The sequence below is a fragment of the Comamonas aquatilis genome (genome assembly GCF_965139575.1).
GTDB classification, from domain to species: Bacteria; Pseudomonadota; Gammaproteobacteria; order Burkholderiales; family Burkholderiaceae_C; genus Comamonas; species Comamonas aquatilis.
Genome location: NZ_CBCSIW010000004.1, coordinates 55,140 through 112,810 on the forward strand (window position 1 = coordinate 55,140; position 57,671 = coordinate 112,810).

The window sequence follows — 57,671 nt, forward strand, 5'->3', positions numbered from 1 at the left end:
GACCAGATGACCGATCTGGCCAAGTCCCTGCGCGAAAAGCTCAAAAGCCGGGCCCACATTACCGCTTTGCCCGTGGTGACGGAACATGTCTCCACTGACGGCACTGTCAAGTGGTTGTTCGATGTGGGTGACGGCAATGCCGTTGAATCCGTATTTATTCCTGAGGACGATCGTGGCACGCTGTGCATCTCGTCCCAGGCTGGCTGCGCCGTGGGCTGCCGCTTTTGCTCCACGGGGCATCAGGGCTTCAGCCGCAATCTGACCACGGGCGAGATTCTGGCCCAGCTGTGGTTTGCAGAGCACTCGCTGCGCAAGCGCTTTGGCACCGACGAACGCATCATCTCCAACGTGGTGATGATGGGCATGGGCGAGCCCATGCAGAACTACACGGCTCTGGTGCCCGCCTTGCGTGCCATGCTCGACGATCACGGCTATGGCCTGTCGCGCCGCCGCGTCACCGTCTCCACCTCGGGTGTGGTGCCCATGATGGATCGTCTGGCGCAGGATGCTCCGGTGGCTCTGGCCGTGTCCCTGCATGCGCCCAACGATCCATTGCGCGACAACCTGGTGCCGCTGAACAAGAAATACCCGATTGTCGAGCTGCTCGATGCCTGCGTGCGCTATCTGGACTTTGCGCCGCGTGACTTCATCACCTTTGAATATTGCATGCTCGATGGCGTCAATGATCAGCCTGAGCATGCGCGTCAGCTGATAGAGTTGGTGCGCGCGCGCGGCGATGGCAAGAACTGGTGCAAGTTCAACCTGATTCCGTTCAATCCGTTCCCGGCTTCGGGGCTGCTGCGCTCGCCCAATGCTCGGGTGACCGAGTTCGCCAGCCTGCTGAGCAATGCCGGCATTGTGACCACGGTGCGCAAGACGCGCGGTGACGATATCGATGCCGCCTGCGGTCAGCTGGCCGGGGATGTGAAGGACAGGACACGCGCTGCAGAGCGCATGGCCAAGCAGCGCATCATCACCCTCAAGCAGGTGTCTTGAGGGCTAAAACAAAGGGAAGTACATGAAGGCAGTGGAGCGGCAACCGCGTTGGCAACATTGGGACTTTTGGGCCCGGTGGGGAATTCCGGTTGTGACCGCTGCCTTGATGGGTTGCTCCAATCAGCCTCAGTCGCCGGTTGCGCCGCAGCCTGCTGCGGCCAGCAACTCCTCGGCTTTCCCGGTGGCTGCAGATGCGCACAAGCGCGCCCAGATTCGCCTGGAGCTGGCCGCCAGCTACTTTCAGGCCGGCCGCCTGGATGTGGCCCTGGAAGAGGTAGGCCAGGCGCTGTCGGCCAACCCCAATTACGCAGACGCCTACGCTTTGCTGGGCCTGATCTTCATGCAGCAGCAAGACTGGTCCAAGGCCGATGTGGCAATGAAAAAAGCCTTGGAATTCCATCCCGACGATGGCAACCAGATCCACAACTACGGCTGGCTGCTGTGTCAGCAAAAGAAATTCGATAGCGCTCAGCAATGGTTTGACAAGGCCTTGCAGCAGCCCCGCTATCAGGAGCGCTCCAAGACTTTGCTGGCCAAAGGCATTTGCTATCAGCAGGCCGGGCAGCTCGATGCCGCATACCAATCCATGTTCCAGTCCTATGAGATGGATGCGGGCAATCCGGTCACGGCTTACAACCTAGCCCAGGTGCTGTGGCAAAAAGGCGAGCCTCAGAAAGCGCAGTTTTATCTGCGCCGTGCAAATACCAATAACAATCAGGTAAGCGCAGACAGTCTGTGGCTGGGAATCAAGATCGACAGGGCATTGCACGACGACATTGGAGTGCGTCTGGGTGCTGAGCAATTGCAGCGCCGTTTCCCTCAGTCGCGCCAGTGGCTGGCGTATGAGCGGGGAGCCTTCAATGAGTGACGGTGTGGTGGATGAGGTGAATATGCAAAGCGAAGAAAAAGAGTCCGCTCCGGTGACCGCCGGTGCCATGTTGCGCCAGGCGCGTGAAGCCGCCCGTATGCAGCTGCCCAGTATGGCTGCCACGCTGAAAGTGCCCCAGCAAAAGCTGCAGGCCCTGGAAGATGACGATTACGCGGCGTTTCCCGATCATGTCTTCATGCGCGCACTGGCCATGGGCATGTGCCGCAGCTTGCAACTGGATCCGGCTCCCGTGCTGGCCTTGTTGCCGCGCACCCAGCTCAAGAGCCTGTCCAACGGCGGCCCGGGCATCAATGAGACCGTGAGAGAGCGCCGCAGCTTCAAGGGCACCGGCACGCCTTTGGGCGGCAGCGAAAATGGCACACGCAAGGTGGTGGCCGGCGTGGTGGTGCTGCTGGTGGCGGCTGCTGCCGTGTATTTTGTGCCTATGCGCCAGAGTGCCGATGAGGCGTCTGCCGTGACGCAGGGCACGGACTCGGCGGCTGCTGCAGGCGCTGCCGACGCGGGTTCCGGCGTGGTGCTGGGCGCTGCCTCCACAAGCGGCGAGGCGCCGGCTGGCAGCTCGGCTGGCGATGCGGGAGTATCTGCGGCGGTGGCACCGGTGGCTGTGCCGGCCGCGACAGCTGCACCGGCAACGACAGCGGTGGAAGCCCCTGTGGCCGACGCACCGGTTGCGGTGTTGAAGTTGACGGCCACGGTTCAGTCCTGGGTCAAGGTCAAGGATGCCAACGGCAAGGTGGTGCTGGAGAAGACTCTGGCCAAGGATGAGTCCGTGACGGCCGATGGCACGCTGCCCCTGTCCGTGATCGTGGGCAATGCCAAGGGCACCAAGGTGACCGTGCGTGGCGAGCCTTTCGATATTGCGAACACGCGTGACAACGTGGCTCGCTTCGTGGTCAAGTAAGCGTTCGAGGTAAGCAAAAGTGCAAGATTCCCCCAATTTGCAGCAGCCCAGCCAAGCGATTGCCATCGCCAGCCCGCTGCCGCGCAAGTCGCGTCAGGCCCGTGTGGTGTGGCGCAACAATGTGGTGACCGTGGGTGGCGACGCGCCGGTGCGCGTGCAGTCCATGACCAATACCGATACTGTGGATGCGGTGGAGACCGCCATCCAGGTGCGTCAGCTGGCACAGGCCGGCTCCGAGATGGTGCGCATCACCGTCAACACGCCCGAAGCCGCAGCCGCCGTGCCCTATATTCGCGAGCAGCTTGACCGCATGGGCGAGTACGTACCGCTGGTGGGTGACTTTCATTACAACGGCCACCGCCTGCTGACGGACTATCCGGCCTGCGCCGAAGCCTTGTCTAAGTACCGCATCAACCCCGGCAACGTGGGTAAAGGCGACAAAAAGGACAAGCAGTTCAGCCAGATGATCGAGATTGCCGCCAAGTACGACAAGGCGGTGCGCATCGGCGTGAACTGGGGCTCGCTCGATCAGGAAATCATGGCCGAGCTGATGGACCAGAACTCCAAGCGCTCCAGGCCCTGGGATACGCGTCAGGTCATGTACGAGGCGCTGATCACTTCGGCCATTACCTCAGCCCAGCGTGCCGAAGAGATAGGCATGAACGGCGACAACATCATCCTGTCGTGCAAGGTCAGCGGCGTGCAGGATCTGATTTCGGTGTATCGCGAACTGTCGCGCCGCACCGATTACGCTTTGCACCTGGGTTTGACCGAGGCCGGTATGGCCACCAAGGGCACGGTGGCCTCCACCGCAGCGCTGTCCGTGCTGCTGCAGGAAGGCATTGGCGACACCATTCGCGTCTCGCTCACACCCCTGCCGGGCGAAGCGCGCACGCAAGAGGTAGTGGTCGCTTCCGAAATTTTGCAGTCCCTGGGTTTGCGCATTTTTGTGCCCAGTGTCACGGCCTGCCCGGGCTGCGGCCGCACCACCAGCACCACCTTCCAGGAACTGGCCAAGCGCATCGATGACTATCTGCGCGGCGAAATGCCGGTGTGGCGCGCCCAGTACCCGGGCGTGGAAGCCATGAAAGTGGCTGTGATGGGTTGCATCGTCAACGGCCCCGGCGAGAGCAAGCATGCCAGCATAGGCATCAGCCTGCCCGGCAATGGCGAAGCGCCGGCCGCCCCGGTTTATGTGGATGGCGAAAAAACCGTGACCCTGCGCGGCGAGCGCATTGCCGAGGAGTTCCAGGCCTTGGTGCTGGACTATGTGCAGCGCAAGTATGGCGGGCAGCCGGCATAGCTGTTTCGGTGCGAAAGCTGTGTCTGACATGGCTTTTTGTGCTGCTGGCACAATGAACGCAGATTTCGCAAAAAAATTGATAGCGCCTAGCGCGCTATTCATTTGGTTCTGAGTGTTGTTTTGCTTTGAAAGCCAAGAGCAGCAGGCGCTGCCAGCTCTTGTTTTGCTAGTACCCGAGTTTGAGAGTTTCCGTGGCTAAAAACGAAAAACTGACCGCCGTCAAAGGCATGAACGATATCCTCCCGCCCGATTCCGCGCGCTGGGAGTGGTTTGAGGGCAAGGTGCGCGACTTGATGAGCCGCTTTGCCTACCGCAATATCCGCACCCCCATCGTCGAGCCCACCGCTTTGTTTGTGCGTGGCCTGGGCGAGGTGACCGATATTGTCGAAAAGGAGATGTACTCCTTTGAAGATCGGGCCGACAAGCATGGTCAGGCCGAGCATCTGACGCTGCGTCCCGAAGGCACGGCCGGTGTGGTGCGTGCCATCGTCGAAAACAATCTGCTGTATGAAGGCGGCAAGCGTCTGTTCTACATCGGCCAGATGTTCCGTCGTGAAAAGCCGCAGCGCGGCCGCTATCGCCAGTTCCATCAGGTCGGCGTGGAAGCCATGGGCTTTGCCGGTCCCGAGCTGGATGCCGAAGTGATTTTGCTGGCCGCGCAACTGTGGAAGGAGCTGGGCATCACCGACGTGCGCCTGGAGCTCAACAGCCTGGGCCAGCCCGACGAGCGCAAGGCGCACCGTGAGGCGTTGATTGCCTACTTCGAACAGCATACTGAGGTGATGGACGAAGAGGGCAAGCGCCGCATGTACTCCAACCCGCTGCGCGTGCTGGACACCAAGACGCCTGCCATGCAGGACATGGTCAATGCCGCGCCCCGCTTGATGGACTATCTGGGCGATGCCTCCAAGGCTCACCTGAAGGCCGTGCAGGATATTCTGGATGCCAACGACGTGGCCTGGACGCTGAATCCGCGTCTGGTGCGCGGCATGGACTACTACAACCTCACGGTGTTCGAGTTCATTACCGACAAGCTGGGCTCGCAAAGCACGATTTGCGGTGGCGGCCGTTACGACTATCTGATCGAGCAAATCGGCGGCAAGTCGGCTCCCGCCGTGGGCTGGGGCATGGGCGTGGAGCGCGTGCTGGAAGTGCTCAAGGAAATCGGTGCCGAGATCCCGCAGCCTGCGGCCGATGTCTACGCCATCATCCCCGACGCATCGGCGCTGCCCCAGGTCTTCCAGACCGCGCACCAGCTGCGCAGCCGCGGTGTGGCCGTGCAAATGCATGCGGCAGCCGGCGGCTCGGTCGAAGGCATGGGTTCGATGAAATCTCAGTTCAAGAAAGCCGATGGGTCGGGTGCGCGCTTTGCGCTGATCTTTGGCGCCGACGAGCTGGCCCAGGGCAAGGTGACCGTCAAATCGCTGCGCGATGGCGAAGGCCAGCAAATGCAGCAATCCCTGGCCGAAGTCGCCCAATGGGCCCACAGCCTAAAATCGGCGGTCTGAGGGCAGGGCTGCTTGCAGCCCCCACACGTGTTCCAACCATTAAAACGAAGTCATGGCAACTCATTTAGACCTTGAAGAACAAGAGCAGATTGATCAGCTCAAGCATTTCTGGAACACCTGGGGCACGCTGATCACCAGTGTGCTGCTGGTGGTGTTTGCTGCGCTGGCCGGTTGGAATGGCTACCAGTTCTGGCAAAAGCGCCAGGCCGTGCAGGCTTCTGCGCTGGAATTTGCGGTGACGGCTGCTTTGACCGCCAAGGATCAGACGCGCCTGGATCTGGCTTTCGGTGAGCTCAAGGACAAATATGCGGGCACCACGCAGGCGGCCCAGTCGGCCTTGCTGGTGGCCAAGACCGCTGTGGATGCCGGCAAGCTCGATGATGCACAAGTCGCTCTGCTGTGGGTGGCTGAGAAGGGTGCTGACGAGGGCTACAAGGCCCTGGCCAAGCTGCGCCTGTCGGCCGTACTTGAGCAGCAGAAGAAATACGACGAAGGCCTGAAGGCGCTGGAAGCTGGCATGCCCGAGTCTTTTGCCGGTCTGCAAGCCGATCGCCGTGGCGATCTGCTGGCCGCCCAGGGCAAGGCGCAGGAAGCCGTGGCTCAGTACCAGATCGCCTACAAGGCGCTGGACAAGAATCTGGACTACCGCCACCTGGTGGAATTCAAGCTCAATGCGCTGGGTGCCGCTCCTGAAGTCGTAGCCCTGGTCAAGACAACGCCCTCGGAGAAATAATCTTGAAGACCTTTGCCCATCAAGTGAAATCTGTCCTGCCCGCGGCTCCGCGTGTTCTGGCGCTGACGGTGTTGGCGACGGCTTTGAGCGCCTGCTCCATGTTTGGCAAGGACAAGCCCAAGCCTGCAGATCTGGGCCCCAACCCCGGCAAGATTGCCGTGCATCAGGCCTGGACGGCCAAGGTCGGCGGCGAAGTGCCTCTGGCCATGCCTGTGGCTGTGCAAGGCAATACCGTGGCCGTGGTGGCAAAGGACGGCACGGTCACCGTGCTCGACGCCGTGACCGGCGCACAGACGGCCAAGTTCAGTGCTGGCGAGCCCCTGACTACGGGCGTGGGCAGCGATGGCCAGCGTGCCGTGGTGGTGACGCGCAGCAACCAGTTGGTGGCTTTTGAAGGTGACAAGCAGATTTGGAAGCGCGAGCTCTCGGCTGCGACCTATACCCCTCCGTTGGTAGCGGGTGGTCGCGTGTTCCTGATGGCTGCCGACCGTTCTCTGTCAGCATTCGATGCTCGTACCGGTCGTGAGCTGTGGTCTGCAGAAGGCCCGAGCAATGAGCCGCTGATCCTGCGTCAGCCCGGCGTGCTGATGGCCGTGGGCAATACGCTGGTGGCGGGTGTGTCGGGTCGCTTGGCCGGTGTGGATCCCGATACGGGTTCCGTGCGTTGGCAAGCTCCGCTGGCAAGTCCGCGTGGCACCAATGATGTGGAGCGACTGGTGGACCTGGTGGGCTCGGTCAGCCGTGTGGGTACCAGCGTGTGCGCGCGTGCTTTCCAGGCTGCGGTGGGTTGTGTGGACACCAGCAATGGTGCGGTTCGCTGGACCCAGACGTCCAAGGGCAGCGATGGCATCGGCGGCGATGAGCAAAGCGTTTTTGGTGCTGAAAGCAACGGGACTGTGCAAGCGTGGCGCCGTGAGGACGGCTCGCGCCTGTGGTCGATTGACAAGCTGCAGTACCGCAAGCTGACCGCACCGCTGGTGCTGGGCCGCTCGGTGGTGCTGGCAGATGATTTGGGTACGGTGCACTTGCTGTCGCGTGAAGACGGCTCGGCCCTGACTCGTTTGGAAACAGATAAGGCAGGCGTTGCCACCGCCCCCGTGGTGGCAGGCAACACGCTGGTGGTGGTAAGCCGCAGCGGTACTGTTTACGGCTTTAAGCCGGATTGATAGGTATTTTTCGGAATGAAGCCAGTTATTGCCCTGGTAGGGCGCCCCAATGTGGGCAAGTCGACATTGTTCAATCGGCTCACGAAGTCGAGGGATGCCATCGTCGCTGACTTTGCAGGGCTGACACGCGATCGCCACTATGGTCAAGGCCGTCAGGGCTCGCACGAGTACATCGTCATCGATACCGGTGGTTTCGAGCCCGATGCGTCCAAGGGCATCTTCAAGGAGATGGCCAAGCAGACGCAGCAGGCCGTGGCTGAAGCTGATGTCGTGGTGTTTGTGCTGGATGCGCGTGCCGGTCTGTCCGGCCAGGATCACGAGATTGGCAAATACCTGCGCCGCCTGGGCAAGCCCACGGTGCTGGTGGCCAACAAGGCCGAAGGCATGAAGGACGGCGTCAAGCTCAGCGAGTTCTATGAACTGGGTCTGGGTGAGGTGATGGCCGTCTCCGCGGCCCACGGCCAAGGCATACGCGACCTGGTGGATCTGGCCCTGGGCCTGCTCAATCTGCCCGAGCCCGAGGAAGATGAGCAGGGCGAGGAAGACCAAAAGCCTGTGCGTCTGGCGGTGGCCGGTCGCCCCAATGCCGGCAAGTCCACGCTGATCAACACCTGGCTGGGTGAAGAGCGTCTGGTGGCGTTCGACATGCCTGGCACCACGCGTGATGCGATTTCCGTGCCGTTCGAGCGCAATGGCCAGAAGTTCGAGCTGATCGACACGGCCGGATTGCGCCGCAAGGGCAAGGTGTTTGAAGCCATCGAGAAGTTCTCGGTGGTCAAGACTCTGCAAGCGATTGAAGAAGCCAATGTGGTGCTGCTGCTGATCGATGCCACGCAAGGCGTGACCGATCAGGATGCGCACATTGCCGGCTACATTCTGGAAAGCGGCCGGGCCGTGGTGCTGGGCATCAACAAATGGGATGCCGTGGATGACTACCAGCGCCAGTTGCTGGAGCGCTCCATCGAGTCGCGCCTGTCCTTCTTGAAATTTGCACCGCTGCACTTCATCTCTGCCCAGAAGCGCCAGGGGATCGAGCCGCTGTGGAAGTCCATCATTCAGGCGCACCGTGCGGCAACCTGCAAGATGCCGACGCCTGTGCTCACCCGCTTGCTCATGGAAGCCGTGCAGTACCAGACGCCCAAGAAGGTGGGAGCCTACCGCCCCAAGATGCGTTACGCCCACCAGGGCGGCATGAATCCACCTGTCATCGTGGTGCACGGCAACTCGCTGGAGCATGTGACCGAAGCCTACAAGCGGTTCCTGGAAGGGCGCTTCCGCAAGGAATTTAATCTCGTGGGCACGCCGTTGCGCATCGAGATGAAAACCTCTCATAATCCTTACGCCGACAAGGATTAAACAGATACCACAGATTCGGTGAAAACCCTGTGTGTAGGGAGTCGCCGGGGCTGTGGTAACGTGTCGGTTTACAACAACACTCTTCGAACACGGAGAATATCGTGAGCAACAAAGGCCAACTCCTCCAAGACCCGTTCCTGAACGCACTGCGTCGTGAACACGTGCCGGTTTCCATCTATCTGGTGAACGGCATCAAGCTGCAAGGCCAAATCGAATCCTTTGACCAATATGTGGTGCTGCTGCGCAACACCGTGACCCAGATGGTCTACAAGCACGCCATCTCCACCATCGTTCCCGGCCGCGCCGTGAATTTCTCTGCTGCAGCTACAGCTGAAAACGAAGCGCCTGCTGCTTGAGCTGCGTTGCGCTGATGCCTCCCGGCGCCGCCGGCGAGGCTCCTCACCCCACGGGAGAGGTATTTGAGTTCTGAATCTTTTGAACGAGCCGCGTCTGCGCCAGTACTGCTGGTCGGCGTGGATTTCGGCGTTCCCCATTTCGATGACGAGCTGGAGGAGCTGGGTCTGCTGGCCCAGACCGCCGGCCTGTTGCCCGTCGCCCGTCTGACCTGCAAGCGAAAGGCGCCGGATGCGGCGTTGTTCGTTGGCAGTGGCAAGGCCGATGAAATCCGCATGCTGGCTGATATGCATGGCGCCAAGGAGGTCTGGTTCGACCAGTCCCTGAGCCCGGCGCAGCAGCGCAATCTGGAGCGTCATATCCAGATGCCGGTCAACGACCGCACCATGCTGATTCTGGAGATTTTCGCCCAGCGTGCGCGCAGCCACGAAGGCAAGCTGCAGGTGGAGCTTGCCCGCCTGCAGTACATCAGCACGCGCCTGGTGCGCCGCTGGAGCCACTTGGAGCGTCAGGCTGGCGGTATCGGTGGCCGTGGCGGCCCCGGTGAAAAGCAGATGGAGCTGGACCGCCGCATGATTGACGAGTCCATCAAGCGCACCAAGGAGCGTTTGAAGAAAGTCAAAAAGCAGCGTTCCACCCAGCGCCGCCAGCGTGCACGCCGTGATGTGTTCAACATCTCGCTGGTGGGCTACACCAACGCGGGCAAGTCCACGCTGTTCAACGCCATGGTCAAGGCGCGAGCCTATGCGGCAGATCAGCTGTTTGCCACGCTGGATACGACAACACGCCAGATGTATCTGACGGAGGCTGAGGTATCAGTGTCCCTGTCCGATACGGTGGGTTTTATTCGCGACCTGCCGCACGGACTGGTGGATGCATTCCAGGCCACCTTGCAGGAAGCGATTGATGCTGACTTGCTGCTGCATGTCATCGACGCGTCCAATCCCGGATTCCCAGAACAAATCCAACAAGTTCAAAAAGTTCTGGGCGAAATCGGAGCGGACGATGTGCCGCAAATCCTGGTCTTCAACAAATTGGATGCCATTGATCCCGAGCGCCAGCCTGCCCTGTTGCAGGATGTCTACGAGCTCGATGGCGTGCAGGTGCTGCGTGTGTTTGTCAGTGCTCGCTCGGGGCAGGGGCTTGCGCAGCTGCGCCAGTTGCTGGCAGAGCGGGTTTTGCAGGCACGAGAGGAGGCTGGTCGTGCAGAGCAGGAGGCGCGGGGCGATGAGTCCTGGATGCCCCCTGAGTCCGACGAACCATACTAGGGACTTGTGCCTCTTGTGGGCACAATGCCAGCCATGGTCCATGTCTTTTTGAAAATACAGAGACTTCTCGCATGAATTTTTCACAACGCGTCCATCGCTGGGCGGTGCTGCCACAACGTATTCGCGGGATGTTCAATCTGAACGATCCACGCTGGGGTCGTGGCGATAACAACAACGAAGACAGTCCCCGTTCTGCGGACAATGAACGTCCGGAGCCGCCACCCGCTGCTCCCGATCAGCAGCGCCCCCGTCCTCCTTCGTCTCAGCAAGGCCAGCCGCCGGATCTGGAGGAAGTGTGGCGTGATCTCAATCGCAAGCTCTCAGGTCTGTTCGGCGGCAAGCCGGGTGGCCCTGGTCTGCCACCGAGCCGCAATGGCGGCCAGCCTGCCGAGCCGTTCAATGCCGGAAAAGGTGTCTTCCTGATCGCCGGCGTTGCCGTGCTGATCTGGCTGGGAACCGGCTTTTTCATCGTGCAGGAAGGCCAGCAGGCCGTCATTACCCAGTTCGGTAAGTACAAGAGCACGGTGGGTGCGGGCTTCAACTGGCGTCTGCCTTACCCCATCCAAAAGCAGGAATTGGTGTACGTGTCCCAAATTCGCTCGGCGGATGTGGGCAGCGACAACATCGTGCGCAGCACCGGCTTGCGTGAATCGGCCATGCTGACCGAAGACGAGAACATCGTCGAGATCAAGTTTGCCGTGCAGTACCGCCTGAGCGATGCGCGTGCCTGGCTGTTTGAAAGCCGCAGTCCTTCCGAGGCTGTGATTCAGGTGGCTGAATCTGCCGTGCGCGAAGTCGTGGGCAAGATGCGGATGGATACTGCGCTGGCCGATGAGCGCGACCAGATTGCGCCGCGTGTGCGTGAGCTGATGCAAACCATTCTGGACCGCTACAAGGTGGGTGTGGAAATCGTGGGCATCAACATGCAGCAAGGCGGCGTGCGCCCGCCTGAGCAGGTGCAAGCCTCGTTCGATGATGTGCTCAAGGCCGGGCAAGAGCGCGAACGCGCCAAGAACGAAGCCCAGGCCTATGCCAACGACGTTGTTCCTCGTGCCACGGGTTCTGCTTCGCGTCTGACGGAGGAAGCTGCCGCTTACAAGGGCCGTATCGTTGCTCAGGCGCAAGGTGATGCCTCGCGTTTCAGCTCGCTGGTTGCCGAGTATCAGAAAGCGCCCCAGGTCACACGTGATCGCCTGTATCTGGAATCCATGCAGCAGATTTACAGCAATGTGACCAAGGTCTTGGTGGAATCCCGTCAGGGCTCCAACCTGCTGTATTTGCCTCTGGACAAAATCATGCAAGGCGTTGGCGGCAATGCCACGGCTGAGGCTCCGGCCGCTGCCGGCGGTACGGCTGCCCCTGCGGCAACGCGTACAACGCCCAGCCCGGCTGCAGACAGCCGCGCCCGTGATGCCCGCAGCCGTGAACGCGAATCGCGCTAGGAGAATGCAGTGAATCGAATTGGATTTTTTGTCACCAGCATTCTGGTTTTGCTGGCTTTGTTGAGCTCCACCCTGTTTGTCGTGGATCAGCGCCAGTTTGGCGTGGTCTATGCCCTGGGTCAGATCAAGGAAGTGATCACCGAGCCGGGTCTGAATTGGAAGATGCCTCCTCCATTTCAGAATGTGCGTTACATCGACAAGCGCCTGCTGACGCTGGATAGCACCGATACCGAGCCCATGCTGACGGCTGAAAAGCAGCGCGTGGTCATTGACTGGTATGTGCGCTGGCGCATCTCCGAGCCTTCGGAATACATCCGTAATGTGGGTTTGGATGAGTCGGCTGGTGCCATGCAGCTCAACCGCGTGGTGCGCAATGCCTTCCAGGAAGAAATCAACCGCCGCACCGTGCGCGAGTTGCTTTCCTCCAAGCGTGAAGCGCTGATGGCCGACGTCAAGCGCGAAGTGCTGGAAACCGTTCGCGGCGCCAAGCCCTGGGGTGTGGACGTGGTCGATGTGCGTATCACCCGCGTCGATTACGCCGAGACCATTACCGAGTCTGTGTACCGACGCATGGAAGCCGAGCGCAAGCGCGTTGCCAATGAGCTGCGTTCCACCGGCGCTGCTGAAGGTGAAAAGATTCGCGCCGAAGCCGATCGCCAGCGCGATATCACGATTGCCAACGCCTACCGTGATGCACAAAAGATCAAGGGTGAGGGCGATGCCGAAGCGGCGCGCGTGTATGCCGAATCCTTTGGCAAGGATCCTCAGTTCGCTCAGTTCTATCGCAGCCTGGAAGCCTACAAGGAGAGCTTCTCCAAGAAGAGCGATGTGCTGGTGCTGGACCCCTCGCAAACCGACTTCTTCAAGGCTTATCGCAGCGGCGGAGCTGCTGCCAAGTAAATACCACTTGAGCAAGCTGCTTGAAGCAAAGAAAAATGGCCCTTCGTGGGCCATTTTTCGTTAATGGATGATGGAGGCGTAGCAAATGGAGTGGGCTGAAACCTTGTGGCTGGCCTTGGCGCTGGTGCTGATTTTGGAAGGGTTGCTGCCCTTGCTGGCGCCGCGCCAGTGGCGGCAGATGTTCACCCAGCTGATGCAGCTGCGCGATGGGCAACTGCGCTTTTGCGGGCTGCTGTGTATCGCAGCGGGCATTGTTGCGCTTGCCCTGCTGTAAATACCGTCGATAGTGGCCCGGCGATGTCGGCTTAATTTGGAGGGCTAGCCAAAGTCGGTAGAATCACATTTTTAACAGCCTCCCCCTTTCTCCATGTCCGCTTGGGTCCTGCCGGATCACATTGCCGATGTACTGCCCTCTGAGGCCCGGCACATCGAAGAATTGCGTCGAGGACTGCTCGATACTGCGCGCAGCTACGGCTATGAGCTTGTCATGCCGCCCATGCTGGAGTACTTGGACTCCTTGCTCACGGGTACCGGCGAAGCGCTCGCAATCCAAACCAGCAAACTGGTCGATCAGCTCTCTGGTCGCACCATGGGCTTGCGCGCCGATATGACGCAGCAGGTTGCTCGTATCGACGCTCATCTGCTCAACCGCCAGGGCGTGACACGCCTGTGCTATTGCGGCCCCGTGGTGCATGCGCGCCCCGACAGGCCGCGGGCCACGCGTGAGCCTTTCCAGTTTGGCGCTGAAATCTACGGCCATGCAGGCCTGGAAGCCGACCTGGAAGCGCTGCATCTGGCTCTTGATTGCCTGAAGGGCGCTGGCGTCAAGGACATCATTGTTGACCTGGCCGATGTGCGCATTGTGCGCAGCCTGCTGGCCGGCGTGATGGCCGATGAGCAGCAGCTGCGTGCTGTGCATGGGGCCCTGGCGTCCAAGGATGCCACCGAGCTGGCGCGCCTGACTGCGGATTTCCCGCAGGCCTCGCGCGAAGGCTTGATGGCCTTGCTGCAGCTGTACGGCGGTATGGACGTGCTGGATAAGGCTGAAAAACAGCTGCAGTCCATTGCTGGCGTGCGTGAGGTGCTATCGCATTTGCGTTGGCTGACGCAGCGTCTGCAAGGCGTGAAGATCAGCTTCGATCTGGCCGATCTGCGCGGCTACTCCTATTACAGCGGCACGCGCTTTGCGATCTATGTGCCCGGCGGCAGCGATGCGCTGGTGCGCGGTGGCCGCTATGACGAGGTGGGCGCCGTCTACGGTCGCACCCGTCCCGCTGCAGGCTTCAGCCTGGACATCAAACAACTGGTGGCTGTCGTGCCCGAGCGTCCGCTCAAGGCTGCCATCCGCGCCCCCTGGGGTGATGACGTGCAAGTGGCTGCGGCCATTGCCGCATTGCGCCAGCAGGGCGAGACGGTAGTCTGCGTACTGCCTGGGCATGAAAGCGAAGTGGACGAGTTCCACTGCGACCGTGAGCTTGCCAACATCGGTGGGCAATGGGTCGTGCAAGCCATTTAAGGCTTTTGACTAATTTTTCGATTTATCGGATTGGAATATGAATACATCCAAAGGTCGCAACGTCGTCGTGGTCGGTACCCAATGGGGTGACGAAGGCAAGGGCAAGCTGGTTGACTGGCTGACCGAGAGTGCCAATGGCGTGGTGCGCTTCCAAGGCGGCCACAACGCAGGCCACACTCTGGTCATCAACGGCGTGAAGACCGCGCTGCACCTGATTCCCAGCGGCATCATGCGTCCCGGCGTGAAGTGCTACATCGGCAACGGTGTGGTGCTGTCCGTGGGCAAGCTGTTTGAAGAGATCGAAGGCTTGGAAAAGGCCGGCGTGCAAGTGCGTGACCGTCTGCGCGTGTCCGAAGCCTGCCCGCTGATCCTGCCTTTCCACGTGGCGCTCGATATCGGCCGTGAAGCCGCTCGCGAACAAGGCGGCGTGCAAAAGATCGGCACCACAGGCAAGGGCATTGGTCCTTCCTACGAAGACAAGATTGCTCGCCGCGCGCTGCGCGTGCAGGATCTGAAGCACCCCGAGCGCTTCGCCACCAAGCTGCGCGAGCTGTTGAACCTGCACAACCACATTCTGGTCAACGTGCTGGGCTCCAAGAACTTCGACTTCGGCGCCGGTCTGGCTCCTTACATGAAGGACGGCGAGATTCAATTCGACGCCGTGTACGAAGAAGCCATGCGCCACGCCGAGCTGCTCAAGCCCATGATTGCGGATGTGTCCAGCGAACTCAACGCAGCGCACGCCGCCGGCGGCAATCTGCTGTTTGAAGGCGCCCAAGGCACGCTGCTGGACGTGGACCACGGCACCTATCCTTATGTCACATCGTCGAACTGCGTGGCCGGCAATGCCGCCGCCGGTGCTGGTGTGGGCCCAGGCCTGCTGCACTACGTGCTGGGTATCACCAAGGCCTACTGCACCCGTGTGGGCGGCGGTCCTTTCCCTACCGAGCTGGAATGGGAAAAAGAAGGCACTCCTGGCTACGTGATGAGCACCGTGGGTGCCGAGAAGGGCGTGACCACCGGTCGTTCGCGCCGCTGCGGCTGGTTTGATGCTGCGCTGCTCAAGCGCTCGGCGCAGATCAACGGTCTGTCGGGTCTGTGCATCACCAAGCTGGACGTGCTGGACGGCATCGAAGAGCTGCAACTGTGCGTGGGCTACGAGCTGGACGGCGAAACCATCGATCTGCTGCCTCTGGGCGCTGACGACATCGAACGCTGCAAACCCATCTATGAATCCATCCCCGGCTGGACTGACTCCACCGTGGGCGTGACCGAGTACGATAAGTTGCCCGTCAACGCGCGCCGCTATCTGGATCGCATCCAGGAAGTCACGGGTGTGCCAATCGCCATGGTGTCCACCAGCCCAGACCGCGATCACACCATCCTGATGCACAACCCGTACAGCGCAGGCTGAACGGACTGAATTTTCAAAGGAACTTAGCCATGCTGACAGAAGACGGCAAGCACCTGTATGTGAGCTACGACGAGTACCACGGTCTCATCGAAAAGCTCGCTATCAAAATCCACCAGTCCGGTTGGGAATTCGACACCATCTTGTGCCTGGCACGTGGCGGTCTGCGCCCCGGTGACATCCTGAGCCGCATTTTCGACAAGCCTTTGGCTATCATGTCGACCAGCTCCTACCGCGCCGAAGCCGGTACGGTGCAGGGGCACCTGGACATCGGCCGTTTCATCGCCACGCCCAAGGGCGAGATCGCTGGCCGCGTGCTGCTGGTCGATGATCTGGCGGATTCGGGTGCCACGCTCAAGGCCGTGATCGCCATGCTCAAGACCAACTACGCGCCTATCACCGAGCTGCGTAGCGCGGTGATCTGGACCAAGGGTGTGTCGACTTTCGAGCCCGACTACTCGGTGGACTATCTGGGTACCAACCCCTGGATTCACCAGCCTTTCGAAGGTTACGACTCTCTGCGTCCTGAAAAACTGATGGAAAAGTGGAAGGTCTGAAGCCAGGCCTTCGGATCATCAAAAAGGAGCCGCCAAGGCTCCTTTTTTATTGAGGACTCACAACAAGTGGGGGCCGAGCATCCGGTCTTCTTCATTCCAGGAGGAACTTATGCGTTATTTTCATGAAGTTGCTGCCGATTTCTGCCTGGAAGCTAGGAAAATCAAGGACTGTGTGCTCACACGATTGATAGCACGCAGCCGTTGATCCCAAGGGGCGACGGTCGTGCCGCCGATCGAGACTGTTCGGTATGACTTTTATTTTGTGTTGCGCCTTGAATCGCTGGCCTTGGCTGCTGCGGGCTGAGGCTACACTGCGTGGACTTTGAGAAGGTGGTGGTTTGTGGGACGTCTCTCTTTTGGGCGCACTGGCGCCGCTTTGGCCTTGGTTGTCATCGGCGGTGCCGCCATGTGGTGGAGCGCATCTTCCGGGCCTGGACTCAAGTCGGTGGAGGCTGCTGCACCCCAGGCTGCAAACCAGACGCCGTCGGCTGCGGCGGGTAATGCGCGGGCTTCCTTGCCTGCGACCTCTGTCCTGCAGCCATCCACTGGTGTGGTGGCCGCAGCAGCGGCCCAGTCAGTTCAAGGGCCTACACCCATCTTCGTGCTCAATTCGCTGGATGCCACCATCAGCGTGATTGACCCGGTGACGTGGAAGGAGCAATCGCGCATTCCCACCGGCAAGGAACCGCACCATCTGTATCTGACGCCTGACGAAAAATCACTGGTCGTGGCCAATGCGTTGGGCGATACGCTGACCTTGGTGGATCCGCGTACGGGTGCGGTGCAGCGCGTGATCCGCGACATCGTCGATCCCTATCACCTGCGCTTTTCGCCAGACATGAAATGGTTCATCACCGCGGCCAACCGCTTGAACCATATCGACTTCTATCGCTGGGATGCGGCCACGCAGACGCCGGTCCTGGCCAAGCGCGTGTCTACGGGCAAGACGCCCAGCCATCTGTTCATCGATGCGCAAAGCAAGACCCTGTACTCCACCATGCAAGATAGCGATGCGCTGGTGGCCATCGACATCGCGACCCAGACCATCAAGTCCCGCGTGCCCACAGGCGCCATGCCGGCAGATTTGTACGGCAGCCCCGACGGAAAGAAGCTGTTCATCGGCCTGACCGGAAGTGATGCCGTCGAAGTGTTTGACATCACTGGTGCCGAGCCGCGCAGTGTGGGCATGATCAAGACGGCTGCCGGTGCGCATGCCTTTCGCGCTGCCGGAGACAACCGTCACCTCTATGTGAGCAATCGCGTGGCCAATACCATCAGCAAGATCGATATGGTGAGCGATCAGGTTGTGGCCAATTACCCGGCTCCCGGCGGCCCTGACTGCATGGATGTGTCTGCCGACGGCCGCTACATCTTTGTGGCCTCGCGCTGGGCGCGCAAACTCTCCGTGATCGACACGGTGGAAAAGAAAGTGGTGCAGCAGGTCAATGTGGGCAAATCGCCGCATGGCGTCTGGACGCTGTCGCACGCCGCGCGCTGATCTTCTTCATCGTGAGTCTCAGGCCGTAGACGAGGCCACCAGCGTACTGATGCTGGCCTGAGTCCGGCCTCTCCTAGGAGGGTGGATGCAAAGACGAAATTTCATGGCTGCAGTCGGTGTCGGCGCATGGGCTGCTCAATGGCCGCTGCTGGCGGATGCCCAGACGGGATTGCCTGCGGCTGGTGCAGCAAAAAACATAGCTGCCAGCGCATGCAGCAAGCCGGTTTACCTGACTTTTGATACCGGTCATATGGGGATTGCACACTTGGTGGCCCAGGTGCTGCGAAAGCACAAGGTGACCGTCACCTTCTTTGCCGCCAATGAGCGCACCAAAGAGGGGGGCTCCAGCCTCAGCAATTTCTGGGCGCCCTGGTGGAAGGCCAGGGCCGACGAGGGCCACATGCTGGCATCGCATACCTATGACCACATGTACTGGGTGGCGGATATTCGCGACAAGGCAAGCGGGCAGGTCACGCACTTCAAGGTCAGGCCTTCCGCGGGCGACAGGGCCAACCAGAGCTTTGTGGTGTCTGTGGCCGAGTACTGTGAGGAAATCGGCCGAGCGGCCCGCCGTCTGGAAGCCATGACCGGGCACAAGACGCTCCCTCTGTACCGTGCGCCAGGCGGCAAAACCTCTCCCGCCCTGATTGCTGCGGCAGAGCAGGGCGGCTACAAGCAGGTGGGTTGGGCCAGTGCCGGCTTTCTGGGTGATGAACTGCCCAGCGAAAAATACCCCAATGACCGCCTGCTGGCCCAGGCGCTCCAGAATATTCGCAGCGGCGATATCTTGCTGGCCCATCTGGGCATCTGGTCGCGCCAGGACCCCTGGGCGCCAGCGGTGCTGGAGCCGCTGATCACAGGATTGCTGGAGCGGGGTTTTTGTTTTCGGACGCTGGCAGAGCATCCCGCTTATATGCCGTGGATCGCCCAGGCCCGAGGCCATGCCTCGGGCAAGAAGTAAGCAGCTGAGGAGCGCATCGTGAATTGGTTGGTCGGTTGGTTTGGTGATGCCCAGCAGTGGCTTTTTGAAAGCGTAGTCCAGCCTTTGCTGTTCTACGCCGGTATGGCCAATTTGCTGGAGGATGGCTATGCAGCGACAGGCTGGCTGCTGGTGGGCCTGGTGCAGATTGTCATCATGGTCTGCGTCATCGCGCCGCTGCAGCTTTGGCGGCCTGTGGAAGCGGTGACCGACAGAAGAGCGATTCGCGTGGACATCATCTACACCTTGATTCACCGCCTGGGTCTGTTTCGCCTGGCGCTGTTTTTCACGCTGGACCCCTTGTGGGATGCCCTCATGGGCCGGCTCCATGTCTTGGGTATGCCGGCTTTTCACCTGGACGATATCTGGCCCGGCATCACGGACAACGCCTGGGTCAGTCTGCTCATGTACCTGCTGGTCTTCGATCTGGTGGAGTACTGGATACACCGTGGCCAGCACGGCTACAGCTGGTGGTGGAAGCTGCATGCCGTCCACCATTCGCAGCGCCAGATGACGGTCTGGAGCGATGATCGCAATCACCTGCTGGATGATGTGATTCACGACACCATCATCGTCTTGGTGGCTCAGCTGATTGGAGTGGCTCCGGGCCAGTTCGTGGCGATTGTGGCGCTCACCCAGCTCAGTCAGAGCCTGCAGCACGCTAATGTACGCATGTGGTTTGGCCGGCTCGGCGAGCGGCTGTGGATCAGCCCGCGCTTTCACCGTCGTCACCATGCGGTAGGCATAGGCCACGAACCCATGGCGCCGGTGCGCAACAAAAAAGCCCATGGCAATAATTTTGGCGTGCTCCTGCCTTGGTGGGACATGTTGTTTGGCACGGCCAATTTCGAGCTGCGTTATGACCCTACCGGCATACGCGATCAGGTGCGCCCCGATGCGGCGGGCCGGTTGCGCGACTACGGCCAAGGCTTCTGGTCGCAACAATGGCGTGCAATCTTACGATTGATGGGTCGCGCTTAAGGCCGGGCTTGGGTATGCTAGCTGGCATGAACTTGCTACTGGACTCCTTCTGGCGTGCCCTGGCGTATTGCGTACACAAGCGGGTGATTGCCTGGTCACTGTTTCCTCTGCTGCTCATGACGCTGATGGTCTGGGGCCTGGGGTATTTTTTCTGGGCCGATGCTGTGCAGAAAGTACAGGCGTTGCTGGACGGCGTAGGCTGGCTGCACAGGCTGTGGGTCTGGATGCAGGAGCACGGCGTGGGCTACGCTTCGGAAGTCGTGGCCTCCATGCTGGTGGTGTTGGGCACTGGGCCCATCATCGTGGTCATCTCCTTGCTGCTGGTGGCCATGTTCATGACGCCGGCGCTGACCGAGCTGGTGGCACAAAAGCGCTTTCCAGTCCTGGAGAAAAAGCAGGGCGGCTCCACCCTGGCCAGCATAGGCTGGTCGGCAGGTTCCACCGGCATTGCATTGATTGCCCTGGTGGTCACCTTGCCGCTGTGGGTCATACCCCCGCTGATGCTGCTGGTGACGCCCATGATCTGGGGCTGGCTGACTTACCGCGTCATGGCTTTTGATGCACTGGCCGAGCATGCCAGCAAGCCTGAGCGTCGCAGCCTGTTTGTGCGCTATCGGGCCGCGCTGATCGTCATGGGTCTGATCTGTGGCTATCTGGGTGCGGCACCGGGCGTGATCTGGATCTCCGGACTGGTATTCATTGCGGCCTTCTGGGTGTTGATTCCCATCGCCATCTGGATTTACGCCATCGTGTTCGCTTTCTCATCCCTGTGGTTTGCGCATTTCTGCCTGGCCGCGCTGGAACAGATGCGCAAGGAGCCCAATCGTGGTGCTCAGGAGCCTCAGGTACCTTTTGCGCCTGGAGCGCAGGCCTCCTCGGCACCTTAGTCAAATTGCGGTGCATGCTTTTGGGCATGAGGTTGCAACACTCTTTTAAATGCACCTTATTGGTGCAGTTAAATTCACCGCTTTGGTGCATTTTTTGAGCGTCGCACTAAGGTGAGACAATTCGCACCGAGTTGGTGATGGCAGTGGAATATGCTTATTCAAGGCAAGTGCCGGACTTGCTTGCCAAATGCTGACTTTGCAGCATGACAAGAAGTTGGCACGGAAGCTGCTTTATTTCTTTTATCGTTAATTTGATCAGCCAAGTTGGCAGGAGTGATCTGATGGCAAAGACCGTTGCAGACGTGATGAAGATGGTGGAGGAGAACGAAGTCAAATTCGTCGACCTGCGCTTTACAGATACCCGCGGCAAGGAACAGCACGTGACCGTGCCTGTGTCGCACTTCGATGATGACAAGTTCACCTCGGGCCATGCTTTTGACGGTTCGTCCGTTGCTGGCTGGAAGGGTATCGAAGCTTCGGACATGCAGCTCATGCCCGACCCCAACACCGCCAATATCGATCCTTTCTTTGAAGAAACCACACTGATCTTGCAGTGTGATGTGATCGAACCCGGTGATGGCAAGGCCTATGACCGCGATCCCCGCTCCATCGCCAAGCGCGCTGAAGCCTATCTGAAGTCTTCCGGCCTGGGCGATACCGCCTACTTCGGACCGGAACCCGAATTCTTCATCTTCGACGGCGTGCGCTGGGGTACCGAACCTCACAATCCCTTCTTCGAAATCGAAGAATACGAAGCTCCTTGGAATACCGGCACCAAGTTCGAAGGCGGCAACCGCGGTCACCGTCCTCGCAACAAAGGCGGCTATTTCCCCGTGCCTCCCGTCGACAGCACGCAAGACATGCGTGCCGAGATGTCCCTGATTCTGGAATCTGTGGGCATTCCCGTCGAAGTGTTCCACCATGAAGTGGCAGGCGCTGGCCAAAACGAAATTGGCACCCGCTTCTCCACTCTGGTTGAGCGTGCCGACTGGACACAGCTGCAAAAGTACGTGATCTGGAACGTGGCCAACACCTACGGCAAGACGGCAACCTTCATGCCCAAGCCCTATGCTGGCGACAACGGTTCCGGCATGCACGTGCACCAGTCCGTGTGGAAGGATGGCAAGAACCTGTTCGCCGGTGACGGCTATGCCGGTCTGTCCGACTTCGCCCTGTACTACATTGGCGGCATCATCAAGCACGCTCGTGCGCTGAACGCTATCACCAACCCCGGCACCAACAGCTACAAGCGTCTGGTGCCCGGTTTTGAAGCGCCTGTGAAGCTGGCTTACTCGGCCAAGAACCGTTCCGCTTCCATCCGTATTCCTTACGTGAGCAACCCCAAGGGCCGCCGCGTGGAAGCACGCTTCCCCGATCCATTGATGAACCCCTACCTGGGCTTCTCGGCTCTGCTGATGGCGGGTCTGGACGGTGTGGAAAACAAGATTCATCCCGGCGAAGCTGCGACCAAGGATCTGTACCATCTGCCTCCCGAGGAAGACAAGCTGGTGCCTACCGTCTGCCACAGCCTGGATCAGGCTCTGGAAGCACTGGACGCCGACCGCGCTTTCCTGACCAAGGGCGGTGTGTTCACCGACAGCATGCTGGATGCCTACATCGAGCTGAAGATGGGTGAAGTGACCCGCTTCCGCCAGGCCGTGCACCCTGTCGAATACGATATGTACTTCTCGCTGTAATCGCAGCAGGCAGTTCAGAAAAGGCGACGCAAGTCGCCTTTTTCATTGCTGCGGCCCTGTATTCAGCAGGAACCAAACAGCGGTAAGCAAGTCAATCAATCGCATCAAGACGCAAGCTTGGAGCGATACTTGCGATATCGAAATGGCTGTGCTGTCCCAAGCGGATAGCCCGAGGGAGCTGAATGAAAAAACTGTTTGTGTCGTCGCTGCTGCTGGCTGTATGTGCTGGGAGTTGGGCGCAGGATGTGATCTACCGCTGTGGGAACGAATATACGAACAATGTTTCCCAGGCCAAAGCCAAAGGCTGCAAGCCGGTGGATGGCAGCGGCGTCACCGTGATCCACGGCACGCGTGCAGCGCAGCCTGCGGCACCAAAAGTGCAGAGCGGCAACGCATCATCTGGCAGCTCTGCCTCTGCCCGCCCGGCTGAGAACAGCGCAGCGCAAAAAGCCCGAGATTCGGATGCCCGTGCCATCTTGCAGTCCGAACTGAGCAAGGCCCAGGCCCGTTTGGCTGAACTCAAGGCGGAATACAACGATGGCAATCCCGTGCGCACGGCGCTGGAGTTGCGCAACCCTCAGGGCTACCCAGAGCGCGTGGCCAAACTCAAGGCGGATATTGCCCGCCAGGAAAGCGATATTGCCGGTATCCGGCGTGAGCTGGAGCGTCTGCCTCCGGCTAACTAGCGCTGGCCAGTTCACGCGCAAGTTATGGCTCCTACCGCAGCTTGGCAGGTCAGGCTGTGAACGATTTATGCGGGGCGGCAGATGCAGCCACCCCCGTCAGGGTTTCGCATGAGCACCACTTTTGTTCCCTCTTTGGCGCAGCAGTCCTCTGCTAGCGTCAAAAACTACCAGGCCCTGGATTTGCTGTGCACGCTGATTGCCGTGCTGGACATGAATGGCGCCATCTGCTTTGCCAATGCGGCGCTGGAAAATGCTCTTGGGCAATCGCGCCGCACCATGGAGGGCGGAGAGTTCGCGCTGAGCTTTACAGAGCCCGCCCTGCTGGACAAGGCCCTGAGCGGAGCCCGCAGCAACGACTTCGCTGCGCTGCGCTTTGAAGCCAGTCTGCAGCGCCTGGGCCAGGAGCCCTTGCCGGTGCACGCCACGGTCTCCATAGCGGAGCAAACCGGTCATGTCATGGTGGAGATGTGGCCGTTGGAGCAGCAGGCCCGCCAGGACCGCGAGGAGCGCTTGCGCGAGCAGGCCCAGGCCAACAAGGAACTGATCCGCAATCTGGCCCATGAGATCAAGAATCCGCTGGGCGGCATACGTGGTGCGGCCCAGCTGCTACAGATGGATCTGGCCTCGCCCGAGCTGCGCGAATACACCACGGTCATCGTGCACGAAGCCGATCGCCTGCAAGCCCTGGTGGACAGGCTTTTGGCCCCGCACCGCCATCCGCACGATGTGGGCGATGTCAATATCCATGAGGTGTGTGAGCGCGTGCGCTCCCTGGTGCTGGTGGAGTTTCCGCAGGGCCTCAAGATCACTCGCGACTACGACATCTCCATTCCCGAATTCCGGGGCGACAGCGCCCAGCTCATTCAGGCGGTGCTCAACATTGTCCAGAATGCGGCCCAGGCACTGAGTTTGCGCATCGCACAAGGCGATGGAGAGATTATTTTGAGAACGCGAGTGGCAAGGCAGGTGACTTTGGGGCGCCAGCGTTACAGACTGGCATTGGAATTGCATGTGATCGACAACGGATCAGGCGTGCCCGATGCCATCAAGGAGCGGATTTTCTACCCCTTGGTATCGGGCCGCGATGGCGGCTCCGGCCTGGGTTTGACACTGGCTCAAACCTTTGTTCAGCGTCACCATGGTCTGATCGAATGCGAAAGCCAGCCCGGACGCACGGATTTCAGAATACTGATTCCGCTGCCCTGAGCTCCGGGTTCAGGCATCTGCCAACACAGCAAAAAACGGGAAGGGATAAGCAGCAATGAAGCCGATCTGGATTGTGGACGATGACCCTTCCATCCGCTTTGTGCTTGAAAAAGCGCTGGGCCGCGAAGGCTGGCCCATTCGCAGCTTCACCCAGACGCGGGATGTGCTCAAGGCCTTGGCCGATACCGACAACAGCGATCCCGCGCGCCAGCCGCCCCAGGTGCTGGTCAGCGATATCCGCATGCCCGGCGGCTCTGGTCTTGAGTTGCTGGAGCAGGTGAGGGCGCAGCAGCCGGGCCTGCCCATGATCATCATGACGGCTTACTCCGATCTGGACAGCGCCGTATCTGCCTTTCAGCGTGGTGCGTTTGAGTACCTGCCCAAGCCTTTTGATGTGCCCAAGGCGGTGGAGCTGATCCGCCGCGCGGTGGAGGAAAGCCAGCGCGAGGAAGAGGCGGAAGTCCAGGCGCCGCTGCAGGCGGAGATGCTGGGTCAGGCTCCGGCCATGCAGGATGTGTTTCGCGCCATCGGGCGTTTGAGTCAAAGCCAGGTCACGGTGCTGATCACCGGTGAATCGGGCTCAGGCAAGGAGCTGGTGGCCCGTGCACTGCACAAGCACTCTCCCGTATCCGGCGGCCCGTTTGTAGCTATCAATACGGCTGCAATCCCCAAGGATTTGCTGGAGTCCGAGCTCTTCGGCCATGAGCGTGGCGCTTTTACCGGCGCGCAGACCCAGCGCCGCGGCCGCTTCGAGCAAGCCGAAGGCGGCACGCTGTTCCTCGATGAAATCGGCGACATGCCGTTCGAGCTGCAAACCCGCTTGCTGCGTGTGCTCTCCGACGGGCATTTCTATCGCGTGGGCGGCCATCAGGCCGTCAAAGCCCATGTGCGGGTGATTGCGGCCACCCACCAGGATCTGGAGCTGCGTGTCAAGGATGGCGTGTTTCGTGAAGACTTGTTCCACCGTCTGAACGTGATCCGCCTGCGCCTGCCTGCTTTGCGCGAGCGCCGCGAGGATGTTCCCATGCTCACCCAGCATTTTCTGCAGCAAAGCGCCAAGCAACTGGGGGTGGAACCCAAGCGCATGGGCACCATGGCCTTGCACCGCCTGCAGGCTTTCGACTTCCCGGGCAATGTGCGCCAGCTCGAGAATATCTGCCACTGGCTCACCGTCATGGCTCCTGCGCAGCAAATCGCCCTCAAGGATTTGCCGCCCGAGGTTCTGGGCGGCCAGCCTTTGCCAGCCATGGGGGCTGCGAGCGCGGCGTTGACTGCCTTGCCTGAAAACCCGGTTGCGCAAGCCGTTGAGTCGGCGGCAGCCTTGGCCGAAGCCAGCCCAATGAGCGCTTCGCAAAGCGGCACCGCAGACGCAGGCTGGCTGCAAGATCTGGGCAGGCACGCTCAGCAATTGCTCGCCCAGGGCCACAACGATGTCTGGAATCAGCTTTCCCAGCAGTTCGAAGCCCAGTTGCTGCGAACTGCACTGGCGGCCACACATGGCCGTAGAGTAGAGGCCGCCAGCCGACTGGGAATAGGCCGAAACACCATCACCCGAAAATTGCAGGAACTGGGACTGGATGACGAGAGTTTCGATTGATTTCGGGACCTAATCGACTTTGGCTCCGAGGTGATAGGCGCTGAACTCCGCTCTTTGTGAGTGCTGTCAAGGTCGTATGTTTCTATTTGTTAAATTTGAAACATACGGCCTGCTTTCCTACAGAAGGCCGTTTGTCGCGCCGACTTCCACTTTTGGCCGACCGCTCAATAATCAGTCATCAACCGGTCTTTGATGGGGGCTGTGATTTGCTGGCTCGTCGCATGTTTTCTTTCCTGCCATTTGATGCGCCCTCTGCCCGGTCCGGACGGGTGGCGGATGATGGCGGCTGGGAGCAAGCCCAGCTTCCTGCTGCGCAAGAGCTCTTCTGGCGCGAGCGCTATCTCTCCGAGCCTTATTTTGTGGCCGGCCGTGGCTATGACCAGTATCAGCCGGCCTATGCTTTGGGCTGGCATGCCGCTCAGCAGCTTGACCGCTCCATACTGAACACCCCCACCATGGCTTCCCTGGCCTTTTCTGCACAAGATGCTCAACTGTGTGTGCAGTGGAACCAGCGGGTGAGCGCCAGCTTTTTGACCTGGGCCCAGGCGCGCGACGCGGCCAGGGCCGCCTGGATGCAGGCCTTGTGCCCGAAAACGGTGCCCAGCAGAAAGGATTCGGATCTGCAGCCTCAGGTTCTGGCTTTGTTGCTGGCGGTTTATATGGCGGGCCGCCAAACGCATGAAGCCGTGATCAGCTATTTAGGTGCCAAGCACAACAAGGCCATGGGTCAGACCTTACGGCGCATTCAGCTGGAAATGCAGGGTCTGCTGGAAGAGCTCAAGCAGATCCTGCCAGCGCAAGCATTGCAGCAGCATGTGCACAGTGAAAAAAAGCGGCCAACCAGTCTGGAGATGCTGCAGGATGTCTGGCGTGACGCCCTCTTTTTGCAGGACGAGTCCGTCAGCGATATCCAGCGCAGCCTTCAGGCATGGTTCAACAGCTATCTTGCGATTTCTCTGGATGCTGTATCTTTGAAGCTGGCGCACCAGCTCAAGCGCCATATGCTCACCCTGCGTGGACACATTACAGCGATTCAGTGGCTGGATAGTGGTGCGGCCTGATCCACATAGATTGCCGTTGCACTTTCAGGGCCAAGTCTTGTACGGATCCGGCCCTGATTTGATTGGCGCTTAGCTCAAAGTCAGGACCACGGGCGCATGGTCGCTGGGTTGTTGATTCTTGCGTGGCGCGCGATCCACCGTACAGGCACTGACGCTGCTCTTGAGTGCCTCGCTGACCAGTATGTGGTCGATGCGCAGACCACGGTTTTTCTGAAAACCCAGCATGCGGTAATCCCACCAGGAGTAGCTTTTCTCAGGCTGCTCGAACATGCGAAACGCATCTGTGAGCCCCAGCTGCAGCAGGTTCTGGAAATGCTGGCGTTCCTCCACCGTGTGGTGAATCGTGTCCTTCAGGCCCACGGGATCGAAGGAATCTCTATCTTCCGGGGCGACGTTGAAGTCGCCCACCAGCACCAGGCGCGGGTGTTTTGCCATCTCGCTTTGCACCCAGTGGTGCAAAGCTTCCAGCCAGCGCATCTTGTAGGCAAATTTGTCCGAGCCCGGAGCCTGGCCGTTGACGAAATAGCCGTTGATCAGGCGAATCGGTCCGTCCGGTGCATCCATGGTGACCGCAATGATGCGCGCCTGTTCGTCATCGAGTCCCGGAATATTGCGCACCACCTCGTTGGCCGCACTGCGGGTGATCCAGGCCACGCCGTTATAGGTCTTCTGTCCATGGCTGACGGCCTGGTAGCCGGCTTCTTCAAACGCCATGTGAGGGAATTTGTCGTCGGTGAGCTTGAGTTCCTGCAGACCCAGGGCGTCGACCGGATTGGCCTCCAGCCAGGCCAGCACTTGCGGCAGGCGAACGGTGAGGGAGTTGACGTTCCAGGTGGCTATCTTCATGGGCTATGAATCCTTGATGTGCACGGCCCTCGACGAGGGCCGCAGACTTTTGCATGTTCAACCCGCCCCGCTGCGGTTGCGCGAGGCGGCGATGCAGCCATGGTATCAATCCTGGACGGGGTAAGTCGTCTTGCCAAAGCCTTCGGAGTCTGCCTGGACTCCATCATCAAACACCAGGGTACGCTCGGGCCAGCGCAGGGCGGCGAGCTTGAAGCGCTGCGTGGGGTCCTCGCCGCGCAGGCGGGCCAGCCAGCGCGCGCCTACCGAATAGTCCACGCAAAACACATTGCCGCGCAGGCCGTGCCAGGACAGCGGCGTGGTGTTGCCGAACAGATTCTCAAACTGGGCGCCGTGCGCCGGTGCATCGCCGGGCAGCATGCGGCGCCAGTAATGCCCCACGACGACGGCAGGCTCCTCGTCATATTCGTTCCACCAGCCCACACGCTCCACAAAGCGCCATTTTCCGCCCGCGTAAAAAGGGTTGCGGCATTCGCGTTCTACGCCGGCCGTCAGCACCTTCAGCGGGTTGACCATGGCCTTGCCCAGCTCGTTTTCACTATGAGCGGCCAGAAACGGAGGCGCATAACGATAGTCTTCCAGGCTGTGCGGCCACGATTGCTCTTCCAGCCGCATGCGCTCGGCCACGCAACTGGCCTGGGCCTGATCGGCAGCCAGCTCTTCAAAGTGATCGTAGGCGCTGCGAGCACTGCCCAAAGGCAGTTCGCGAACCATGGCGATCTGCGTGGGGCGCCAGGCTGCGTGAACAATGCGCAGGTCCTCACGCTCCAGCGCGATGGGCAGATAGGCCAGCTGATCGAGCAAGGCCGGTGCGGCCTTCTCTTCCAGGCGGGCAAAAGGGGCGTATTTGGGCTGGTCGGCCGCCACGCGGCTGTCGAAAAACCAGCCGGAGCCATCCTTGGCGTCTTCGCGCAGCAGATTGATTTCATGATTGCCCAGCACGGCATGGGCTTTGCCCGATGCCAGCATCGGAAGGATGCGGCCCAGCACGGCCGGGCTGTCGGGGCCGCGGTCGCAGAAGTCGCCCACAAAGACCAGGCGCCGACCTTGGGGGTGATTGCCTTCCCTGTCGTAGCCCAGATGCGTCAGCAACTGCTCCAGTGCCGCAATTTCGCCGTGGATATCACCAACGATATCGACGGGACCGGGGGGCAGGGGCTGGACAAGGCTCATGAAAGGGGAGGAAGTGATGCAGGCGCTGTGGCGCCGAATGCAGAAAATTCACCTGACGAGCACAAGCCAGAGGCCTGGGCCAGGAACTGTGGTTGAGGTTTTTGACCTGGACGTGCTGCCTATTATCGTGATGTTGCAACAGCACACACCAGATGTCTGCTGTCACGGGAAGGACTTTGGCCTCAGCTCAACAAAGCGTCGTCGAGCGCTCAATCAAAAACCGAACAAAAAAGGCCATGCATGCATGGCCTGTGAATGTGGGCTGTGCTGCCGCTCAATCGCGGCTGTAGCGCACAAAACTGTAGGGCAGGCCGTTGGCGGCCATATGGTCGCTGCGCTGCCTGGCTTTCCACTCTGCGCCCAGCACCGGGGCAAAGGCATCGCCTTCGTAGTCGCGGCCGATCTCGGTCACTTCCACGCTGTCGGCCAGGGGCAGGGCCTGGGCATAGATTTGTGCGCCGCCTATGACCCAGACATCGCTGGAGATTTGCTGGCCCAGATGCAGCGCTTCTTCCAGGCTGGCTGCAGGCCGCACACTTTCCGAGGCCGGATCGGCTTGCCAGCCGGCCTGGCGGGTGACGACGATATTGGTGCGTCCGGGCAGAGGGCGAAAGCGCGGCGGCAGCGAGTCCCAGGTCTTGCGACCCATGATGACGGCGCAGCCGTGGGTCAGCTGCTTGAAATGCGCCATGTCTTCGGGCAGGTGCCAGGGCATGGCGTTGTCCTTGCCGATGACGCCGTTGGCCGCGCGGGCATAGATGAGATGAATAGCCATAACTATGAATAAAGAAGCTACTAGCGCTTGAAAAGATTGGAGTTCAGCATTTTCTATATCTGAAACTCAATAGAGGCGAGCGCAAGCAGCTTTTGATTTGATAGCGGTTTTATGCGCTTTAACGCGCTTCGATCACGGGATCAGACGGCCACGGGTGCCTTGATGGCGGCATGGTGCTGGTATTCCAGCACTTCGAAATCCTCGTACGTGTAGTCGAAGATGGACTCAGGCTTGCGCTTGATGTTCAGCAGCGGATAAGGGAAGGGCTGGCGTGTCAGCTGGGTCGCGACCTGCTCGAAGTGGTTGTTGTAGATATGGCAGTCGCCACCGGTCCAGATGAAGTCGCCGACGGCCAGATCGCATTGCTGGGCCAGCATATGGGTCAGCAGCGCGTATGACGCAATATTGAAGGGCACGCCCAGGAAGATATCGGCGCTGCGCTGGTAGAGCTGGCAGGAGAGCTTGCCGTCGGCCACATAGAACTGGAAGAAGGCATGGCAGGGCATGAGGGCCATCTGATCCAGCTCGGCCACATTCCAGGCGCTGACGATGATGCGGCGGCTGTCGGGGTTGTTTTTCAGGGTTTTGACGACTTCGGCAATCTGGTCGATATGCGTGCCGTCGGCCTTGGGCCAACTGCGCCACTGCACGCCATACACCGGGCCCAGGTCGCCGGTTTGCTTGTCGGCCCACTCGTCCCAGATGGTGCAACCGCGCTCTTGCAGCCATTTGACGTTGCTGTCGCCGCGCAGAAACCAGAGTAGCTCATTGATGATGGACTTGAGGTGCACTTTTTTGGTGGTGACCAGCGGAAAGCCTTCGGACAGGTCAAAACGCATCTGGTGGCCGAATACGCTGCGCGTTCCGGTGCCGGTGCGGTCGGTTTTGGCCACGCCGTTTTCAAAGACGTGGCGCATGAAGTTTTCGTACTGCGAGCGCACAGGGCGCAAGGTGGCGGTCGTAGAGGTCATGGCGCAAATGTGTTGGGGGGCGATGAGGCGGAGGCTTGGTTGCCAGTGTTCATCGGCCGTAGCAAATCAGGGGGTGGGCCTATCCGGCCCGCTATGCGGGCAGTGTGCCACGGGATTAACTGGCGCTCGCGGCGGCTGGTCAATCCGGCGCCGAGATGGCGGCAGTCCGCGACAACTTGAAATACCTGCAGTTGTCTCTGTCATGCCTGTGCCCGCACAATGGCCTGCCTGCCACTGATGGAGATAAATACCATGCCATGGACGGTTTTCAAGGCCGCATGCGCTCTGAGCGCTGCTGTGCTGCTGGCCGCTTGCGACAAGCCTGCCAGCAAGGCTCCAGCCAATGCACCCGCTGCCTCGGCGGTGGATTCGGTGCAACCCGCTCCTGCGGAAAAACCGCAGGCCGACCCGGCCAAGCCGGGCGCCCAAGAGGTGCTGATTCCCTACAAAGGTCCGGATACGGAGCCAGGCCTGGCAAGCATGGCCATGCAGGTGGGCAAGTACCACTCGGAAGGCCTGGATTATCTGAAAGAAGGGGTGTTGGCCAAGCGCCTCAAGGCCTTGCTGGGCGAGCAATACGCCACGCTGCTGGAGAATCTGGGCACTTCGGGCCCGCTGGAGCAGCATGGCCAGTTGCTGTCGCTTACGGGCAACCGACCGCATCAGGGCGGCGACGAGAGTGCCGCCATCGTGATTGATCCTGCACGCAATGGCTTGCGCGTCTGGTTGCAGCACCAGGGGCAGCAAACCGTATTCACCGATGTGGAAGGCGATGCGATTGCCTGGCCCGAGCCGGTTCAGGTCTTTATGGACAATGCCATGGGCAAATAGGCTGGCGTTGCACAGTGGTGCTGCATAAAAAAGCCCTCCGGTCCATCGCGGGCCGGAGGGCTTGGTTTTGCAGCGATCAGCTCTTCGCCAGCACCACGCCGGGGTTCATGATGCCTTGGGGATCCAGTGCATTTTTGATGGCGTGCATCATTTGCAGCGCAACCGGTGACTGGTATTTCTCCAGCTTGTCTACCTTGAGGGCGCCCACGCCGTGCTCGGCCGAGAAGGAGCCGTCAAACGCCGCCACGGCCTCATACACCAGGTGGTTGACCAGACCTTCCTTGTCGCGCAGAAACTGCTTGCCATCCTCGCCTTCGGGCACTTGCACGTTGTAGTGCAGATTGCCATCGCCCAGGTGGCCGAAATTGACCAGACGCACGCCGGGAATCTCGCGCTGCAGCACGGCGTCGGCGTGCTCCACAAAGGCCGGAATGCGCGAGGCGGCAATCGAGATGTCGTGCTTGATATTCAGCCCTTCCTCGGCCTGGGCCAGCGGAATGCTCTCGCGGATATGCCACAGCTCATGGGCCTGGGCAATGCTCTCGGCCACCACGGCGTCCAGCACGCAACCGTCTTCGAAAGCGAGTTCCAGCAGATGTTCAAAGCGTTCGCGAGCGTGTTGCTCGGATTCACTGTCGGCGTTCTCCAGCAGCACATAGTAGGGCGGCGCATCGGCCAGGCCGGCAAACGGCACGCGCAGCTGAGGCATGTGCTTGATCACCAAGCTCAGGGCGAACTGGCCCATCACCTCAAAGCCCGTCAGGCCCGCACCCAGATGCTGGTGCGACAGGCCAAGCAAGCGCACGGCCGCTTCCATGCTGGGTACGGCGGCCCAGGCGGTCAGTTGCGCGGCGGGCTGGGGAAAGAGCTTCATGGTCGCACCGGTGATGATGCCCAGCGTGCCTTCGCTGCCTATGAAGAGATTGCGCAGGTCGTAACCGGTGTTGTCCTTGCGCAAGCCCTTCAAGCCATCCCAGATCTCTCCCTGGGGCGTGACCACTTCCAGACCCAGACACAGATCACGGGTGTTGCCATAGCGCACCACCTGCGTGCCGCCGGCATTGGTGCCCAGGTTGCCGCCAATGGTGCAACTGCCTTCGGCGGCCAGCGACAGCGGAAACAACAGACCTTCCTTGTCCGCGACATCCTGCAGGTTTTGCAAAATGCAGCCCGCATCCATGGTGAAGCTCAGATTGTCGCGGTCTATATGGCGCACCTGGTTCATGCGGGTGAGGCTGAGCACCACCTGGGTACCGCTGTCATCGGGGGTGGAGCCTACCGACAGGCCGGTATTGCCGCCCTGGGGCACGATCTGCACCTGGGCAGCCGTGCAGGCCTTGACCACGGCCGCCACCTCGGCCGTGTTGCCGGGACGCACCACCGCCAGCGCCTTGCCGTGCACGCGCTTGCGCCAGTCTTGCTCATAGGCGGTCAGGTCGCCCTCGGCGAGCACATGGGAAGCGCCAACGATCTGGCGCAGTTGATCTAGAAATTCAGTGGTGGGCATAAATAATTTCGTAGCTTGCAAGGCCCGCAAAACAAGGGCTTTCTTGCGAATAAGGGGAAGTCTAGCGCTGGCAGGGCGGGCCTTGCCTGAACAAGCGCAAGCCTAGGGCATGGCGCTTTGTTGGACAATCGAAATAAATTTCTAAGTTATGCCAGTTTTTCCGAATAATCTCAGCCTGCGCCAGTTGCGCGCCTTCGATGAAGTCGCCCGTCAGGGCGCGTTTGCGCCTGCAGCCAAGGAGTTGTGCATCACCCAGTCGGCCTTGTCGGAGTCCATCCGCCAGTTGGAGGACGCCGTGGGCATGCGCCTGTTCGACCGCACCACGCGCACCGTGGGGCTGACCAGCGCGGGCCAGTCCTTTCTGCTTGACGTGCGCCAGGCTTTCGAAGTGCTGGATCAGGGGGTCAAAAACCTCGAAGACCTGGCCGCCCTGCGCCAGGGCAAGGTGCGCATTGCGGCAGCGCCCTCCATGCTGGCCGTGATCGTGCTGCCGTTGTTGCCGCAGTTGCGCCAGCAATATCCGGGGATTGCCGTGGATTTGCTGGAGGAAAGCGCCGAAGGCATTGCCTTGCGCGTGCGCGACGGTGCTGTGGACTTTGGCGTGGGCGCAGCCCATCTGGCGGGGGCGGAGTTGCTGACTCAGCCGCTGGTCAGCGACCAGATGGGCCTGATTGCCCGCGCCGATGAGCCCTTGCTCAAAGCGCCCAGGCTGGAGGTCGCGCAGCTGGCGCATCTGCCTTTTGTGGGGCTGACCACGGACACGGCCATCAGCCAGTTGCTGGCCCGCGCGCCCGGCATGCCGGCCAATGTGCTCAATACCTCGCTGCGCGTTTCGGATCCGCCGCTGCTGTTCGAGGCCGTACGGCTGGGTCTGGGCGTGTCCCTGATTCCGGCGCTGACGGCCAGGCATCCGGCATCGCGCGATCTACGTTTCAGGGCGCTGGATGCGCCGCATCTCTTGCGCAGCAGCCTGATGATCCAGCGGCCCAGGCGCGCCCTGTCTCCGGCAGCCCAGCTTTTGTTTGAGGCCGTGCAACAGCGTGTGCGGGCGCTATCGCGCTACGAGGGCATTTTTCTCGACTGAATCAGGCCGCCACCGACGCTGCAGCCGCAGCCCTGGCGGCCTTCACGGCTTTTTGTCGCCAGCGCACATGAGCGGCGCAGGCCATGAACAGCAGCACGCACAGCGCAATCTCGCCCATGGCCAGCCAGCGGCTGGGGGCCGCATCGCCCCAGGCACGCACCACGCCTTCGGTGAAGTACAGCCACACCAGCAGGCTCACCCAGCGGTAGGTGTACATGCGTCGCTTGAGCAGACCCACCAAGGCAAAGGCCAGCGGCAAGGCTTTGAGAAACAGCAGCGTGCCACCGGGGCGCAGCGGCGCCAGCCACAGCTCCCAGGCCACGCTCAGCACGATCAGGCCCAGCAGGCTGCCAGCTGCCAGCCAGCGGGTGGCGGCCACATCGGCGCCCGGTTGCATGGCCGGCAGGGCCAGTTCGGTGGTGGTGGATGGGGTTGCGTCAGTCATTGGGATGGCATCATATCGACCATGGCAGCCCCTTTTGAATCAGATCTGGTATGTATCGGCTTGGCCGATGACTTTGTGGTGCGTGAGTTGTTGATGCAGCGCAATGTGTGGATGGGAGCCAAGCAATGAAAAACGACCGTGCAGGCTTTTGGGCCGCTTTGGAGCGCGGCAAATCGCCCAACCCCGTACCCGCACCAAATCCTCAGTATCGGCCAGGGCAGGGAGAGACTCATGGTCAGCCGAGGCCCGAACCTCAAGTGGCGCCCCAAATTCAGCCCCAAGTTCAGGCTCAGGTACGCGCCCCTTTGCATGGCCAGGGTCATGGCTCGACACCGGGCTCGGAGCATGACGGCTCACAAGGCAAGGAGCCCTGGCTGGACAATCCGCCGCCTCAGCCTGTGACGGGCGATACCGCGCCTGAGTCAGTTTCTCAATTTGCTATGCCTTTTGCAGCGGCACCTGCAGATACAGTATTGGCTGCAGGCCCAAAAGATGCAGATTTACGCAAACCATCAAGCGGCCCGGGTCTTGCCGCCATGGCGCGCGATGTGTTGAAGAGCAAGCTGCAGCCCCTGCCCAGCCGCGAGGAGCTCAAGAGCGGTTTTCAGCGCAAGCGCCGCCGGGTTCAACAGCGTCTGCGCACTTTTCCCTGGGGCAATACCTGGCAGGTGCTGGCGGCGCGCTTCAAGGAAGATCGGTTGGGAGTGACGGCCAGCAGCCTGACCTTTACCTCGCTGCTGGCGCTGGTGCCGTTTTTCACCGTGGCGCTGGCGCTGTTCACGGCCTTCCCGATTTTTGGCAAGGCGCAGCTGGTGCTGGAGCGCTGGCTGATGGACAGCCTGATTCCCGAGACCATTGCCCGCCAGGTGCTGGGCTATCTCACGCAGTTTGCCTCCAAGGCCAGCCAGCTGGGGCTGGTGGGCTTTTCGATTCTGATCGTCACCGCGGTGGCGCTGATCCTCACGATTGACCGCACGCTCAACAATATCTGGCGCGTGCGGCAGCTGCGGCCGCTGGGTCAGCGGGTGCTGATCTACTGGGCCGCCATCACGCTGGGCCCCCTGGTGCTGGGCCTGAGTCTGGTGCTCTCGTCCTATGTGATGTCGGCTTCCAAGGGGCTGGTCAACACCTTGCCCGAGAGCGTGCGCTTTATCTTTGATTCCATCGAGTTTGTGGTGCTGGCCTCGGGCATGGCCGGGCTCTACCACTATGTGCCTAACACGCCGGTGCGCTGGCGCGATGCCTGGGTGGGCGGCCTGTTTGTGGCCGTGTTCATGGAGGTGGCGAAAAAAGCGCTGGGCATTTATCTCTCGTCCGTGCCCACGTATTCGGTAATCTACGGTACGTTTGCCACACTGCCCATCTTGCTGATCTGGATGTATGTGGCCTGGTGCATTGTGTTGCTGGGGGCCTTGGTGACGGCCTATCTACCCACCGTGCTCTCGGGTGTGGAGCGGCTCACCGGCCACCGAGGCTGGGAGTTCGAGCTGGCGGTGGAGGTGCTGCAATGCCTGGCCAAGGAGCGCGAACTGCCGCACAAAGGCCTGTATCTGCGCCAGCTTTCCAAGCGTTTGCGCATCGAAGCCTCGCAAATCCTGCCCGTGCTGCAGGCGCTGGCCAAGCTGGACTGGGTGGGGGCCGTGCAGCCGGCCCATGCCCTGGCATCGCTGGAGAGCACCGAGCCGCGCTATGTGCTGCTGATCGATCCGCAGGCCACGCGTGTGGAGCCGCTGGTGGAGGCGCTGCTGTTGCAGCCTTCGCAGGCGGTTGAGCCGCTATGGCAACGCGCCCAGCTGTCGGAGCTGACGGTGGCGCAGCTGATTGCCGCGCCACTGGCAAATATGCATAGAGTTTGATGAAAAATGAACGCAACTCTATGAATGACAAGCGCTGACAGCTAGCAAATTCAAAGCAAGTCAGCGCAGCGAAATACGGCCCAGCAAGATATCGCGCCACATCATCCAGTCGCCCAGAAAGCTGTAGATGGGGCGTTTGAAGCTGGCGGGCCGGTTTTTCTCGAAGCCGAAATGCCCCACCCAGGCAAAGGCATAGCCGCAAACCAGGCCGGCCAGCAGATACCACCAGCTACCGGTGACCACCAGCGCCAGCAAGAACAGCAAGGACAGGCTGGTGCCTATGAAGTGCAGGCGGCGGCAGATGGGATTGCGGTGCTCGCCCAGATAGAAGGGGTAGAACTCGGCAAAGCTCTTGAACTGGCGCGGATCAAGATGAGGGCTGGAGGTCTGGGACATGGCAAACCTTTCTGCTGGGTGAAGGGGCTGCGCCTGCCGCCTCTGCAAAATCCGTGAGCGGCAACTGATGCAGAGGTTTGGCCGCAGCAACTACCGTTATAGACCCGGCATCTGTGCGCCGCTAGCGGGAAAGCATGCAGCCGGGGAGCCTGCGGCCGGTCTCCTTAAGGACTGACCGCAGCCGCGAGTCCATCGCAAAATACGACGTTTGAGTTGCAAATGCCGCCAAGAAACTGGCAAAAGCGGCGCTCTGAGGATTCGGCGCTGTCGGCCATGGCAGCCCGCCTTTAGGCTTGTTTTTTTCTGCACCACCGGGTCGGCGCGTCAGCCATGCTGGCCGGGCCGGCTTTCTCTCAAGGCTTTGTCCCATGTCTGATCTTGCCGCGCCTGCTCTTGTCATCACCACCCGTATCGCCACGCCGGACGGGCAGTTGTTTGTAAAGCGCTGGCCGGGTGTTGACGGGCCGGTCAAGGCCCCGCTGGTGCTGATGCATGACTCGCTTGGCAGCGTGGCGCTGTGGCGCGAGTTTCCCGAGCAGCTGGCTGCCGCCACCGGCCGCGATGTGATTGCCTATGACAGGCTGGGCTTTGGTCAGTCCGATCCGCATCCGCGCAAGCTGACGCCCGAGTTTGTCGCGCAGGAGGTGACCGCAGGCTTTGCGCCTGTGCATCAGGCCTTGGGGCTGAGGAATTTTGTGATGCTGGGCCACAGCGTGGGCGGCGGCATGGCGGCCATGGTGGCAGCGGCCTATCCCGTGCAGTGCAAGGCCTTGATCACGGAATCTGCCCAGACTTTTGTGGAAGACCGCACGCTGGAAGGCATACGTGCCGCACGCGACAATTTTTCCAAGCCCGGGCAACTGGACCGCCTCTCGCGCTATCACGGCGACAAGGCGGCCTGGGTGCTCTCGGCCTGGGTCGATACCTGGCTGACCGAGGCCTTTTCCCACTACCGGCTGGATGCCACGCTCAGGCGTGTGCACTGCCCGGTGCTGGCCATTCATGGCGAGCTGGACGAGTTCGGCTCTCTGGTGCACCCGGAGAATATCTGCGAATGGTCGCAAGGCCCGGCGCAAGCCGAGATCGTGGCCGGTGGTGGCCATGTGCCGCACCGTGAGCTGCCCGAGCGCATCGTGGGCCGGATTGCCGCTTTCCTGCAGCCGATTGTCTGAAAGTGCCTGAAATCGTCTGATTCAGCCGGCTTCGTCGGCCAGGCCTGCCTGCCCGCGCTGCCGCGCAAAGTCCACCAGATCGGCCGGGTAGTGGGGCGAAGTGCGTAAGTCGCCATCGTCCCAGCCATAGAGTACGGAAAGTGCGGCCACCTCCAGCGCCCAGTAAAACGTGCCCTGCCACGGCCCGCCTTTTTTCTGCTGCTTGGGCGAGAGGCGGTGAAATTGCGCGTACTGGGTTTGAAGATAGGGCTGCAGCAGCTCGGGTTCGGCCTCGCCGAGCTGCTCGAAAAATGGCAGCAGCGCGCCATAAGGCCGGGGGTGGAACAGGGTCTCGTTGACTTCTTCCAGCTCCATGGCCGCGGCGCTCAGGTAGTCCAGCAGGCGGTCGGTATCAAACACCAGCACCTGCTCGACGATGGCGGGGATTTCTTCGGGCGCATCCAGCAACACGGCCAACGCCATGAGGATGACGGCGTATTTGTACTGCGCACTGCGGGTGTTGATGGGCGCGGGCACGCCATAGTCTGCACCCGTGGCCTGACCCATGCTGGCGCGGGCATGGCCGGCCACGGCAGCCGCATCCCTCCACAGCGCCACGGTTTCCAGATAGATGGGGCGCAGCACATAGCCGCTCAGGCCCAGATCCATGCCGTAGATCAGCAGATGGCAGGCTTCTTGCCCGGCAGCCTGCCAATCCCAATAGTTCTCCAGTGCGGCATGGGCTGGCAGCTGCAGCGGAGCCTGGTAGCCGGAGCTACCCGCAAAGCGCTGCAGCGTGGTCAAAGCGGCTTTCCAGTCGGCTTTTTTGTCCGCCAGATTGAGCGGGCGGCGCGGGCTGAGGCCGGTCAGAGGGATCTGCTGCCAGCTGGCGCAGGCGGCGGCCAACTGGCTATAAGGCATGAAAGCGGTGGTCATGCCCCGAGCTTAGTGGCAGATACGACGGTTTTAGGCCGCCAGAAAATCCCGGATCGCAAACAGCGTGGCGTCGGGCGACTCCGTCATCTGGTTGTGGCCGTTGGCAATCAGCTGGACCTTGACCGGCTTGCCCGCCGCCTTGGCGGCTTCGATCAGGCCTTTGGCAGCCTTGGGCGGTGTCATCTGGTCCTGCTCGCCGAGCACGAACAGCGCAGGGGCGCTGATCTGGGCCATGGCCGCCTCGCCGCCGGCATAGCGGTCGCAGGCGCTAAAGCCCGTGTGCAGCAGATTGGTCTCTGCATTACTGGCCAGTACCCGGCGGCCCAGGGCCATGCCCGCGCCAAATACCCAGCTGCCGGCGCCATTGGGTGGTGCCAGCGTGGCACGCGAGAAGGTGTTGACCATGGCAATGGCTTTTTCGGGCGTGTTCAGCGCCGAATCCAGCAGCGCGGGCGAGACCTTCATGGGAAAGGCCGTGCCCGCCAGCACCAGATGGCTGATGCGCTCCTTCAGTTGGGCCGCCGCTTCCATGGCAATCAGGCTGCCCCAGCTATGGCCGATCAGCGCGGCCTTGTCCAGACCGGCTGCGTTCATTAGTTGGCCGATAAAGGCGGCGGCTTCCTCCACGGTCTGGGAGGCCGCACCGCCGCTCTTGCAATGGCCGGGCAGGTCCAGGGCCAGCACATTCCAGCCGTGGTTGGCCATGTAGCGGCTTTGCAGTGCCCAGACGCTGTGGTCGCAAAGCACGCCGTGGATAAAGATGGCGGTGGGCTTGGCGGCATCGAAGGCCTTGCCGCCGGTATAGGCGTAGATTTTCGCGTTGTTGACTTCAAAAAACATAGCTATTCCCGCAATGGTGATAAGCGCTAGAGGCTGTTTTTACGTAAATATCGAGGCCGGGCAGCATCAGGCCGCTTTCTCTGCAGCCTTCAAGGCGCGCTTCAAGTCGTCGATCAGATCGTCGGCATCTTCCAGGCCGATGGACAAACGGATCGTGCCCTGGCTGATGCCGGCTTGGCTCAGGGCTTCGTCCGTCATGCGGAAATGCGTGGTGCTGGCCGGGTGAATCACCAGCGAGCGGCAATCGCCCACATTGGCCAGATGGCTGAAGACCTTGAGCGTTTCGATGAACTTCTTGCCCTGGTTGCGGTTGCCGGCAATGTCAAAGCTGAATACCGAGCCCGCGCCGCGCGGCAGCAGCTTTTGGGCCAGCGCATGCGAGGAGTGCGTCTCCAGCATGGGGTGGCCCACGCGGCTGACCAGCGGATGGCTGGCCAGGAACTGCACCACTTTTTCGGTGTTCTTCATATGGCGCTCCATGCGCAGCGGCAGGGTCTCTATGCCTTGCAGGATTAGCCAGGCACTGTGCGGGCTCATGCAGGCGCCAAAGTCGCGCAGGCCTTCACGGCGCGCACGCAGCAAAAAGGCGCCGGTGGTGCTCTCTTCGCTGAACACCATGTTGTGAAAGCCGTCGTAGGGCTGGGTCAGCTCGGGGAAACGGCCCGACTTTTCCCAGTCAAAGCTGCCGCCGTCGACCACGATGCCGCCTATCACCGTGCCGTGGCCGGACAGGAACTTGGTGGCCGAGTGGTAGACGATGTCCGCGCCGTGCTCGAAAGGCTTGATCAGCCAGGGCGAGGTCAGGGTGGAGTCCACCAGCAGCGGCACGCCGGCTTCGTGGGCGATAGCACTGACGGTGGGAATGTCCAAAACATCCAGGCCGGGGTTGCCCACGGTTTCGCCAAAGAAGAGCTTGGTGTTGGGGCGCACGGCGGCCTTCCAGCCGTCGATGTCGCCGGGTTTGACAAACGTGGTCTCTATGCCGAAGCGCGCCAGCGTGTAGTGCAGCAGGTTCTGGCTGCCGCCATACAGGGCGGTGCTGGCCACGATATGGCTGCCCGCGCCCATCAGCGTGGCAATCGACAGGTGCAGTGCGGCCTGGCCGCTGGCCACGGCAATGGCGCCCACGCCGCCTTCCAGGGCCGATACGCGCTGCTCCAGCACGGCATTGGTGGGGTTGGAGATGCGGCTGTAGACATGGCCTGGGCGTTCCAGATTGAACAGGCTGGCCGCGTGGTCGCTGGACTCGAAGACGAAGGAGGTCGTCAGATGGATGGGCACGGCGCGCGCGCCGGTGGCCGGGTCGGGCTGTGCGCCTGCGTGCAGGCTCAGGGTGTCAAAGCCGGGGTCTGAGTAGCCGGGCATGTCTTGTCTCCATTTTGGTGTTTTGGCGAGAGAGGTTCAGACATCGTGAATCGATGCACCAGAATGGGGAATTTACGGGGTGCAGTCGCTTCAGTTGCCTGATGCTGCAGGCATTGTGGGCTATATTTGTGTACGCACTAAAGTGCCTTGCGAACTGTCCGGCCGCCGTGGTGACACGTGGGGGACAAGGTGCTCAATTCAGATTCGGAGAACGGCAATGAAAGTAAGTGACATCCTGCGCGTCAAAGGCAATACCTTGTACACGGTGTCGCCCGATGAGAGCCTGGCCGAGGCGGTGCAGGTGATGTCGGACAAGGACATCGGCTCCCTGGTCGTGATGGACCATGGCGATGTGGTGGGCATGCTGACCTTCCGCGAAGTGATTCAGGGCTTTGTCAAAGGCGGCGGCATCGGCAGCATGACGGTGCGCTCCGCCATGGATGATGCTCCCATGACCTGCACCATGGAAACCGATATGGACGAGGTGCGCCGCATGATGCTGGACCGCCACGCCCGCTATATGCCGGTGATGGACAAGCGCATGCTCATGGGCGTGATCAGCCTCTATGACGTGGCCAAGGCCGTGGTGGACAGTCAGAATTTCGAGAACCGCATGCTCAAGGCCTATATCCGCGACTGGCCCGAAGGCGAACGCCAGGGCGCCGAGTAAGCGCAGCTGTAGAACACACCTACCCAGCGTCTACTACGCCATCCAACCTCAAACCCGCAAGCCTGGCTGTGCGGGTTTTTTGTTTTTTCAATGAAATTGCCGTGAAGCGCTTAGCTGTCAAGCGCTGTTTGCTATGAAAAATATTGAAAACGCTTCAGATTTTGATGCTGCTGTCAGTGCGAATGCCGTCTCGGCCTTGCACGGACTGTGGGCGCAGTGCGGGCTTGATCCCCAGGCTTTGCAGCGCGCGCAACTGACGGGCCAGGCCCAGGGCTTTGCCGCCAGCTTTGCGGCGGCCGATCTGGTGCAGGCCAGTGTGGGCGCAGCGGCCTTGATGGCGACCGAGATCGGCGACTTGCGCGATGGCAGCCGGCCTGCGCAAACCGTGGCCATCAGCGCCCAGCACGCGGCGTTTGAAAGCAGCGGCTACTTTCTGCTTGATGGCCTGCAACCCGATCTCTGGTCGCCCATCTCCGGTCTCTATGCCTGCGGCGCGGCGGTGGGCGCGCCCGGCTGGGTGCGTATTCATGCCAATTTCGAGCATCACCGCGATGGCGCGCTGGCGCTGCTAGGCTTGGCGCCCGGGCCGGACACGCCCAGGGCCGCCGTGGAGCAGGCGCTGCAGCAGTGGAGTGCAGAGCGTTTTGAAGTGGCGGCGGCGCAACAAGGCCTGCCGATTGCCGCATCGCGCAGCCATGAAGCATGGCAGGCGCTGGGTCATGCGGCCGTCATTGCCGCCCAGCCGCTGGTGGCGATCGAACGCATGGGCGACGCACCGCCCATGGCTTGGCCTGTATTGGGGGCGGAGCAGCGGCCTTTGGCGGGTCTCAAGGTGCTGGATTTGACGCGCATTCTGGCAGGCCCCGTGGCCGGGCGCACGCTGGCAGCCTATGGTGCGCAGGTGATGCTGATCAACAGCCCGCATCTGCCCAATATCGATGCCATTGCCGACACCAGCCGCGGAAAGCGTTCGGCCCATGTGGATCTGGAGACGGCGCAGGGCCGTGAGGCGCTGAGGGCCTTGCTGGGCCAGGCCCATGTCTTTATGCAGGCCTATCGCCCCGGTGCGCTGGCGGCCAAGGGTTTCGGTGCGGAGCAGCTGGCGCAACTGCGCCCCGGCATTGTGGTGGGCGAGTTGTGCGCCTATGGCTGGCAAGGTCCGTGGGCCGGGCGGCGTGGTTTTGATTCGCTGGTGCAGACGGCCACCGGCATCAACGCCGATGAAGCGGCGGCCCGTGGTCTGGCCAAGCCGCAAGTCCTGCCCATGCAGGCGCTGGACTATGGGGCGGGCTTTCTGCTGGCTTTTGGCGTACAGGCGGCCTTGCTGCGCCAGGCCCGGGAGGGCGGCAGCTGGCGGGTGCGCGTCACTCTGGCAGGTGTGGCGCACTGGTTGCGCAGCCTGGGGCGTGTGGAGCAGCCGCAATGGAGCGAGGCAAGGCCCGATATCACGCCATATCTGGAAATGCTGGACAGCGGCTTTGGGCGGCTGCAGGCCGTGCGCCATTGCGCGCAGTTTTCGCGCACGCCTGCAGCCTGGGACAGGCCTTCGGTGCCACCGGGCACGGATGAGGCGCACTGGTAAGCGGCGCGGCAAGCGCGGGTGACAGGGGGACGGGTTTTTGCCTTGCAGCGAGGGCAGGACAAGCCAGCAATGCCGAAGCAAGAAGGCGGCTGCGGCACCTGGGCCGCCACATCAACGATAATCCGCAGTCTATGAGCGGCAATACCTTTGGCACAATTTTCACGGTTACGAATTTTGGTGAATCTCACGGTCCGGCCATTGGCTGTGTGATTGACGGCTGCCCTCCGGGCATGGAGCTGAGCGAGGCAGACATCCAGCATGATCTGGATCGCCGCCGCCCCGGTACCAGCAAGTTCGTGACCCAGCGCAATGAACCCGATGCCGTCGAGATTCTCTCGGGCGTGTACGAGGGCAAGACCACGGGCACGCCGATTGCGCTGCTGATCCGCAACACGGACCAGCGCAGCAAGGATTACTCCAATATTGCGCAGAGCTTCCGCCCCGGTCATGCCGACTATGCTTATTTTCAGAAGTACGGCATCCGCGATCCGCGCGGTGGCGGCCGCTCTTCGGCACGATTGACGGCGCCCACGGTGGCGGCGGGTGCCGTGGCCAAGAAGTGGCTCAAGGAAAAGTTCGGTACCGAGTTTCGCGCCTGCATGACGCAGATCGGCGAGCTGCCCATCGGTTTCGAGAGTTGGGAGCATGTGCCCCACAACCCTTTCTTCGCACCCGTGGCCGATGTGAGCCAGTACGAGGAATACATGGAGCAGCTGCGCAAGAGCGGCGACTCCTGCGGTGCGGCTCTGCACGTGAACGCCAGCAACATGCCCGTTGGCCTGGGCCAGCCCCTGTATGACCGACTGGATGCCGATATTGCCTACGCCATGATGGGTTTGAATGCCGTCAAGGCCGTGGAAATTGGCGCTGGCTTCGACAGCGTGGCCCAGCGCGGCACCACGCATGGCGATTCGCTGAGCCCCGAGGGTTTCCGCAGCAACAATGCCGGCGGCATTGTGGGCGGTATCAGCACCGGCCAGGATCTGGAAGTGCGCATTGGCATCAAGCCCACCAGCTCCATCATCACGCCGCGTGAGTCGATTGACGTGCACGGCCAGAGTGCCGAAGTCATCACCAAGGGCCGCCATGACCCCTGCGTGGGCATTCGCGCCGCACCCATTGCCGAGGCGCTGCTGGCGCTGGTGGTGATGGATCACGCGCTGCGCCACCGCGCCCAGTGTGGGGATGTGGATTCGGGCCTGAAGCCGATTCCTGCTGCAGCGCCCTGAGCTTTGAATCGCCGCATGGCGCGGAGCAAGCCGGCCCCGCGCTATGCTTGAAAACTCGATAGTTCGTATCAACGCCAGCCCCGGCATCTATCGCCAGGGTTGGCGTTGTGCTTTGTGGGGCACGGCAGCGGGGCTGTAGCCCGTACTCATTGAATTTGCTATTGAATTAAAAGCTAATGGCGCTTGATTGCATTGCACTTCAGGTGCGTTTAAAACTGAATTTCTTGACTGGCAAGCGCATCCCGCTTCTGTTTTTGCTGCGATTGGCAAAAACAACAAAGCCACCCGAGGGTGGCTTTGGCTGCGGCAGAGAACTTATTTCTTGGGCGGCTTGGGATTCTTGGGACTGCGCACCTCATCCATGATGCTGGTGAAATCGTCCACATCCTTGAAGCTGCGGTACACGCTGGCAAAGCGGATATAACCCACCTTGTCCATGCCCTTGAGTTCTTCCATCACCAGCTCGCCCAAGCGGCTGGAGACCACTTCACGCGTGCCCAGATTCAGCAGCTTGTCTTCGATGCGCTCAATGGCGGCATCGATGAGTTCGGTGCTCACCGGGCGTTTGCGCAAGGCAATCTGGAAAGAACCCTGCAATTTGCCGCGCTCGTATTCAATGCGCCGGCCGTCCTTTTTCACCACCGTGGGAAAGCTGACCTCGGGTCGCTCGTAGGTGGTAAAGCGTTTGTCGCAGCCGCCGCAGCGGCGGCGACGGCGAATGAAGGCCCCGTCTTCGGACTCGCGTGTCTCAACGACTTGCGTGTCCGGGTGATTGCAGAAGGGACACTTCATGGCAGAACGGCAGGGCCTTGATTACTTGCTGTAAACCGGCAGGCGGGCGGTCAGTGCAGCCACCTTCTCACGCACGGCAGCCAGAGTGGCTTCGTCGTTGGGGTTGTCCAGCACGTCGGCCACCAGGTTGGCGGTGATACGGGTTTCTTCTTCGCCGAAACCACGGGTGGTCATGGCGGGAGTACCGATGCGGATGCCGCTGGTCACGAATGGCTTTTCGGGATCGTTGGGGATTGCGTTCTTGTTCACGGTGATGTGAGCCAGACCCAGAGCCGCTTCAGCAGCCTTGCCGGTAATGCCCTTGGCGCGCAGGTCCACCAGCATGACGTGGCTTTCGGTGCGACCGGAGACGATGCGCAGACCGCGTTCGGTCAGCGTGTCGGCCATGACCTTGGCGTTCTTGACCACTTGTTCCTGGTAAGCCTTGAACTCAGGAGTCAGGGCTTCCTTGAACGCCACGGCCTTGCCGGCGATCACGTGCATCAGCGGGCCGCCTTGCAGGCCGGGGAAGATGGCGCTGTTCAGCGCCTTCTCGTGCTCGGCCTTCATCAGGATCACGCCGCCACGGGGGCCGCGCAGGCTCTTGTGGGTGGTGGTGGTGACCACGTCGGCGTGGGGCACGGGGTTGGGATACACACCAGCAGCGATCAGACCGGCGTAGTGAGCCATGTCCACCCACAGGATGGCGCCGACTTCCTTGGCGATCTTGGCGAAGCGCTCGAAATCGATGTGCAGAGCGTAGGCAGAGGCGCCGGCAACGATGATGCGGGGCTTGTGCTCGCGCGCCAGCTCTTCCATCTTGTCGTAGTCGATGGCTTCGTTGGCATCCAGACCGTAGGAAACGGCCTTGAACCACTTGCCGGACATGTTCAGCGCCATGCCGTGGGTCAGGTGACCGCCTTCGGCCAGGCTCATGCCCAGAATGGTGTCGCCGGGCTTGGCAAACGCCATCAGCACGGCCTGGTTGGCTTGCGAGCCGGAATTGGGTTGCACGTTGGCGGCTTCAGCGCCAAAGATTTGCTTGATGCGGTCGATGGCCAGTTGCTCGACCACGTCCACATGCTCGCAGCCACCGTAGTAACGCTTGCCTGGATAGCCTTCGGCGTACTTGTTGGTCAGCTGGGAGCCTTGGGCTTCCATCACGGCGGGCGAGCAGTAGTTCTCGCTGGCGATCAGCTCGATGTGCTCTTGCTGGCGATGGTTTTCAGCCTGGATGGCGGCAAACAGTTCGGGGTCGACTTTCTCGACGGTATCGGTGCGTTGAAACATGGCAGTCCTGTGAACTTGAAATTCCCTTGAGGCCAAGGGCTGCCCAGGCGAACGGCTGAAACGCTTGCGGGTTGCAATCGCTGCGACCTTGGGCGGTACGCTCCCCGGTGGTTCACAGACCTTGCAGTCTGCTGGTTTCCACGTCAGCGGCAGAGAAATTTCTGCGCCTATCGCCAGTTGCGTACACCCGCTAGTGTAGCTGAGCCGGGCCGGGCTTTCCCCAAGCTCCCGCTGCAAGTCCATGGGCTTTGTTGCGTTTTGTGCATTTGCACAAAAGCTGCCGGCACTGGAGTGGCACCAATGAAAAGAGCTGGCCATGGCCAGCTCCCGGGTGCAGAGGCAGACGCCTTACATTTGCCCTACGTTGGCCTGGGCCAGCTTGACGACGTTCTTGTCGAGCGCTGCCGAGGGCTGGCTCAGGCTGTCGATGGCCGAGGAGGTGAGGGTATCCTTGGCATGTGTCGAAGGATTGGCCTTGACCTTTTGCGCAGGCGCATCGGCCTTGGCTGTCAACAGAGAGTCGCCGCGCAGACCGACGGCCGCGCGCATGCGCTGGTGTTCGGCCAGTACCTTGGCTGCATAGCCGCCGTCGCTGGGCAGATTGGCGGCGCCCACGTAGTAACGCAGTCCGCCTTCGATGGAGCCGGCACGGGCGATGCAATCCTTGAGCACCTTGACGCCTACCTTGAGGTTGGTCACGGGATCAAAAGCAGCATGCTGGCCGCCAAAGCTCTCGTACTTGTCGGTGTGCACCGAAGTCATGACCTGCATCAGGCCCTGGGCACCGACCGAGCTTTGGGCAAAGGGGTTGAAGCTCGATTCAATGGCCATGATGGCCAGGATCAGCATGGGGTCCAGCTTGTTGGCCTTGCCCTGGGCATAGGCTTCGCTGACCAGAGCCGCCAGGGGCTCGGGTGCTACGCGGTACTTCTTGCTCAGCCAGTAGGCTACGGCAGCCTGCTCTTTGGGCAGGCTCTTGGGATTGGCGGCCGTGGCACGGTCGCTGGCTGCGACCATGGCGGTGGCCACATCTTCGACAGCAACTTCAGCTTCGGCCATCACGGGCTGGCGGGCATCCAACCATTGGCGCAGCTGGCTTTCACCAGCGAGCCGCAGATCGGGGCGGGAGATCAAAATCAAGGCCGAGATGGCCACGGCCAAGCCCAGGAGGGCGAAACCGTTGTGGGTGAGAGCAAGAAAACCATGGGCCACTTTGTGGCCCAACGTTCGCGCGGAGGCGACCAATTTTTCTGACGCTGGCATAGCTTGTCCTTTCTGGAGGGCTGCCCCGGGGCATCGCTATGCAACCTGGATGGTTGGCGAATTGCCGTTGGCAACGACCTCAATGAGGTTTTGCTGCGGGCCGACTAAAAGCGCCTGGGCCGGAGTGTCCGGAAGGCGTATGTCGGTCTGCTCAGTCGTGAGGCAGCGGAAACAAAAAACGCTCTTTTCGAGCGCTGGCGGATTCTAGGAGTCCTCTTAATAATCGGTCAACACTAACAAAAATAGTTTTAATATTTTAAAGTAATATTAAAGCTGTATAAAAGCACAGCTATTTACAAGAAGGTCTTCGGGAAATCACCACTACAAGCAGTGTGTGTGCTCACATCCTTATTTGCATCAAAAAAGAGAAATAAAATGAAAAAACGCTGGTAACCCTTTGCCTGCACGGATATAGTGAATCTGCCTGCAAACTGCAGGTGTTCGCCAAAGAAAGGGAAAGGCAAACCTAGCCAAGGCACTTTCAGAGAGCTCTGGTCACGTTGCTTGTAATCTTCGCTGAGGCACTCACGGGAGCAATCTCTTGCTTCCAGCAGCAAGGACTTTATCCTCCTTGTCTGCGAAAAAACGGCACAGTCTGGTACTTGCCGTAGGGCCCGGAAGTTGGTTTCGCCACTTCCGGGCTTTCTTGTTTTTGCAGCCTTCCATTCCACCAAATTCTCGCATCGGCATGGCGGCTGAAGTCATTGATTGCCGGCTGCGGAGTGGGTAAGAATGGTGTGAAAAATCTGGCCCGGCGCACCGACTTTCCATAGGACTTCCATGGGAAAAATGCAGCCCTCTATATATAGAGTGTTTTGCGTTTTCATGGAAGCATGAAAGCTGCGCTGCGGCAAGAGTACATTTGCGCCATCGCACGTGCTGACTGCCATGTTTGCTATCGTTGTTTGCGCTGCTGGGGTTGGAGGGCAGCCCCTTGTTCATGTCTTTCAAAAAATCACTCATGCCGCTGCTTTCAACGCATCGTTTGCTACGCCGCCTGATCTGGCTTGTTCTGGGAATTTTGCTGCTGTGGCTGCTCTTGTGGGCATTGCTGCCTATTGTGGTCAAGAGCCAACTGGAAAAACAGGCCTCGGCCAAGTTGGGCCGCCAGGTGCATGTGGGCAAGGTCGAGTTTGCGCCCTGGTCCATGGCCATCAGCTTGCATGATCTGGTGATTGATAAAGCTACAAAAAACGTAGCTAATAGCGTAGATTCAGAAAGCGCTGAAGCTCAAAAAACCTCCGAAAATTCTGCGGAGCCACAGCTGGAGATCAAGCGCATTTTTGTGAATGCTAGCATCCAGTCCCTGTTTCGGCTGGCGCCAGTGCTGGATGCGGTGGAGGTGGACTCGCCCGTGCTGCGTCTCACCCAGCACTCCGTGGGCAAGCTCGATATCGACGATGTGATCGCCAAGCTGTCCGAGCCCAAGGACGAGGCCTCCAAGCCCGTGGACTTTGCGCTCTACAACATTGCCCTGCGCGATGGTCGTATCGAGCTCAATGATGAAGCCGTGCAGCGCAAGCACGAGCTCAAGGCGCTGCAGTTGAGCATTCCCTTCATCAGCAATCTGGCATCCAAGCGTGAAATCAAGGTGCTGCCGCATCTGGCGTTTGAACTCAATGGCAGCCAGTTCGCCTCTACAGGCGAGAGCACGCCTTTTGCCGACAATCGCCAGACGGCGCTCAATCTCCAATGGGCGCATATAGACCTGAAGCCTTATCTGGGCTATGTGCCTGAGTCTGTGCCGGTCAAGCCTGTGTCCGGTGTGCTGGATACGGATTTGCAAATCGCGTTCGAGCAGCAGGAGCAAGCCGTGGTGCGCCTCAATGGCAAACTGACGCTCTCCGAGGTGGAGCTGCGGGACCGTCAGAGTGCGCCGCTCTTGAGCTTTGAGTCGCTTCAGGTGCAGCTGAAGAATACGCAGCCGCTGCAAAACCAGATCACGCTGGAGTCGGTGCGCTGGGTCAAACCCGAAATTCACGCCAGTCGCGATGCACAAGGCGTGATCAACTGGCTGGGTCTGTCTGCTGGCAATGACCAAGCCAGCAAGGCTGCTGAGGCCAAGCCGCAGACCGATGAACAAACGGTGGCTGCAAACAAGGCCGTTGAGCCGGCTAAACCGGCCGCATCGGCTTCCCCGCTGCAGATTGCGGTGCAGCAATTCAACCTGGATGCCGGCACGGTGCACTGGCGCGATGCCGCCACAGGCGCTGCGCCTGCGGCGCTGACGCTCTCGCCTCTGTCGCTGGAAGTGAGCAGCGTGGCTTGGCCTATGAGCCAGCCGCTGAATCTGACGGCCAGCAGTGAACTGCGCCAAGCTGGCGCTGGCACCCCAGATGCCGGTGCTGCAGCCAAGCTGGAACTGCAAGGTCTGGCTGCCCCCAAGGAGGGCAAACTCAGCATTCAGCTGCAGCAGCTGCCTTTGCAATGGGTGCAGCCCTATCTGGCTGCGCATTTCAAACCTGAGTTGAGCGCCATGCTGGCCAGCCAGGCCGAAGTCTCCTGGGGCGAGGCCGGTGTGATAGCCCATGTCAGTGAATTCACGGCCGACAAGCTGCAGCTACATGACAAACAGACGCCGGTGATGGTGGAGCAAGTCAAGCTGACGGGGGCTCAGGTCGATCTGAGTGCACAGCAGGTGGTGGTGGAATCGATTGCCGTGCAAAAGCCCCAGCTGGCTGTGGTGCGTGATGCCCAAGGTCGCTGGATGTACCAGCAGTGGTTGCCTGCGCCCGGCAAGACTGCGGTCAAGCAGCAGGGCAGGGCGGATGGCAAGACCGAAGCCAAGTCCTGGGCCGTCAAGCTGGCGGCGCTGGCGGTAGACGGCGGTGCCATTCAATTCAAGGATCTGGCGCCTGTGCCGGATCAGGCCAGCCAGGCGGTGCAACTGGAGCTGAGCGCGCTGCGCGTGCGCCTGGGCACTTTCGAGCCGCTGACTCAAAAGGCCGCTCCCACGCCGCTTGAGCTGTCTGCCAAGATTGCCTCGGGCCGTCGCGTGCAGGCGGGCAGTATTCAATTCAAGGGCCAGTTTGGCCTGACGCCAGCCTCTGCCCAGGGGCAGTTGCAGGTCAACGCCTTGCCCTTGCATGCGTTCGAGCCTTATTTTGGCCGCAAGCTCAATGTGAATCTGGTGCGCGCCGATGGCAATTTCAAAGGCAAGCTCAGTTTCGAGGCCTTGGCCAAGGGTCCCAAGCTCAGTGTGCAAGGGGATGTAGCGCTGCTTGATATGCGCATGCGCTCTACCCTGGCGGAGCCCGTCAGGCAGGAGAGCGGCGCGCCCAGCACTGCCAAGGGCGCGCTGACGGCTGTGCTCAATGACTCCACGGCAGACCGCGCCAAGGACTTGGCGAGCAAGACCGGTCTGGGCTTGGGCGATGACTTGCTGGCCTGGAGAACACTGGCCGTGCGCGGACTGGATTTGAATCTGCAGCCCACGCAGCCGCTGCGCGTCAGCGTGCGTGAGACGGCGCTGAGCGACTTCTTTGCCCGCGTTATCGTGCAGCGCAACGGCCGGATCAACTTGCAGGATATCGTGAAGACCGAGACGTCCGAGCAATCCGTGGCGCAGAACGAGCTGGCCAATGCCCAGGCCGCAGCCGGTGCCAAGCCTGATGCCGCCAAGCCTGCCGAGCCTGTCAAGGCCGAGGATAGCGGCCCCGCGCCCATCATCACGGTGGGCCCGATTGTGCTGACGGGCGGCAAGGTGCAGTTTTCCGACTATTTCATCCAGCCCAATTACTCGGCCGATCTGAGCGATCTGGCGGGTCGCCTCAGTGCTTTCTCTTCCCGGTTGCCGCCAGGCCAGACGGAGCCGCAAATGGCCGATCTGGAAATCAAGGGCAGGGCGCAGGGCACGGCTTCGCTGGAGATCACCGGCAAGATCAACCCGCTGGCCAAGCCTTTGGCGCTGGACGTGCGTGCGCAAATGCGGGATCTGGAGCTCTCGCCCCTGTCGCCTTACTCCATCAAGTACGCAGGTCACGGCATTGAGCGCGGCAAGCTGCATATGGATGTGAACTACAAGGTGCAGCCCGATGGACAGCTCACGGCTTCCAACAAGCTGGTGCTGCATCAGCTGACCTTTGGCGATGCGGTGCAGGGCGCACCGGCTTCGCTGCCGGTGCGTCTGGCCGTGGCCTTGCTGGCCGACCGCAATGGCGTGATTGACCTGGATCTGCCCATCAGCGGCTCGCTCAACGACCCGCAATTCCGCCTGGCGCCAATCATCTTCAAGGTGATTGGCAATCTCATCATGAAGGCCGTGACGGCACCGTTTGCCCTGCTGTCGGGAGCGTTCTCGGGCGGCGACGAATCAGGTGCCGTCACTTTTGCTCCCGGTAGTGCTGAGCTCGATGCCAAGGCCAAGGAAAATCTGAGCAAGATCGTCAAATCGCTGAGCGACAGGCCGGCGCTCAAAATGACGGTGGTGGGGGAGTCCCGCGAGGCCGAGGACAGGCAGGGCTGGAAGTTGGCGCAACTCGATCGTTTGCTGCTGGCACAAAAGCGCCGCGAAGCGATTCGTGATGGCAAGAACGGCGATGAGGTGCGCGGCGTGACGGATGCCGAGCGCCCAGCGCTGCTCAAGGCGGTCTACAGCCGTGCCGATGTAAAAAAGCCCCGTAACATGATCGGTATTGCCAAGGATTTGCCCGCCGAGCAGATGAAGGCCTTGCTGATCGATAACATTGGCGTGCCCGATGACGCCATGCGCGAGCTGGCGCTGGCCCGTGGTGTGGCGGTGCGTGACTATCTGGCCAGCCAGAATCTGCCTCTGGAGCGCCTGTTTCTGGGGGCTCCCAAGACCGAAGGACAGGGCCAGGACTGGACGCCGCGCGCCCAGCTCAGCCTGTCTGCACAGTGATATGTCAAACGCTGAAAGCCAAGGCTATTCAGCGTTTTTTGGCTCGTCTTCAAATAAAGGCGAAAATACGGGTTTGTCCAAGCGCTTGCAGGCATCATCGATGCACCTGCTGGCGTCTGGACTTGCGCTTGCAATGTCCACCCCCATATGGGCGGCAATGGTTTCGCCACCGGGCGGTGCCAAGCATTCTCTAACTGATACATGTCATCTATTTCTCCTAGCAGCACCATGTCTGATGCACCTGAAGTGAACCCGGCCTCTGCCAAGAATTCCGAGCAACATCCGCTGGATGCATTGACGGGTGGTGCTTTTTCCGCCGAAACCTCGGGCGACCGCGCCGCGCGTATCCGTGACTGGCTCACCACGCAACCTTCGGTGGAGCAGCTCCAGGAAGTGCACAAGGAACTGAGCGCGCGCGATAAGAGCGCTGCGCGTGCCGTGCGCGAGCGTCTGGACGAAATCCGTCGCACCGAAAACCAGGAAAAAATTTCCGTGGAATGGGCTGAAAAAGCCCAGGCCCTGCTGGCCGCCACGCCTTTTGACGCCGCTGCCGCAGTGGCCTGGCAGCGCGATGCCGCCAAGGCCGGCGCTGCGCTCTCGCGCGAGCCGTTGTCCCAGTTCAAGGCCCAGTTTGCCGAGCGCGTGAAGGCCGTGGAAGATCTGCAGCACCGCACCCAGGTGCAGCGCGAAGTGGCTTTGCTGCTGGCGCAGCGCATTGAAGTGCTGTCCACCAAGTCCTGGCGTGATGCCAAGGCCGTGCTCGAAGCGCTGGGCAGCGACGTTGGCCGCTGGCAAGAACAGGCCAAGGAGCTGACCGGTGACGCGGCCTGGGGCAGTGTGGACAGCCGTTTCCCTCCTCAATTGGAAGCGGCATCTGCACAGCTGGCGCTGGTTTGGGATGCTTTCCAGTCTGCATTGGCTCAGACCGAAGCCGCAGCGGCCGACGAAAGCGCTCCTTTGCCCACCGTGCCCGTGTGGGCCGACGAAATCCGTGTGGGCCGTGGCCTGCCGCCAGAAACCGCTCAGGCAGATGCTGCAAGGCCTGCCCAGGCCCGTGCTGCTGCGCCCAAGAGCAACAAGCCTTCGCAAGAGCAGGTCGATGCAGCCAAGGCTGCTTTGAGCCAGGCGCTGGAAGCGCTGAAGGCGGAAACTGCTGCTGGTAACAGCAAGGCCGGCTCGGCAGCTGTGCAAGCGATGCGCGCAGCCATCAAGTCGCACGGCCGTTTTGTAGACGGAGCCTTGGTGACCGAGGTGCATGAAGCGTTGGTGGCTGCCGGTGAAGCCGACGGCTGGCAGCGCCAGAACGCAGACAAGCTGCGTGAAGAGCTGGTGGCCAAGGCCGAAGCTTTGCTGAATCGTCCCGAAGGTCAAGCCCTGGGCGGTCGCAAGATTCAAGAAACCCTGCGTGCCCTGCGCGAGCAGTGGAAGCAGGCCGATCAGGGTGCTGCTGCCAACCATGCGCTGTGGAAGAAGTTTGACGAGGCCTGCAACGCCGCCTACAAGGTGGTCGAAGCCTGGCACGACAAGCTGCGCCAGGACACCACGCAGGCCAAGAGCCAGCGTCTGGCTTTGGTCGAAGAGATCAAGGCCTGGGCTGCCGAGCATGCCTCCAGCGAAGACTGGAAGGGCATGGGTCGTGCTCTGCGTCAGTTTGCCGAACGTTGGCGCGAAAGCGGCCACATTGGCGAGAAGCTGTTTGCCGAGCTGCAGCCGCTGTTCAAGCAAGCCATGTCGGCTGCCGAAGCGCCTCTGCATACCGCACAAAAAGCCAGTCTGCAACGCCGCAACGCCATGATCGACGAAGCCGCTGCACTGGGTGCTGCCCCCAATCTGCGCATCGATGCCGTCAAGGAATTGCAGCAGCGCTGGCAGGCCGAAGCCCAGGGCGTGCCCCTGGATCGCAAGCATGAGCAAAAGCTGTGGGATGCATTCCGCAAGCCGCTGGACGAAGCCTTCAACCGCAAGGGCGCCGAGCGTGGCGCGCGCGCACCTGCTGTCGAGCTGTCCGAGCACGACCGCCGTGTACTGGAGGCCTCCAAGGCTGTGGAAGCGGCCAATGCCAGCGGTGATGCCCAGCAGATTCGCACGGCCATGGCCGAGCTGGAATCCGTGCTCAAGGGCCAGGCAGCTGCCAAGGCTGAGGAAATCAAAGCTCAAGCCCAGGCAGATCAAGCATCTGAAGCTGCAGAAACTGAAGCGCCAGAAGCTGTGGTGGCCAAGCCTGCTCGCCCGATTGTGGCCGTGCGCGGCGATGACCGCCCCGGTATGAAGAAGGAAGCTTCTGCTCCCGCTGGCCGCCCAGGCGAGCGCAAGGATGCCGGCCGTGGTCGTGACGGTGCTCGTGGCGACCGCGGAGCTCCTCGCGATGGACGCGATTCGCGCGGCGGTGACCGTGATGGCGCACGTGGCGGCCGCTTTGTGCGTGAAGATCGTGGTCCGCGTCTGGCGGATCCCGCATTCCGTGCGCAGCGCGAAGCCATGGAGCATGCCCAGGAAGCTTTGCGCAAGCTGGCGGCACAGGCCCATGGTGAAGCCCTGAGCCAGCTGATGACGGCTTGGGAAAAGCGTGATGCTGAGCAACTGCCATCGGCCCAGCAACTGGGTGGCCGTGTGACCGTGCCCGTGCGCGCCGCCTGGTCCAGCGCCATTGCTGCTACACCCAAGGGTGATGCGGCTCAGGCGCTGCTGCGCCTTGAAATGGCTGCCGACGTGCCTACGCCTGCCGACCAACTGCAAGCCCGCCGTGCCCTGCAACTACAGTTGCTGACCCGCCGCAACGATCCTTCGCCTCAGGAAACCTGGGGCCAGGATGCGGCACAGGTGCTGGCCAGCACGCGTGAAGAGGCTACGGCTCGTCGCCTGCAGAATGTGCTCAAGCACTTGCTGCGCAAGTAAGGTCTATGCCGGATATGTTCCGGCGCTAACGAAAAAGGGAGTCTGCGGACTCCCTTTTTTATGGTTCTCTGAGATGACTAGCTGTTGCAGCAAAGGCCGCAGAAACGAAAAAGGCTGTTGCGCAAGCAACAGCCTTTCTGTATTTGGTGCCCAGAAGAGGACTCGAACCTCCACGGAGTTACCCGCTAGTACCTGAAACTAGTGCGTCTACCAATTCCGCCACCTGGGCATTTCAGAGTGATTGAATTATATAGCGGGAAAAGCAGCACTCAGGCCGATTGGCGNGATTTTTTNAAAAAATNTACAAAAGAGAAAGANAGGNNCAGGAAACGAAAAAGCCGTTGCATTTGCATGCAACGGCTTGTCGTATTTGGTGCCCAGAAGAGGACTCGAACCTCCACGGAGTTACCCGCTAGTACCTGAAACTAGTGCGTCTACCAATTCCGCCACCTGGGCATCTCAGGAAAGATTTAGATTGTATATCAAAAAAATGAACCCTCGCGCAAATGCCGCTGATATGAACGAAGAAATTTTGGGCACAGTGCAGGGCCACCGAGACGGACATGGCTTTGTGATTCGCGACGACGGTGAGCGCGATATCTACCTTCCTCCCAATGAAATGCGTGCCGTGCTGCACAAGGACAGAGTCCAGGTGCGCATTGCCCGCTACGACCATCGTGGCCGCCCCGAAGGGCGAGTGGCGGAGATTGTGGAGCGTCCGGAGCAGCCCATCATTGGTCGCTTTCTGCAGGAAAGCGGCGTGTGGCTGGTGGCCCCAGAAGACAAGCGTTACGGCCAGGACATACTGATTCCAGCCAATGCCACAGGCTCGGCCACGGTGGGGCAGGTGGTCGTCGTGGAGTTGACCGAGGCCCCGGCCTTGTTTGGTCAGCCCGTGGGGCGCATCGTCGAGGTGCTGGGTGAAGTGGATGATCCCGGCATGGAGATCGAGATTGCCGTGCGCAAATATGGCGTGCCGCATATCTTCTCGCAAGCCTGTCTGGAGCAGGCCAAGGCGCTGCCCGAGACCGTGCGCGCCGTTGACTGCAAGAATCGCATTGATCTGACCGATATTCCGCTGGTCACCATCGATGGCGAGGATGCCCGTGACTTTGACGATGCCGTGTATTGCGAGCCAGCCAAGGTGGGGCGCAGCAAGGGCTGGCGTTTGCTGGTGGCGATTGCCGACGTGAGTCACTATGTGACCACGGGTAGCGATATCGATATTGATGCCTACGATCGCGCCACCAGCGTGTACTTTCCGCGCCGCGTGATTCCCATGCTGCCCGAGAAGCTCAGCAACGGCCTGTGCTCGCTGAATCCGGATGTGGATCGCCTGTGCATGGTCTGCGACATGCTGATCACGGCCAAGGGTGAAATTCACGCCTATCAGTTCTACCCGGCCGTGATGCACAGCCACGCGCGCTTTACCTATACCGAGGTTGCGGCCATCCTGGCCAATACCCGTGGGCCGGAGGCAGCCAAGCGCAAGGATCGCGTGCAGGACTTGCTAAATTTGCATGGTGTCTATCAGGCGCTCTTGAAATCGCGTGAAGAGCGTGGTGCAGTGGATTTCGAGACCACGGAAACGCAAATCGTCTGCGACGACAACGGCCGTATCGAGAAGATCGTGCCGCGTACCCGCAACGAAGCCCACAAGCTGATCGAGGAAGCTATGCTGGCGGCCAACGTCTGCAGCGCCGATTTCATCGAGCAAAGCGGGCAGCTGGGATTGTTCCGTGTGCACGACAAGCCTTCGCCGGAAAAGCAGGACATTCTGCGCAGCTACCTCAAGGCCATGGCCGTGGGCATGTCGATCAGCGACAACCCCACGACCAAGGAGTTCCAGCTGATCGCCGCTGCGACCAAGGATCGCCCCGATGCGCAGCAGATTCACACCATGCTGCTGCGCTCCATGATGCAGGCCTTCTACACGCCTGAAAATTCCGGCCACTTCGGCTTGGCGTTCGAGGCCTATACCCATTTCACCAGCCCCATTCGCCGCTACCCGGACTTGCTGGTAC

At 60.9% G+C, this 57,671-nt stretch carries 49 protein-coding genes, 2 tRNA genes and 1 riboswitch (2 of these 52 cut by a window edge); of the genes, 35 read left to right on the plus strand and 16 right to left on the minus strand.

The features are described from left to right. From rlmN to ACNAZA_RS07285, 25 genes are all read left to right on the plus strand, one after another. Positions 1–996: the 3' portion of a dual-specificity RNA methyltransferase RlmN gene (gene rlmN, locus ACNAZA_RS07165; RefSeq protein ID WP_415795815.1), read on the plus strand. The gene continues 126 nt to the left of window position 1, outside the view; 996 of the gene's 1,122 nt are visible here — the last part of the coding sequence; the start codon falls outside the window, past its left edge; it ends in the stop codon at positions 994–996. 91 nt (positions 997–1,087) lie between these two features. Further along, on the plus strand, positions 1,088–1,864 hold the full coding sequence (gene pilW / locus ACNAZA_RS07170; RefSeq protein ID WP_415795816.1) for a type IV pilus biogenesis/stability protein PilW: 777 nt from the start codon (positions 1,088–1,090) through the stop codon (positions 1,862–1,864). Beyond that, on the plus strand, positions 1,857–2,786 hold the full coding sequence (locus ACNAZA_RS07175; RefSeq protein ID WP_415795817.1) for a helix-turn-helix domain-containing protein: 930 nt from the start codon (positions 1,857–1,859) through the stop codon (positions 2,784–2,786). Before pilW ends, ACNAZA_RS07175 begins: the two co-directional genes overlap by 8 nt. Before the next feature lie 19 nt (positions 2,787–2,805). After that, complete coding sequence (gene ispG / locus ACNAZA_RS07180; RefSeq protein WP_415795818.1) at positions 2,806–4,089, plus strand: flavodoxin-dependent (E)-4-hydroxy-3-methylbut-2-enyl-diphosphate synthase; 1,284 nt, start codon at positions 2,806–2,808, stop codon at positions 4,087–4,089. Positions 4,090–4,316: 227 nt separating this feature from the next. Further along, on the plus strand, positions 4,317–5,597 hold the full coding sequence (gene hisS / locus ACNAZA_RS07185) for a histidine--tRNA ligase (RefSeq protein ID WP_415796088.1): 1,281 nt from the start codon (positions 4,317–4,319) through the stop codon (positions 5,595–5,597). Positions 5,598–5,649: 52 nt separating this feature from the next. Continuing rightward, complete coding sequence (locus tag ACNAZA_RS07190; protein ID WP_415795819.1) at positions 5,650–6,330, plus strand: YfgM family protein; 681 nt, start codon at positions 5,650–5,652, stop codon at positions 6,328–6,330. Between the two features lie 2 nt (positions 6,331–6,332). Then, positions 6,333–7,496, plus strand: coding sequence for an outer membrane protein assembly factor BamB (gene bamB, locus ACNAZA_RS07195; RefSeq protein WP_415795820.1), 1,164 nt, complete (start codon positions 6,333–6,335; stop codon positions 7,494–7,496). 15 nt (positions 7,497–7,511) lie between these two features. Next, entirely contained in the window at positions 7,512–8,852 is a 1,341-nt protein-coding gene (gene der, locus ACNAZA_RS07200) for a ribosome biogenesis GTPase Der (RefSeq protein WP_415795821.1), read from the plus strand. 101 nt (positions 8,853–8,953) lie between these two features. Continuing rightward, complete coding sequence (gene hfq, locus ACNAZA_RS07205) at positions 8,954–9,208, plus strand: RNA chaperone Hfq (RefSeq protein WP_120969471.1); 255 nt, start codon at positions 8,954–8,956, stop codon at positions 9,206–9,208. A gap of 63 nt (positions 9,209–9,271) precedes the next feature. Next, entirely contained in the window at positions 9,272–10,474 is a 1,203-nt protein-coding gene (gene hflX / locus ACNAZA_RS07210) for a GTPase HflX (protein ID WP_415795822.1), read from the plus strand. A 71-nt stretch (positions 10,475–10,545) separates the two neighbouring features. Beyond that, on the plus strand, positions 10,546–11,916 hold the full coding sequence (hflK, locus tag ACNAZA_RS07215; RefSeq protein WP_415795823.1) for an FtsH protease activity modulator HflK: 1,371 nt from the start codon (positions 10,546–10,548) through the stop codon (positions 11,914–11,916). Between the two features lie 9 nt (positions 11,917–11,925). Beyond that, complete coding sequence (gene hflC, locus ACNAZA_RS07220) at positions 11,926–12,816, plus strand: protease modulator HflC (protein WP_120969462.1); 891 nt, start codon at positions 11,926–11,928, stop codon at positions 12,814–12,816. A gap of 85 nt (positions 12,817–12,901) precedes the next feature. Then, entirely contained in the window at positions 12,902–13,090 is a 189-nt protein-coding gene (locus tag ACNAZA_RS07225; RefSeq protein ID WP_415795825.1) for a DUF2065 domain-containing protein, read from the plus strand. Positions 13,091–13,183: 93 nt separating this feature from the next. Continuing rightward, complete coding sequence (locus ACNAZA_RS07230; protein ID WP_415795827.1) at positions 13,184–14,332, plus strand: ATP phosphoribosyltransferase regulatory subunit; 1,149 nt, start codon at positions 13,184–13,186, stop codon at positions 14,330–14,332. Positions 14,333–14,369: 37 nt separating this feature from the next. Continuing rightward, the gene (locus tag ACNAZA_RS07235; protein ID WP_415795828.1) at positions 14,370–15,746 is read left to right on the plus strand and encodes an adenylosuccinate synthase; all 1,377 of its coding nucleotides are present in this window, start codon (positions 14,370–14,372) and stop codon (positions 15,744–15,746) included. Between the two features lie 29 nt (positions 15,747–15,775). Beyond that, positions 15,776–16,300 carry a phosphoribosyltransferase gene (locus ACNAZA_RS07240; RefSeq protein WP_120969450.1) on the plus strand — a complete coding sequence of 175 codons (525 nt, stop codon included), beginning with the start codon at positions 15,776–15,778 and terminating at the stop codon, positions 16,298–16,300. A 340-nt stretch (positions 16,301–16,640) separates the two neighbouring features. Then, positions 16,641–17,798, plus strand: a complete 1,158-nt coding sequence (locus ACNAZA_RS07245; protein WP_462936551.1) for a YncE family protein — start codon at positions 16,641–16,643, stop codon at positions 17,796–17,798. Positions 17,799–17,901: 103 nt separating this feature from the next. Next, positions 17,902–18,759 (plus strand): polysaccharide deacetylase family protein, encoded by an 858-nt coding sequence (locus ACNAZA_RS07250; protein ID WP_415796090.1) that lies wholly within the window; start codon positions 17,902–17,904, stop codon positions 18,757–18,759. 18 nt (positions 18,760–18,777) lie between these two features. Then, complete coding sequence (locus ACNAZA_RS07255; RefSeq protein WP_415795829.1) at positions 18,778–19,758, plus strand: sterol desaturase family protein; 981 nt, start codon at positions 18,778–18,780, stop codon at positions 19,756–19,758. 14 nt (positions 19,759–19,772) lie between these two features. Continuing rightward, positions 19,773–20,645 (plus strand): EI24 domain-containing protein, encoded by an 873-nt coding sequence (locus tag ACNAZA_RS07260; protein WP_415796091.1) that lies wholly within the window; start codon positions 19,773–19,775, stop codon positions 20,643–20,645. 281 nt (positions 20,646–20,926) lie between these two features. Continuing rightward, a complete protein-coding gene (gene glnA, locus ACNAZA_RS07265) occupies positions 20,927–22,342 on the plus strand; it encodes a type I glutamate--ammonia ligase (protein WP_415795830.1) in 1,416 nt (471 codons plus the stop codon). Positions 22,343–22,524: 182 nt separating this feature from the next. Continuing rightward, entirely contained in the window at positions 22,525–23,028 is a 504-nt protein-coding gene (locus ACNAZA_RS07270; RefSeq protein WP_415795832.1) for a hypothetical protein, read from the plus strand. 108 nt (positions 23,029–23,136) lie between these two features. Further along, a complete protein-coding gene (gene glnL / locus ACNAZA_RS07275) occupies positions 23,137–24,234 on the plus strand; it encodes a nitrogen regulation protein NR(II) (protein WP_415795833.1) in 1,098 nt (365 codons plus the stop codon). A gap of 55 nt (positions 24,235–24,289) precedes the next feature. Beyond that, on the plus strand, positions 24,290–25,831 hold the full coding sequence (gene ntrC, locus ACNAZA_RS07280; protein WP_415795834.1) for a nitrogen regulation protein NR(I): 1,542 nt from the start codon (positions 24,290–24,292) through the stop codon (positions 25,829–25,831). A 221-nt stretch (positions 25,832–26,052) separates the two neighbouring features. Further along, the gene (locus tag ACNAZA_RS07285; RefSeq protein WP_415795835.1) at positions 26,053–26,892 is read left to right on the plus strand and encodes a hypothetical protein; all 840 of its coding nucleotides are present in this window, start codon (positions 26,053–26,055) and stop codon (positions 26,890–26,892) included. A 69-nt stretch (positions 26,893–26,961) separates the two neighbouring features. On the opposite strand, the gene xth is transcribed toward ACNAZA_RS07285, so the two are convergent. The 4 genes from xth to ACNAZA_RS07305 form a co-directional block, all read right to left on the minus strand. Further along, on the minus strand, positions 26,962–27,738 hold the full coding sequence (gene xth, locus ACNAZA_RS07290) for an exodeoxyribonuclease III (protein ID WP_415795836.1): 777 nt from the start codon (positions 27,736–27,738) through the stop codon (positions 26,962–26,964). 105 nt (positions 27,739–27,843) lie between these two features. Then, the gene (locus tag ACNAZA_RS07295) at positions 27,844–28,929 is read right to left on the minus strand and encodes a metallophosphoesterase (RefSeq protein WP_415795837.1); all 1,086 of its coding nucleotides are present in this window, start codon (positions 28,927–28,929) and stop codon (positions 27,844–27,846) included. 274 nt (positions 28,930–29,203) lie between these two features. Beyond that, positions 29,204–29,704 carry a dihydrofolate reductase gene (locus ACNAZA_RS07300; RefSeq protein ID WP_415795839.1) on the minus strand — a complete coding sequence of 167 codons (501 nt, stop codon included), beginning with the start codon at positions 29,702–29,704 and terminating at the stop codon, positions 29,204–29,206. Between the two features lie 140 nt (positions 29,705–29,844). After that, positions 29,845–30,675 (minus strand): thymidylate synthase, encoded by an 831-nt coding sequence (locus tag ACNAZA_RS07305; protein WP_415795840.1) that lies wholly within the window; start codon positions 30,673–30,675, stop codon positions 29,845–29,847. A 252-nt stretch (positions 30,676–30,927) separates the two neighbouring features. Here ACNAZA_RS07305 and ACNAZA_RS07310 point away from each other — a divergent pair, with 252 nt between their 5' ends. Then, entirely contained in the window at positions 30,928–31,506 is a 579-nt protein-coding gene (locus ACNAZA_RS07310; RefSeq protein WP_415795841.1) for a hypothetical protein, read from the plus strand. 76 nt (positions 31,507–31,582) lie between these two features. Here ACNAZA_RS07310 and ACNAZA_RS07315 read toward each other — a convergent pair whose 3' ends face one another. After that, positions 31,583–33,013 carry an FAD-binding oxidoreductase gene (locus tag ACNAZA_RS07315; RefSeq protein ID WP_415795842.1) on the minus strand — a complete coding sequence of 477 codons (1,431 nt, stop codon included), beginning with the start codon at positions 33,011–33,013 and terminating at the stop codon, positions 31,583–31,585. Positions 33,014–33,161: 148 nt separating this feature from the next. Between ACNAZA_RS07315 and ACNAZA_RS07320 the strand changes: the two genes are divergently transcribed. After that, positions 33,162–34,097 carry a LysR family transcriptional regulator gene (locus ACNAZA_RS07320; RefSeq protein ID WP_415795843.1) on the plus strand — a complete coding sequence of 312 codons (936 nt, stop codon included), beginning with the start codon at positions 33,162–33,164 and terminating at the stop codon, positions 34,095–34,097. 1 nt (position 34,098) lies between these two features. Here ACNAZA_RS07320 and ACNAZA_RS07325 read toward each other — a convergent pair whose 3' ends face one another. After that, a complete protein-coding gene (locus ACNAZA_RS07325; protein ID WP_415795845.1) occupies positions 34,099–34,542 on the minus strand; it encodes a DUF2069 domain-containing protein in 444 nt (147 codons plus the stop codon). A gap of 536 nt (positions 34,543–35,078) precedes the next feature. On the opposite strand from ACNAZA_RS07325, the gene ACNAZA_RS07330 reads away from it, so the two are divergent. Continuing rightward, positions 35,079–36,398, plus strand: coding sequence for a YihY family inner membrane protein (locus tag ACNAZA_RS07330; RefSeq protein ID WP_415796093.1), 1,320 nt, complete (start codon positions 35,079–35,081; stop codon positions 36,396–36,398). A gap of 60 nt (positions 36,399–36,458) precedes the next feature. Here the strand turns inward: ACNAZA_RS07330 and ACNAZA_RS07335 are convergent, their stop codons facing one another. After that, positions 36,459–36,794: an Mpo1-like protein gene (locus ACNAZA_RS07335; RefSeq protein WP_415795846.1), complete on the minus strand. Its 336-nt coding sequence runs from the start codon at positions 36,792–36,794 to the stop codon at positions 36,459–36,461. A 368-nt stretch (positions 36,795–37,162) separates the two neighbouring features. Here ACNAZA_RS07335 and ACNAZA_RS07340 point away from each other — a divergent pair, with 368 nt between their 5' ends. Further along, entirely contained in the window at positions 37,163–37,966 is an 804-nt protein-coding gene (locus tag ACNAZA_RS07340) for an alpha/beta fold hydrolase (RefSeq protein ID WP_415795848.1), read from the plus strand. A 21-nt stretch (positions 37,967–37,987) separates the two neighbouring features. On the opposite strand, the gene ACNAZA_RS07345 is transcribed toward ACNAZA_RS07340, so the two are convergent. From ACNAZA_RS07345 to ACNAZA_RS07355, 3 genes are all read right to left on the minus strand, one after another. Continuing rightward, on the minus strand, positions 37,988–38,881 hold the full coding sequence (locus ACNAZA_RS07345) for a PoNe immunity protein domain-containing protein (RefSeq protein ID WP_415795850.1): 894 nt from the start codon (positions 38,879–38,881) through the stop codon (positions 37,988–37,990). A gap of 30 nt (positions 38,882–38,911) precedes the next feature. Beyond that, entirely contained in the window at positions 38,912–39,721 is an 810-nt protein-coding gene (locus ACNAZA_RS07350; RefSeq protein WP_415795852.1) for an alpha/beta fold hydrolase, read from the minus strand. Between the two features lie 66 nt (positions 39,722–39,787). Continuing rightward, positions 39,788–41,086 (minus strand): O-acetylhomoserine aminocarboxypropyltransferase, encoded by a 1,299-nt coding sequence (locus tag ACNAZA_RS07355; RefSeq protein ID WP_415795853.1) that lies wholly within the window; start codon positions 41,084–41,086, stop codon positions 39,788–39,790. 217 nt (positions 41,087–41,303) lie between these two features. Here ACNAZA_RS07355 and ACNAZA_RS07360 point away from each other — a divergent pair, with 217 nt between their 5' ends. From ACNAZA_RS07360 to aroC, 3 genes are all read left to right on the plus strand, one after another. Continuing rightward, positions 41,304–41,756, plus strand: a complete 453-nt coding sequence (locus ACNAZA_RS07360; RefSeq protein WP_120969381.1) for a CBS domain-containing protein — start codon at positions 41,304–41,306, stop codon at positions 41,754–41,756. A gap of 133 nt (positions 41,757–41,889) precedes the next feature. Further along, complete coding sequence (locus ACNAZA_RS07365; protein WP_415795854.1) at positions 41,890–43,338, plus strand: CoA transferase; 1,449 nt, start codon at positions 41,890–41,892, stop codon at positions 43,336–43,338. 131 nt (positions 43,339–43,469) lie between these two features. Then, the gene (gene aroC, locus ACNAZA_RS07370) at positions 43,470–44,567 is read left to right on the plus strand and encodes a chorismate synthase (protein WP_415795855.1); all 1,098 of its coding nucleotides are present in this window, start codon (positions 43,470–43,472) and stop codon (positions 44,565–44,567) included. 315 nt (positions 44,568–44,882) lie between these two features. On the opposite strand, the gene nrdR is transcribed toward aroC, so the two are convergent. From nrdR to ACNAZA_RS07390, 4 genes are all read right to left on the minus strand, one after another. After that, on the minus strand, positions 44,883–45,359 hold the full coding sequence (nrdR, locus tag ACNAZA_RS07375; protein ID WP_120969375.1) for a transcriptional regulator NrdR: 477 nt from the start codon (positions 45,357–45,359) through the stop codon (positions 44,883–44,885). Between the two features lie 21 nt (positions 45,360–45,380). Then, positions 45,381–46,628 (minus strand): serine hydroxymethyltransferase, encoded by a 1,248-nt coding sequence (gene glyA, locus ACNAZA_RS07380; RefSeq protein ID WP_415795857.1) that lies wholly within the window; start codon positions 46,626–46,628, stop codon positions 45,381–45,383. A gap of 34 nt (positions 46,629–46,662) precedes the next feature. Further along, positions 46,663–46,819, minus strand: a riboswitch (ZMP/ZTP riboswitch). A 157-nt stretch (positions 46,820–46,976) separates the two neighbouring features. Further along, entirely contained in the window at positions 46,977–47,891 is a 915-nt protein-coding gene (locus ACNAZA_RS07385) for a lytic transglycosylase domain-containing protein (RefSeq protein ID WP_415795858.1), read from the minus strand. Between the two features lie 293 nt (positions 47,892–48,184). Then, on the minus strand, positions 48,185–48,448 hold the full coding sequence (locus ACNAZA_RS07390) for a hypothetical protein (RefSeq protein ID WP_415795859.1): 264 nt from the start codon (positions 48,446–48,448) through the stop codon (positions 48,185–48,187). Positions 48,449–48,852: 404 nt separating this feature from the next. Between ACNAZA_RS07390 and ACNAZA_RS07395 the strand changes: the two genes are divergently transcribed. Further along, entirely contained in the window at positions 48,853–52,752 is a 3,900-nt protein-coding gene (locus ACNAZA_RS07395; protein ID WP_415795860.1) for a DUF748 domain-containing protein, read from the plus strand. 228 nt (positions 52,753–52,980) lie between these two features. Next, positions 52,981–55,647: a DUF349 domain-containing protein gene (locus ACNAZA_RS07400; RefSeq protein ID WP_415795861.1), complete on the plus strand. Its 2,667-nt coding sequence runs from the start codon at positions 52,981–52,983 to the stop codon at positions 55,645–55,647. A 144-nt stretch (positions 55,648–55,791) separates the two neighbouring features. Here the strand turns inward: ACNAZA_RS07400 and ACNAZA_RS07405 are convergent. Together ACNAZA_RS07405 and ACNAZA_RS07410 are read right to left on the minus strand one after the other, a co-directional pair. Then, positions 55,792–55,876 (minus strand) — tRNA-Leu (locus tag ACNAZA_RS07405). A gap of 142 nt (positions 55,877–56,018) precedes the next feature. Further along, positions 56,019–56,103, minus strand: a tRNA-Leu gene (locus ACNAZA_RS07410). A 34-nt stretch (positions 56,104–56,137) separates the two neighbouring features. Between ACNAZA_RS07410 and rnr the strand changes: the two genes are divergently transcribed. Then, on the plus strand, positions 56,138–57,671 hold the 5' portion of the coding sequence (gene rnr / locus ACNAZA_RS07415) for a ribonuclease R (RefSeq protein ID WP_415795862.1). It continues 1,379 nt past the right edge of the window; only the first 1,534 of its 2,913 coding nucleotides appear in the window; its start codon is at positions 56,138–56,140; the stop codon falls past the right edge of the window.

Bases quoted from the DNA above. Each gene is read 5' to 3' on its own strand.
- ACNAZA_RS07175 (WP_415795817.1), top strand. From the start codon at position 1,857: ATGAGTGACGGTGTGGTGGATGAGGTGAATATGCAAAGCGAAGAAAAA.
- hisS (WP_415796088.1), top strand. From the start codon at position 4,317: ATGAACGATATCCTCCCGCCCGATTCCGCGCGCTGGGAGTGGTTTGAG.
- ACNAZA_RS07190 (WP_415795819.1), top strand. From the start codon at position 5,650: ATGGCAACTCATTTAGACCTTGAAGAACAAGAGCAGATTGATCAGCTC.
- der (WP_415795821.1), top strand. From the start codon at position 7,512: ATGAAGCCAGTTATTGCCCTGGTAGGGCGCCCCAATGTGGGCAAGTCG.
- hflK (WP_415795823.1), top strand. From the start codon at position 10,546: ATGAATTTTTCACAACGCGTCCATCGCTGGGCGGTGCTGCCACAACGT.
- ACNAZA_RS07225 (WP_415795825.1), top strand. From the start codon at position 12,902: ATGGAGTGGGCTGAAACCTTGTGGCTGGCCTTGGCGCTGGTGCTGATT.
- ACNAZA_RS07230 (WP_415795827.1), top strand. From the start codon at position 13,184: ATGTCCGCTTGGGTCCTGCCGGATCACATTGCCGATGTACTGCCCTCT.
- ACNAZA_RS07235 (WP_415795828.1), top strand. From the start codon at position 14,370: ATGAATACATCCAAAGGTCGCAACGTCGTCGTGGTCGGTACCCAATGG.
- ACNAZA_RS07240 (WP_120969450.1), top strand. From the start codon at position 15,776: ATGCTGACAGAAGACGGCAAGCACCTGTATGTGAGCTACGACGAGTAC.
- ACNAZA_RS07250 (WP_415796090.1), top strand. From the start codon at position 17,902: ATGGCTGCAGTCGGTGTCGGCGCATGGGCTGCTCAATGGCCGCTGCTG.
- ACNAZA_RS07260 (WP_415796091.1), top strand. From the start codon at position 19,773: ATGCTAGCTGGCATGAACTTGCTACTGGACTCCTTCTGGCGTGCCCTG.
- glnA (WP_415795830.1), top strand. From the start codon at position 20,927: ATGGCAAAGACCGTTGCAGACGTGATGAAGATGGTGGAGGAGAACGAA.
- ACNAZA_RS07270 (WP_415795832.1), top strand. From the start codon at position 22,525: ATGAAAAAACTGTTTGTGTCGTCGCTGCTGCTGGCTGTATGTGCTGGG.
- glnL (WP_415795833.1), top strand. From the start codon at position 23,137: ATGAGCACCACTTTTGTTCCCTCTTTGGCGCAGCAGTCCTCTGCTAGC.
- ntrC (WP_415795834.1), top strand. From the start codon at position 24,290: ATGAAGCCGATCTGGATTGTGGACGATGACCCTTCCATCCGCTTTGTG.
- ACNAZA_RS07285 (WP_415795835.1), top strand. From the start codon at position 26,053: ATGTTTTCTTTCCTGCCATTTGATGCGCCCTCTGCCCGGTCCGGACGG.
- xth (WP_415795836.1), bottom strand. From the start codon at position 27,738: ATGAAGATAGCCACCTGGAACGTCAACTCCCTCACCGTTCGCCTGCCG.
- ACNAZA_RS07295 (WP_415795837.1), bottom strand. From the start codon at position 28,929: ATGAGCCTTGTCCAGCCCCTGCCCCCCGGTCCCGTCGATATCGTTGGT.
- ACNAZA_RS07300 (WP_415795839.1), bottom strand. From the start codon at position 29,704: ATGGCTATTCATCTCATCTATGCCCGCGCGGCCAACGGCGTCATCGGC.
- ACNAZA_RS07305 (WP_415795840.1), bottom strand. From the start codon at position 30,675: ATGACCTCTACGACCGCCACCTTGCGCCCTGTGCGCTCGCAGTACGAA.
- ACNAZA_RS07310 (WP_415795841.1), top strand. From the start codon at position 30,928: ATGCCATGGACGGTTTTCAAGGCCGCATGCGCTCTGAGCGCTGCTGTG.
- ACNAZA_RS07315 (WP_415795842.1), bottom strand. From the start codon at position 33,013: ATGCCCACCACTGAATTTCTAGATCAACTGCGCCAGATCGTTGGCGCT.
- ACNAZA_RS07320 (WP_415795843.1), top strand. From the start codon at position 33,162: ATGCCAGTTTTTCCGAATAATCTCAGCCTGCGCCAGTTGCGCGCCTTC.
- ACNAZA_RS07325 (WP_415795845.1), bottom strand. From the start codon at position 34,542: ATGACTGACGCAACCCCATCCACCACCACCGAACTGGCCCTGCCGGCC.
- ACNAZA_RS07330 (WP_415796093.1), top strand. From the start codon at position 35,079: ATGGCGCGCGATGTGTTGAAGAGCAAGCTGCAGCCCCTGCCCAGCCGC.
- ACNAZA_RS07335 (WP_415795846.1), bottom strand. From the start codon at position 36,794: ATGTCCCAGACCTCCAGCCCTCATCTTGATCCGCGCCAGTTCAAGAGC.
- ACNAZA_RS07340 (WP_415795848.1), top strand. From the start codon at position 37,163: ATGTCTGATCTTGCCGCGCCTGCTCTTGTCATCACCACCCGTATCGCC.
- ACNAZA_RS07345 (WP_415795850.1), bottom strand. From the start codon at position 38,881: ATGACCACCGCTTTCATGCCTTATAGCCAGTTGGCCGCCGCCTGCGCC.
- ACNAZA_RS07350 (WP_415795852.1), bottom strand. From the start codon at position 39,721: ATGTTTTTTGAAGTCAACAACGCGAAAATCTACGCCTATACCGGCGGC.
- ACNAZA_RS07355 (WP_415795853.1), bottom strand. From the start codon at position 41,086: ATGCCCGGCTACTCAGACCCCGGCTTTGACACCCTGAGCCTGCACGCA.
- ACNAZA_RS07360 (WP_120969381.1), top strand. From the start codon at position 41,304: ATGAAAGTAAGTGACATCCTGCGCGTCAAAGGCAATACCTTGTACACG.
- ACNAZA_RS07365 (WP_415795854.1), top strand. From the start codon at position 41,890: ATGAAAAATATTGAAAACGCTTCAGATTTTGATGCTGCTGTCAGTGCG.
- aroC (WP_415795855.1), top strand. From the start codon at position 43,470: ATGAGCGGCAATACCTTTGGCACAATTTTCACGGTTACGAATTTTGGT.
- nrdR (WP_120969375.1), bottom strand. From the start codon at position 45,359: ATGAAGTGTCCCTTCTGCAATCACCCGGACACGCAAGTCGTTGAGACA.
- glyA (WP_415795857.1), bottom strand. From the start codon at position 46,628: ATGTTTCAACGCACCGATACCGTCGAGAAAGTCGACCCCGAACTGTTT.
- ACNAZA_RS07385 (WP_415795858.1), bottom strand. From the start codon at position 47,891: ATGCCAGCGTCAGAAAAATTGGTCGCCTCCGCGCGAACGTTGGGCCAC.
- ACNAZA_RS07395 (WP_415795860.1), top strand. From the start codon at position 48,853: ATGCCGCTGCTTTCAACGCATCGTTTGCTACGCCGCCTGATCTGGCTT.
- ACNAZA_RS07400 (WP_415795861.1), top strand. From the start codon at position 52,981: ATGTCTGATGCACCTGAAGTGAACCCGGCCTCTGCCAAGAATTCCGAG.